At 66.1% G+C, this 57,671-nt stretch carries 47 protein-coding genes and 3 pseudogenes (1 of these 50 running past the window's edge); 19 read left to right on the forward strand and 31 right to left on the reverse strand.

Translation table 11 applies throughout. The features are described from left to right. Window positions 1–244: pseudogene (locus AC1DW8_RS20720) on the forward strand (IS110 family transposase); the annotation flags it as partial. A 12-nt stretch (window positions 245–256) separates the two neighbouring features. Beyond that, window positions 257–433: pseudogene (locus tag AC1DW8_RS20725) on the forward strand (IS256 family transposase); the annotation flags it as partial. Window positions 434–525: 92 nt separating this feature from the next. Here AC1DW8_RS20725 and AC1DW8_RS20730 read toward each other — a convergent pair. The 8 genes from AC1DW8_RS20730 to AC1DW8_RS20765 all read right to left on the reverse strand — a co-directional run bounded on the left by AC1DW8_RS20730 (window position 526) and on the right by AC1DW8_RS20765 (window position 8,949). Then, window positions 526–1,170, reverse strand: coding sequence for a hypothetical protein (locus tag AC1DW8_RS20730; protein ID WP_478095724.1), 645 nt, complete (start codon window positions 1,168–1,170; stop codon window positions 526–528). Between the two features lie 259 nt (window positions 1,171–1,429). Continuing rightward, entirely contained in the window at window positions 1,430–2,323 is an 894-nt protein-coding gene (locus AC1DW8_RS20735; RefSeq protein WP_478095725.1) for a hypothetical protein, read from the reverse strand. 462 nt (window positions 2,324–2,785) lie between these two features. Then, on the reverse strand, window positions 2,786–4,162 hold the full coding sequence (locus AC1DW8_RS20740) for a helix-turn-helix domain-containing protein (RefSeq protein WP_478095726.1): 1,377 nt from the start codon (window positions 4,160–4,162) through the stop codon (window positions 2,786–2,788). Then, window positions 4,162–4,494 carry a hypothetical protein gene (locus AC1DW8_RS20745; RefSeq protein WP_478095727.1) on the reverse strand — a complete coding sequence of 111 codons (333 nt, stop codon included), beginning with the start codon at window positions 4,492–4,494 and terminating at the stop codon, window positions 4,162–4,164. Before AC1DW8_RS20745 ends, AC1DW8_RS20740 begins: the two co-directional genes overlap by 1 nt. Window positions 4,495–4,522: 28 nt before the next feature. After that, window positions 4,523–5,971: a CHC2 zinc finger domain-containing protein gene (locus AC1DW8_RS20750; RefSeq protein WP_478095728.1), complete on the reverse strand. Its 1,449-nt coding sequence runs from the start codon at window positions 5,969–5,971 to the stop codon at window positions 4,523–4,525. Further along, a complete protein-coding gene (locus AC1DW8_RS20755) occupies window positions 5,968–6,633 on the reverse strand; it encodes a hypothetical protein (protein WP_478095729.1) in 666 nt (221 codons plus the stop codon). The genes AC1DW8_RS20750 and AC1DW8_RS20755 overlap by 4 nt, the downstream gene beginning before the upstream one ends. Window positions 6,634–6,708: 75 nt before the next feature. Next, a complete protein-coding gene (locus tag AC1DW8_RS20760; protein ID WP_478095730.1) occupies window positions 6,709–7,134 on the reverse strand; it encodes a hypothetical protein in 426 nt (141 codons plus the stop codon). Window positions 7,135–7,527: 393 nt separating this feature from the next. Further along, complete coding sequence (locus AC1DW8_RS20765) at window positions 7,528–8,949, reverse strand: type IV secretory system conjugative DNA transfer family protein (RefSeq protein ID WP_478095731.1); 1,422 nt, start codon at window positions 8,947–8,949, stop codon at window positions 7,528–7,530. A gap of 494 nt (window positions 8,950–9,443) precedes the next feature. On the opposite strand from AC1DW8_RS20765, the gene AC1DW8_RS20770 reads away from it, so the two are divergent. Next, a complete protein-coding gene (locus AC1DW8_RS20770) occupies window positions 9,444–9,791 on the forward strand; it encodes an Imm8 family immunity protein (RefSeq protein ID WP_478095732.1) in 348 nt (115 codons plus the stop codon). Between the two features lie 486 nt (window positions 9,792–10,277). Here the strand turns inward: AC1DW8_RS20770 and AC1DW8_RS20775 are convergent, their stop codons facing one another. Further along, window positions 10,278–10,787, reverse strand: a complete 510-nt coding sequence (locus AC1DW8_RS20775; protein WP_478095733.1) for a DinB family protein — start codon at window positions 10,785–10,787, stop codon at window positions 10,278–10,280. 738 nt (window positions 10,788–11,525) lie between these two features. Between AC1DW8_RS20775 and AC1DW8_RS20780 the strand changes: the two genes are divergently transcribed. After that, window positions 11,526–11,882, forward strand: coding sequence for a hypothetical protein (locus AC1DW8_RS20780; RefSeq protein WP_478095734.1), 357 nt, complete (start codon window positions 11,526–11,528; stop codon window positions 11,880–11,882). 96 nt (window positions 11,883–11,978) lie between these two features. Here the strand turns inward: AC1DW8_RS20780 and AC1DW8_RS20785 are convergent, their stop codons facing one another. Both AC1DW8_RS20785 and AC1DW8_RS20790 read right to left on the reverse strand, forming a co-directional pair. Then, entirely contained in the window at window positions 11,979–12,263 is a 285-nt protein-coding gene (locus AC1DW8_RS20785; protein WP_478095735.1) for a DUF7336 domain-containing protein, read from the reverse strand. A gap of 60 nt (window positions 12,264–12,323) precedes the next feature. Next, a complete protein-coding gene (locus tag AC1DW8_RS20790) occupies window positions 12,324–12,620 on the reverse strand; it encodes a hypothetical protein (protein WP_478095736.1) in 297 nt (98 codons plus the stop codon). 168 nt (window positions 12,621–12,788) lie between these two features. Here AC1DW8_RS20790 and AC1DW8_RS20795 point away from each other — a divergent pair, with 168 nt between their 5' ends. Next, window positions 12,789–13,067, forward strand: a complete 279-nt coding sequence (locus tag AC1DW8_RS20795) for a hypothetical protein (protein WP_478095737.1) — start codon at window positions 12,789–12,791, stop codon at window positions 13,065–13,067. A 73-nt stretch (window positions 13,068–13,140) separates the two neighbouring features. Here AC1DW8_RS20795 and AC1DW8_RS20800 read toward each other — a convergent pair whose 3' ends face one another. Both AC1DW8_RS20800 and AC1DW8_RS20805 read right to left on the reverse strand, forming a co-directional pair. Next, a complete protein-coding gene (locus tag AC1DW8_RS20800; protein WP_478095738.1) occupies window positions 13,141–13,539 on the reverse strand; it encodes a hypothetical protein in 399 nt (132 codons plus the stop codon). A gap of 701 nt (window positions 13,540–14,240) precedes the next feature. Continuing rightward, window positions 14,241–14,765 (reverse strand): hypothetical protein, encoded by a 525-nt coding sequence (locus AC1DW8_RS20805; RefSeq protein ID WP_478095739.1) that lies wholly within the window; start codon window positions 14,763–14,765, stop codon window positions 14,241–14,243. 212 nt (window positions 14,766–14,977) lie between these two features. Between AC1DW8_RS20805 and AC1DW8_RS20810 the strand changes: the two genes are divergently transcribed. Further along, complete coding sequence (locus tag AC1DW8_RS20810; protein WP_082622882.1) at window positions 14,978–15,538, forward strand: DUF4265 domain-containing protein; 561 nt, start codon at window positions 14,978–14,980, stop codon at window positions 15,536–15,538. A gap of 286 nt (window positions 15,539–15,824) precedes the next feature. Continuing rightward, window positions 15,825–17,024, forward strand: coding sequence for an IS110 family RNA-guided transposase (locus AC1DW8_RS20815; protein WP_056826218.1), 1,200 nt, complete (start codon window positions 15,825–15,827; stop codon window positions 17,022–17,024). 38 nt (window positions 17,025–17,062) lie between these two features. On the opposite strand, the gene AC1DW8_RS20820 is transcribed toward AC1DW8_RS20815, so the two are convergent. After that, window positions 17,063–17,758: a hypothetical protein gene (locus AC1DW8_RS20820; protein ID WP_056824124.1), complete on the reverse strand. Its 696-nt coding sequence runs from the start codon at window positions 17,756–17,758 to the stop codon at window positions 17,063–17,065. A gap of 268 nt (window positions 17,759–18,026) precedes the next feature. Here AC1DW8_RS20820 and AC1DW8_RS20825 point away from each other — a divergent pair, with 268 nt between their 5' ends. Then, the gene (locus tag AC1DW8_RS20825; RefSeq protein ID WP_478095740.1) at window positions 18,027–18,176 is read left to right on the forward strand and encodes a hypothetical protein; all 150 of its coding nucleotides are present in this window, start codon (window positions 18,027–18,029) and stop codon (window positions 18,174–18,176) included. Between the two features lie 461 nt (window positions 18,177–18,637). Here the strand turns inward: AC1DW8_RS20825 and AC1DW8_RS20830 are convergent, their stop codons facing one another. The 11 genes and pseudogenes from AC1DW8_RS20830 to AC1DW8_RS20880 all read right to left on the reverse strand — a co-directional run bounded on the left by AC1DW8_RS20830 (window position 18,638) and on the right by AC1DW8_RS20880 (window position 30,104). Then, entirely contained in the window at window positions 18,638–19,675 is a 1,038-nt protein-coding gene (locus AC1DW8_RS20830; protein WP_157623356.1) for a hypothetical protein, read from the reverse strand. Beyond that, window positions 19,665–20,300, reverse strand: a complete 636-nt coding sequence (locus tag AC1DW8_RS20835) for an ABC transporter ATP-binding protein (protein ID WP_082622740.1) — start codon at window positions 20,298–20,300, stop codon at window positions 19,665–19,667. The genes AC1DW8_RS20830 and AC1DW8_RS20835 overlap by 11 nt, the downstream gene beginning before the upstream one ends. 8 nt (window positions 20,301–20,308) lie before the next feature. Next, window positions 20,309–21,325, reverse strand: a complete 1,017-nt coding sequence (locus tag AC1DW8_RS20840) for a peptidoglycan-binding domain-containing protein (RefSeq protein ID WP_162260592.1) — start codon at window positions 21,323–21,325, stop codon at window positions 20,309–20,311. Between the two features lie 150 nt (window positions 21,326–21,475). Beyond that, the gene (locus AC1DW8_RS20845; RefSeq protein WP_056824095.1) at window positions 21,476–21,871 is read right to left on the reverse strand and encodes a hypothetical protein; all 396 of its coding nucleotides are present in this window, start codon (window positions 21,869–21,871) and stop codon (window positions 21,476–21,478) included. A gap of 1,110 nt (window positions 21,872–22,981) precedes the next feature. Then, window positions 22,982–23,251: pseudogene (locus AC1DW8_RS20850) on the reverse strand (ATP-binding protein); the annotation flags it as partial. A gap of 332 nt (window positions 23,252–23,583) precedes the next feature. Next, a complete protein-coding gene (locus tag AC1DW8_RS20855; RefSeq protein ID WP_478095741.1) occupies window positions 23,584–25,044 on the reverse strand; it encodes an ATP-binding protein in 1,461 nt (486 codons plus the stop codon). Next, window positions 25,044–26,489, reverse strand: a complete 1,446-nt coding sequence (locus AC1DW8_RS20860) for an SCO6880 family protein (protein WP_478095742.1) — start codon at window positions 26,487–26,489, stop codon at window positions 25,044–25,046. The genes AC1DW8_RS20855 and AC1DW8_RS20860 overlap by 1 nt, the downstream gene beginning before the upstream one ends. Window positions 26,490–26,491: 2 nt before the next feature. Continuing rightward, the gene (locus AC1DW8_RS20865; protein WP_478095743.1) at window positions 26,492–27,832 is read right to left on the reverse strand and encodes a type IV secretion system protein; all 1,341 of its coding nucleotides are present in this window, start codon (window positions 27,830–27,832) and stop codon (window positions 26,492–26,494) included. Beyond that, window positions 27,829–28,620 (reverse strand): hypothetical protein, encoded by a 792-nt coding sequence (locus AC1DW8_RS20870; protein ID WP_478095744.1) that lies wholly within the window; start codon window positions 28,618–28,620, stop codon window positions 27,829–27,831. Before AC1DW8_RS20870 ends, AC1DW8_RS20865 begins: the two co-directional genes overlap by 4 nt. A 1-nt stretch (window position 28,621) precedes the next feature. Next, window positions 28,622–28,903, reverse strand: coding sequence for a DUF6112 family protein (locus AC1DW8_RS20875; RefSeq protein WP_020145907.1), 282 nt, complete (start codon window positions 28,901–28,903; stop codon window positions 28,622–28,624). A 121-nt stretch (window positions 28,904–29,024) separates the two neighbouring features. Continuing rightward, a complete protein-coding gene (locus AC1DW8_RS20880) occupies window positions 29,025–30,104 on the reverse strand; it encodes a C40 family peptidase (protein ID WP_478095745.1) in 1,080 nt (359 codons plus the stop codon). 133 nt (window positions 30,105–30,237) lie between these two features. Between AC1DW8_RS20880 and AC1DW8_RS20885 the strand changes: the two genes are divergently transcribed. Next, complete coding sequence (locus tag AC1DW8_RS20885; RefSeq protein ID WP_478095746.1) at window positions 30,238–30,678, forward strand: hypothetical protein; 441 nt, start codon at window positions 30,238–30,240, stop codon at window positions 30,676–30,678. On the opposite strand, the gene AC1DW8_RS20890 is transcribed toward AC1DW8_RS20885, so the two are convergent. Beyond that, the gene (locus AC1DW8_RS20890; protein ID WP_478095803.1) at window positions 30,618–31,043 is read right to left on the reverse strand and encodes a hypothetical protein; all 426 of its coding nucleotides are present in this window, start codon (window positions 31,041–31,043) and stop codon (window positions 30,618–30,620) included. The two genes, AC1DW8_RS20885 and AC1DW8_RS20890, sit on opposite strands and share 61 nt — an antisense overlap. 5 nt (window positions 31,044–31,048) lie before the next feature. Continuing rightward, window positions 31,049–31,312 (reverse strand): hypothetical protein, encoded by a 264-nt coding sequence (locus AC1DW8_RS20895; RefSeq protein ID WP_478095747.1) that lies wholly within the window; start codon window positions 31,310–31,312, stop codon window positions 31,049–31,051. Between the two features lie 503 nt (window positions 31,313–31,815). On the opposite strand from AC1DW8_RS20895, the gene AC1DW8_RS20900 reads away from it, so the two are divergent. Both AC1DW8_RS20900 and AC1DW8_RS20905 read left to right on the forward strand, forming a co-directional pair. Further along, window positions 31,816–33,339, forward strand: coding sequence for a hypothetical protein (locus tag AC1DW8_RS20900; protein WP_478095748.1), 1,524 nt, complete (start codon window positions 31,816–31,818; stop codon window positions 33,337–33,339). Beyond that, window positions 33,336–33,677 (forward strand): signal peptidase I, encoded by a 342-nt coding sequence (locus AC1DW8_RS20905; protein ID WP_478095749.1) that lies wholly within the window; start codon window positions 33,336–33,338, stop codon window positions 33,675–33,677. The genes AC1DW8_RS20900 and AC1DW8_RS20905 overlap by 4 nt, the downstream gene beginning before the upstream one ends. Window positions 33,678–34,023: 346 nt before the next feature. Here the strand turns inward: AC1DW8_RS20905 and AC1DW8_RS20910 are convergent, their stop codons facing one another. Continuing rightward, window positions 34,024–34,269 carry a hypothetical protein gene (locus AC1DW8_RS20910; protein WP_478095750.1) on the reverse strand — a complete coding sequence of 82 codons (246 nt, stop codon included), beginning with the start codon at window positions 34,267–34,269 and terminating at the stop codon, window positions 34,024–34,026. A 402-nt stretch (window positions 34,270–34,671) separates the two neighbouring features. On the opposite strand from AC1DW8_RS20910, the gene mobF reads away from it, so the two are divergent. Beyond that, the gene (gene mobF / locus AC1DW8_RS20915) at window positions 34,672–37,626 is read left to right on the forward strand and encodes a MobF family relaxase (RefSeq protein WP_478095751.1); all 2,955 of its coding nucleotides are present in this window, start codon (window positions 34,672–34,674) and stop codon (window positions 37,624–37,626) included. 166 nt (window positions 37,627–37,792) lie between these two features. Here the strand turns inward: mobF and AC1DW8_RS20920 are convergent, their stop codons facing one another. After that, complete coding sequence (locus tag AC1DW8_RS20920) at window positions 37,793–38,797, reverse strand: ScoMcrA-related endonuclease (RefSeq protein ID WP_478095752.1); 1,005 nt, start codon at window positions 38,795–38,797, stop codon at window positions 37,793–37,795. A gap of 521 nt (window positions 38,798–39,318) precedes the next feature. On the opposite strand from AC1DW8_RS20920, the gene AC1DW8_RS20925 reads away from it, so the two are divergent. The 5 genes from AC1DW8_RS20925 to AC1DW8_RS20945 all read left to right on the forward strand — a co-directional run bounded on the left by AC1DW8_RS20925 (window position 39,319) and on the right by AC1DW8_RS20945 (window position 53,487). After that, the gene (locus tag AC1DW8_RS20925; protein ID WP_478095753.1) at window positions 39,319–41,493 is read left to right on the forward strand and encodes a GTPase domain-containing protein; all 2,175 of its coding nucleotides are present in this window, start codon (window positions 39,319–39,321) and stop codon (window positions 41,491–41,493) included. Continuing rightward, window positions 41,490–43,196 (forward strand): GTPase, encoded by a 1,707-nt coding sequence (locus tag AC1DW8_RS20930; protein WP_478095754.1) that lies wholly within the window; start codon window positions 41,490–41,492, stop codon window positions 43,194–43,196. Before AC1DW8_RS20925 ends, AC1DW8_RS20930 begins: the two co-directional genes overlap by 4 nt. Before the next feature lie 811 nt (window positions 43,197–44,007). After that, window positions 44,008–47,055, forward strand: coding sequence for a hypothetical protein (locus AC1DW8_RS20935; protein ID WP_478095755.1), 3,048 nt, complete (start codon window positions 44,008–44,010; stop codon window positions 47,053–47,055). Window positions 47,056–47,068: 13 nt separating this feature from the next. Then, window positions 47,069–52,384, forward strand: coding sequence for a DEAD/DEAH box helicase (locus AC1DW8_RS20940; RefSeq protein WP_478095756.1), 5,316 nt, complete (start codon window positions 47,069–47,071; stop codon window positions 52,382–52,384). Further along, window positions 52,381–53,487 carry a PD-(D/E)XK nuclease family protein gene (locus AC1DW8_RS20945; RefSeq protein WP_478095757.1) on the forward strand — a complete coding sequence of 369 codons (1,107 nt, stop codon included), beginning with the start codon at window positions 52,381–52,383 and terminating at the stop codon, window positions 53,485–53,487. Before AC1DW8_RS20940 ends, AC1DW8_RS20945 begins: the two co-directional genes overlap by 4 nt. Window positions 53,488–53,636: 149 nt before the next feature. Here AC1DW8_RS20945 and AC1DW8_RS20950 read toward each other — a convergent pair whose 3' ends face one another. Further along, on the reverse strand, window positions 53,637–54,080 hold the full coding sequence (locus AC1DW8_RS20950; protein WP_478095758.1) for a very short patch repair endonuclease: 444 nt from the start codon (window positions 54,078–54,080) through the stop codon (window positions 53,637–53,639). 58 nt (window positions 54,081–54,138) lie between these two features. Between AC1DW8_RS20950 and AC1DW8_RS20955 the strand changes: the two genes are divergently transcribed. Continuing rightward, window positions 54,139–55,803 carry an NERD domain-containing protein gene (locus AC1DW8_RS20955; RefSeq protein ID WP_478095759.1) on the forward strand — a complete coding sequence of 555 codons (1,665 nt, stop codon included), beginning with the start codon at window positions 54,139–54,141 and terminating at the stop codon, window positions 55,801–55,803. Window positions 55,804–55,975: 172 nt separating this feature from the next. Then, window positions 55,976–56,155, forward strand: a complete 180-nt coding sequence (locus AC1DW8_RS20960; RefSeq protein WP_478095760.1) for a helix-turn-helix domain-containing protein — start codon at window positions 55,976–55,978, stop codon at window positions 56,153–56,155. Window positions 56,156–56,925: 770 nt separating this feature from the next. On the opposite strand, the gene AC1DW8_RS20965 is transcribed toward AC1DW8_RS20960, so the two are convergent. Continuing rightward, window positions 56,926–57,671, reverse strand: partial view of a DNA cytosine methyltransferase gene (locus AC1DW8_RS20965; RefSeq protein WP_478095761.1) — the 3' end only. Its footprint extends 2,236 nt past the window's final position; only the last 746 of its 2,982 coding nucleotides appear in the window; its start codon lies off the right edge, out of view — the gene reads right to left on this strand; its stop codon occupies window positions 56,926–56,928.

The raw sequence follows: 57,671 nt of genomic DNA on the forward strand, positions 1-57,671 counted from the left end.
CCGCGGCGGCCGCGGCGGGAACCGCCAGCTCAACCGTGCCCTGTTCACGATCGCCCGAACCCAAGCGCGATGGCACCCAGACGCGCGCATATACCTCGCGCGCAAACGCGCCGAGGGCAAGAGCGCGGCCGAAGCTCGACGGTGCCTGAAACGCCACCTCGCTGCCGTCGTGTACCGAGCCATGATCCGCGACCTGCAAGCCCAAAAGCCACCGCTGCCAAAGACAAACTCCGACGCCGCTTGACGAGAGCGGCGCCCCAACCGTGAAGCCATCGTCCGCCTCGTCGGGGCCGTCCTGGCCGAGCAGACCGACGAATGGGCCGAAGGCCGCCGCTACCTCGGCCTGGACGTCCTGGCCCGCTCACGCGTCAACCTGGTCCCCACCCCCGAACCAGAGATCGGAACTGATGGCCTGCCCGCCCTGACCGCCTGACCCATCACCACGGATCACGCAGCGCTACACCACTACCCGGGACTTGACCGGCCACTCGAGGCAGTCGCGCGCTGGTTTCGGCTTGCTCAGCCCTAGGTGCCGGCTGAAGAGGGCTCGGGCTGGGCCCTGCGATACCTCCAGATCGCGTGATCCAGGGCTGTCGAACTCACCTTCAGGCGAGATGCGACGGTGGTGACCAGTTGAGACGCTTCGGCTGTGTTTCGAACATGCGGAAGCCGGTCCTGAACGAAGCGCATCAGCCACGTATCTGGCTTCACGTCATCAATGCCGAGAAGCATGCGGAAATACGACCATGTCACCGGCCCGCATCCCTTCACGGACAAGTACGCCCTCTTGGCCTCGGGCAGGCGGGCGGCGACATCCCTCGCGTGCAAGATCCCAATGGAACTCAAGGCCAGAGCGACATCCATCACGACCGTGGCTTTGTAACGGCCGCTCAACTTTCCAGAGTTCGTCAAGTTCCGAAGGTGGGCCTCGTCGACGGCTGCGAGCACTCTAAGGTCGTCAGCCTTCTCGGTCCTGAAGTTCCGCCAGCGTGTGACCGCGCCGTACACCCCCGTGGCCTTTTGACGGCTGCCGTACCGAGCGCGGACCGAGAACACCGCGTCGATCAGTGCCGCTTCGACTTCGTTCGGCCAGCCTCCCGGCCATTCGGCTGGCGAGGAGCCGATCGTCTCTAGGACGTACTCATGGAGGACATCTAGGTCGCTACTCATGCCCCACTCCCTGTAGTGCTACTCCCCAATCGATTGAGGCATAGCGGAGCCTAACTGCGATCTGAAGGGATAGGGGCGTGCCATGGGACGTCGCCCTGAGCGCGTTGATGCCGTACCTGATGGATGCGGTTGAGGCACCTGCGGCCTCTACGCGGCGGATAGACGCGCCTCGTCCGTGACCGGGCTGGCGCGATGGCCACCCCGGTCCCCCCGGCCGCCGGCCATCGCGGGTGTCGTGGTACGACGGAGCTGGCACGCGCTACTCCACGACTAGCACCAAGCGATCGTGGGTGATCACGATCCCCAAGCCTTCGTCAGCGGCAAGTGCCCCAGGTATCGACTTGCTGAAAGTTGCATAGGTGCAGCGGTCGAGTCGAAAGTCCGTTAGGTCGCCGGATACTGCGTCGAACAACGCAGTCACCCTCTCCTGGAGCGAATGCACCCTGGCGGACGAACGTGAAGTCAGGAAAGAATCGGGCTTACCCGAGATCCGTGCGGCAACGAGGCTGGCAGTGACATTATGGTCCGAGTCTTCGCGATGCAGACCAGGAAGCAACTCCATGTCATGCTGATAGGGGGCCATCAAGTCAATGACGTCTTGGTATGAGGCGGTGAAGCTGGCGATGTGCCACAGTTCATGGTCGGAGGCTTCCAAAGATGTTTTGAGGGCATCAAGTTCGGGGGGATTGATGACCCAGTCATCGAGTGTCGCGAGTGCCCCCTCGATCGCCTGAGTGTGCTTACTCCGCACCTGAAACGCGTCTATTTCTCGAACAGTTTGCCATGTATCGTCGGTCTTGGCTGCCAGGAAGGAGTACTGGCTTTCTCCATGGATAAAGAACTCGTAGACCGCACAAACCATGCGACGTCGGCGAAGTCGTTCGGGTAGAACTGAGACGATATTCGGAACGTGAGCAGGCAGCGTTGCGGCCGTCGTGCTGAGTTCCTCGATTGCCCTGAAAATGCTCTGGAAGTCATGGTTTGGCGTTGCCTCGTGCTTGTCGGAGTTAGCCGAAAGCCGAACCGTGTGCAGGGCCGCATGTCCAGTCCAGCCGCGAGATTTGAGGTCTTCAGTGATCGAGTACAGGGAGCAGTTACTAGAGGACCAATTTGTGTCGCTAGCCTTCAGTATCCTCTCCCAGAGAGCGGCCACGTCCCGTGACGCTCGCCCAAGATCGTCCGAGTCATAGCCACTGATCTGGAGCTCATACAGGTCTCGGATGATTCTCCGGGTGTTGGTCTCGAGGTAGTCGACGAGTCGCAAGTAGCCATTCCTGTCGGTCAGCGCGGAGCCGGTCGGCCTGGGGGACTGAAAGTGAGATGCTTGCATGCCGAGAGCACGGCCTCAAAGCGGCACGCCGGCCTGATCGGGCGGTCCTCGACGTCTACCTACTTCCTCGATGTATAAAGATGCTTGAGGCTCCCACTCATCTCGCGCACGCGACCCTGCTCTGGCGATCGGGACCCCGGACCGGAGGGGCCGGACGCAAGCCCTGCCCGCGGTGTCATGGGCGCAACGGCCGGATCGCGGCGGGATGGGCGCCCTCCGCGAGTGTGATGGTCGCTGGGGCTTCCGTACCGCAAATGCGGTGCGATGCCGCCTTGGCACCTCAATTCACAGGTCTGCAGTGCAGACCACGTCGGCCGTCCGCGGTTTCTGCCGCACGGTGGGTGGGAGTGCTCGCGCGACCTGCGTGGCGGCTGCTTGGGCTTCCCAAAGGGCGCTTGGAAGGTCCGGAACGTCGCAGATCGTGGCGGTGACCATGCGTCCGCCGAGGGTGGCGGCCAGGCGTCGGGCGTCCGCGTTCGCGTGTCGCGCGTGGACGAAGAGAGCGTTGGAGTCGAGTAAACGGCTGGCCCATGGCGTGGCGGTGGGTGTCACACTCGCCAGGACGCTCGCGCCGCGCAGCAGGGATTGGTACGTGGCTTCGGCGTCTAAAGAGGCTTGATGAGCCGGCCCGGTGATGGACGCCAGGCTTGAGTAGAGGTGGCGTGACGCGTCGACGTAGTCATGCGAGGGTGGCGCGCCTGTGGTGGTCTGCGACCATGCCTGGGCCGCACCCTGGAGGGCCAGGGCTGACTGTCGGAGGTGTTCACGAAGGTCTGACGTGGCAGACGTCGGCGTCGTGGCCCTCAGGACGGCGTCCAGCGCGGCGTAGAGATGCACGCCCTGCCTATTGACGTCTCTGAGTACTTCGACGCTCGGGACGCGAGCACAGAGCTCCGCGCGGACAGCCTGCGCCCACTGGTGGATCGCGAGATCAAGCCCATCCGCGTCGGTGAGGAGCTCGCGGGCGTGGGAGGGGGCTGCGACGTTCTGCAGCCCACTCAAGGGTGTGCCGTTCGGCAGCCGCTGGACCAGGGGCGCCGCGTACTGGGCGATAGCCAGAGGTCGGTCAGCGATGGCAGGATCGCACATGCTCAGGACTTGGGTTGCCGCGGCGCCAGCAACATCGAGGCATTCCTTCGCGATCGTCGCCGCCGACGCTGCCTGCAGCTCGGGGACGGCGGGGTCCATTCTGTTGAGGACGAGCAGGTCCGTGAGGGCGCCGACTATGCACGCGAGTCGCGCGAGTGAGTGGTCGTCGTCGCTCGGTGAGGGGTGGACGGGCCCGTTGAGCGTGAGCTCGCCTCTAGGGATGCGGTAGCCGGTGTCCGTGGGGGCTGCCAGCAGTGCGCCGGCCCGGATGCTCTTCCTCGTTGCGGCTTCGCTGATCCCAAGGAACCGCGCGGCCTCGCGTGGCGTGAAGTCGGGTTGGTCGCCTACGGGCTGGAGCGGCTGGGGATAGTCGCGGAACGCCCTGTGCAGCGCGACGGTGTGGGCGTCGGCGGGTGACCATCCGACGCGTGCGCTCACGAGCTCGTGCAGCAGCCTGTAGATGCTCTGGTCGAACGACTCCCACTGCTGCATGGATACTGGCTGACGGGATCGTTGGAGGTCGGCGAGTGTGAGACGGGCTCTCTCGAGCAGGTCAGTGGCGGTCGTCGTCATCAGTGACGCGCCTTGAGGGTGCTCTGCGGTCGCGCGTCGAGGTCTCGCGCGTTCTCTGCGAGGTCGAGGACGTGGGCGCGCCAGAACGCGAGGTCGCTGGGCGACTCTTCAACAGTCAGCTGGTCAAGCGCCTCGCCGGCTGACGTCAGGTGGGCGTGCAGGTCCCGCAGGGGAACGTTCGCAGTCGGTGGCATGGGGTCGAGGCCCGAGGCGATGAGCCGGATCGTCCCGGCCATGGCTGACCACGGGTCGAGCGGGTTCCCCTGGGCGCGGTCCGCGGCGAGGTCGGAGGCCGCTTGCAGCTCGGCGGCGGCGGTCTCGAGGAGTGTCATTGATGGCATGCAGTTCGACGCTCCCGGTTCAGATCAGGGATGGGGTGGCGGGGATACGTGGGGTAGCGCGGGTAGTTGTTGGCGGCTGGCGCATCGCGTCCTCGAGGGCTTTGGCGTAGGCGTCGCGCGGGTTCCAGCCGTGGCGGGTCATCTCTGACGTCGAGTCGCGCAGGAGCTGTGCTCGCTCGGTCGGTGGCAGCTGAGCAGCGAGCGCAGCGATCGTGTCGACGGCATCCCGGATGGGGTCGTCGACACGATCGAGCAGCAGCTGGATCAGCTGTCGCCCAGGGACGACCGTGCTGGGGACTTCCGGATCGTGCGCGTTGCTGGGGCGAGCGAAGAGGTCGCCCAGTCCGTTCGGGCCTCGGGCGGCCAGCCAGTCGGCAGGATCGGACCCTGACGGGAGTTGGCTGACCAGCACGGGGGCGCGCCGCTCGATGCAGGCGGCGTCGAGCCAACGAGTCGTGCCTTGCTGCCCGGCCGGGTCGCCGTCGAAAGCGATCCTCGGCGGCCTGTGGGTCATCGCCAGGACCTGGTCCACGTGGGTGGGCGATACCGCGACTCCGTTGGTGGAGCAGACCGCGACGCGCGATGAGGCCTCGACGGCCGCGGCAGCGGCGGCGACGGCCAGGGCGTCGAGCGCTCCTTCGACGACGAGGACCTGGGCGTCGGGGGAGTGCGGGCGGTGGGTCGGTCGGTAGAGGACCTGGGACTTGTCGAACACGGGCGTGTGCGTCGGGTTGCGGTACTTGGGGGCGGCGGGGTGGCCGCTGATGTCCCGTCCGATGAAGCCGCGGATCTGGTTCCGTTCATTGGTGATCGGGATGATGACTCGGTTGCGGTAGGTGTCGATGAGGCGCCCGCCTCGGGTGCGCATGGCGAGGTCCATGCCGAGGAGCTCGTCGTCGTCGACGCCCTGGGAGCGGAGGTGATCGGTCAGGGACGACCAGCCGTGCGTGGCGTGGCCGACGAAGATCTGTCCCCCGAAGGCGCGGGTGAGCGGGTCGAGGTCGATGCCGCGGCGGTGCTGCAGGTAGTGCGTGGCGAAGCCGGCGCCTACGGGCGTGGCGAAGTGTTCCCAGGCCTGCTGGTTGATCTCGAACGCGCGGCTAGAGGGGATGTCGGCAATGGCCGGTTCGGGGACGGCTCGGAGGTGGGGTCGAGGTCGGACTACGGACAGCGAACGCTCCCGGTACCGGTCCCCGTCGAGCTCGGCCACGGCTTCGAGAAAGCCCAGGTTGCGGGTGCGGCGGACGAAGTCGATGACGTCCCCGCTGGCGCCGCAGCCGAAGCAATGGAAATGGTCCGGAACGCCGTCCACCGAGAACGATGGCGTCGTGTCGTCGTGGAAGGGGCAGCAGCCGACGTAGCCGTGCCCGCGCTGGTGCAGCTCGACCCCGGCTGCCGCGACCACGTCCGGGAGTGGGTGCCGGGCGCGGACCTCCTCGACGTCGACGGAGCGTCGTCGGACGTTCACAGCTGCGCCTCGACGACGTGAACGGTGTCCTGGTCGGCGGAGTCGAGCGCGGCGCTGTAGCTGGCGACGAGCTGGGTGAAGGACTCGATGGACATGTGGATGTCGGTGTCCGTGGCGTGCGCGAAGGCGCGGTCGACGGCGGCGCGGGAGGCGCTCGGGGAGAGGACGGCATACTCCTGCCACGTCGGGTCGTAGGCGTACAGCAGGCCGTGGCTGGCCGTGTCGCCGTCGAGCCGCAGCGAGATCCGCTGGTTGCTGCGCGGCCCCCAGCGCATGCCGTAGTCGCGGTCGATGCCGCGGATGATGCGGTGCTGGGAGTCGAACGCCTTCGGCCCGACCCACTCGATGGTCGGCTTCGGCTGGGGCGCCGCGACCCCGTGGGCGTATCCCGCTGCGCGGAGGTCCGTGATCTCGCTGGTGCCGGCGTCGAGTGCGGTCGTGATGCGTTCGGCGATGGCGAACGGGTCGTGCCCGACGACCGGGGCCAGGAGCTGCCCGATGGCGTGCGCGTAGGCGTTGCGCTGACCGAGGCGGTACCAGTAGTCGATCGGGTCGTGCTCCTCGACGTTGCGGCTCGCGTTGCGGGCCAGGGCCAGGAGCTGGTCGACGGTGGCGTGCGACGTGGGCTCGATCGTTGGCCTGGGGTGCGCGTTGGCTGACATTGCGGCCCTCCCGTGCGCGGGGCGCTCCCGCGCTTCTGGAGGGAGGACAGTCCGCGGGGGACACCATGTGTCCGTTCAATCGGACTGCGGCGCAGAGACTTTCGCGCTGGGCCATGGCGCGATGAGATCGTCGCGGTGGCCGGCGACCGAGCACTGCGTCTTGGCTACGTGCTGGGAGAGGAAGATCTGCGCGTCGTGGAGGGCGCGGACGAAGTCCATGGCGGCGGTGGGGGAGGCGGTGTCGGCGTAGTCGGCGCGCTCGTGGTCGCGGAGCGCGGAGAGGATCTCGATGAGCGCGCCGTGTTGCGCCCAGCACGGAGGGATGATGCGTGGCTCGACAGCGAAGCGGCGCACCAGGTGACGCACCCACTCGTCGAGCTCCTGCATGCGGTCACGGGTTTCGTGCTCGGTGAGGGATGGCCAGTGCACGGGTCCGCGGAGCTGGCCGAAGGTCCGCTCGAACGGATCCTCACCGAAGTCCAGCGCTTCGTCGGTCGTCACGGAGCAGGACTGTGCGGGCGGGTGGGGTTGTCGTCGGCGCGGGCGTCAGGGGCTTGCCGCAGGGAGGCGATGATCGCGGCCGTTGCCGTCCTGCGGTCTGAGCGCCTCCACGTCGGGTGCGCGTCGATGAGGGCGTGCAGCCTCTGGTGGTCCCGACGGCACAGGGGCACCAGGTCCTCGACTGGCTCGATGCCCAGACGCGCGTAGGTGGCGTGGTGCAGGTGCCCGGCTTTGAGGGTCCAGCGTCGACCGCAAACCAGGCACGAAGGCTCCACGCCGGCGGCGGTCAGCCAAGCGGCATACCACTGCTTGCGCTTGTCGCTCCACATGCGCGAGTTGAGGTACGCGTCGTAGGCAGCCCGGCGGGGCCGCCGGGTCCGTCGGGCGGTGGGGTCAGGGACGGACGAGGCTCGCATCGCGAATCCTCTGCTCGAGGTCCGTGCGCGCAGCAGTGAGGCTCTTGGCATCCTGGCGCTTGGTCCAGGGGCTCATGGTCAGCGCGATGGGTGGTGCCGAGCGCATGAGGAGCACGGCCGACCCGAAGGGGAGGGTGCGCAGCTCGGCCGGCGTCAGGATCGGCACCTCGCTCGTGGAGGTCGAGGTCGAGTGGCGGCCGTCGTGGCCGGTGCTGCGGCTCGTGACGTCCTTGGGTCGGGTGCCGATGAGCTTGGACAGGTCGTCGAGGTCGCGTGCGTTGGACCCGCCGCCGAGGATGAGCTTGACGATGGCGGCGTCCCAAATGGCCGACGCTGCGTGTTCGCCCCACACGGCTCGGGCTTGCGCCAGGGACTGGAGGACGACGGTCGTGGCGATGCCGGAGCCGCCGCCGTCGGACATGAGCGAGGCGAGCGAGGGGAGTGGGTAGTTCGCCGCCTCGTCGAGGATCATCGACAGGGGAGGGTCGAGGCGTGAGCCGGGGGAGCCGGCGGCCTTGCGCCGGGCGACCTCGAGCACGTCCTCGAGGAACGCGCCGACCAGGCCGGCTGTGGCGGCGGCGCCGGTCGAGGTGCCGAGCAGGTAGACGGTGCCGTTGTTGGCCAGGACGTTTGCTGGGTCGAGCTGCTCGCCCTCGGCGGGGGAGACGGCCTGCAGGACGCGAGGGTCGGCGAGGGCGGCGAAGGCGATGGAGACCATGGCCCAGACGGAGTCGCGCTGCCTGGGGTCGGCGCTGATGATGGAGTCGAGCCCTTGGTGCCACGCCTGCGCCGCGTGTGGGCTCGTGCTGAGGATCATGACCGCTTCGCGGGCATGGACCGCGGACAGCGACCACCGGTAGAGATCCGCCGGGTCGCAATGGCCAAGGGCAGCGGCGTGAAGAAGTGCGCGCACGGCCTGCTCGGCAGAGGACTGCCAGAAGTTCGCGTCGGTGGTGCCGGACGCCGCGCCTTTGGTGAGCGCCTTGGCGCGGATCATCGCGATGTGCGGGTCCTCACAGCCGCGGATGGGTGACCATCGAGCTGTCGAAGGAACCCCGGGTGCGAGGCCTTGCGGATCGAAGACGGCCACTGGGCCAGCAGATTGCCGGGCGCGCAGTGTCGCTGTGATGTTGTCGGGACGGGTGCTCGTCGTCACCACCGCCCCGGGCGCGTCGAGGATGGCCGGGATGACGAGATGCACCCCCTTGCCGGAGCGCGGCGGCCCCAAGACGACGGTGGAGTCCTCGACCGTGGCGAAGCACTTGATGCCGGCGCTCAGCCCGACCGCATGCGCGACGTCATGGACGGATGCCCCGGCGGACGACGGCCGCAGTGTCTGGATGCGACCTTTGAGCCGACCTGCTCCCGCGGCACGAGCGATGTCCGAGCGGGTGGCCATGCCGGTGCGGTGGTGCCACGCCACCCGCTGAGTTCGTGCTCGGCTCGCACGATGGATGACGTAGGCCGCGCCTCCAACAGACAAACCGAGTGCGAACGCCAGACACCAGAACTCAGGCGTGGAACCACCGCTATGGCCCCACGCGGCGGCTGGTTGATCAGGGTGCAGCAGAACAGATAGGACTCGACCGCCGGAGAACTTCGGAGCCGGGCTGCTGTGGATCCACGCTTGGAAGGTGGCGGCCAGCCACAGCAGCCCGCTCACACCAAGAGCCGTCGCCAGGGCGCCGAGCGCAGCGGAGTCGCGTATGGGTAAGGCCCTTGATGCGTCGGTCATGAATGGCATAGAGACGGCAGGGGGCACGACCGATGGACGCCCTCGCCTGGCTTGGTCTGCGGGCCGCTCTTCACGCAGGCCTGTTGGGGTCACACCAATTGTGACCGACCGGCGGCAGATGAGTGCGTTCGTACGGCAGGATCGGTCGCATGCGAGCCGTGCTGAAGAGCCTCGACCTTGAGCCCGACCCCTCAACGCTTTCCGACGATGCTGCCGAGTTTTCGTTGCTAGCTCGGATGATCGTCGGGCCGCCTGACTCGCCTGGAGAGGAGTCTTTCGACGTTACGGTCTGCACGCCGGAGTGGCTAGCCAGGGCGTGCACCCGAGTTGGCGGCATCTACAACGCTCGGCACCACCTCATCGTCAACTTCGAGGAGTTCGATCAGGTTCGGCTCCGAGCCTGGCTGTCGGCGAGAGTGCAAGAGGTTGAGGCCGAAGACTGGTCGGAGGTCGGCCAGCGCCTCGGCCGTCTCGGGTACTGGGAGTTCGAGGACTACGGCGGCTGATCGATCGCACCAACCGCGGCATGTCCGGATGCGTGAGTCCATGGCCAGCGCGCGTTCGTGATCAGCAGCTAAGTTCGGGACCGTGAGTCCTCGCGTGAGGTTGTTCTTCATCGTGGCGGCCTGCCTCCTGGCCGGCGTCTGGCTCTGGCGGGCGTTCACAAGCCCGAATGCCGATTGGCTCTTCTGGTTGTCGGCTGCGCTCTGGGCCGGATTCGCCGGTGCTGGAGTACGTGATTTGAGGCGTGCCCGCAGTGATGCCCCAGAGCGACCAGCCCTGAGTGGCACATACCTCTCGTGCACCCGCCTGGTCTTTGCGCCGGCGGGACGGCCGATCGGCGCGCGGCAGATGCGTGCGCACATCGAGACAACCTTGGCCGCGTCCCGGTCCTTCAGCGCCCAGGCGTCAGGCTTGCGGTGGGGATCGAGCGAGCCGTCGTCAGCCCTGACGATTCGGACGAGCAGTGGATGCCGCGCCCGGCTGGGCGGTCATTCGCCAGTGGGGCCACTCGCGAGTTCAGCCACGATGTCGAGATGGCCGGCATGCCTGGCGTACTCCTGTACGAGGTGCAGCAGCACCCGCTCGAGGGTTGCCGGTGGCTGACCATCCCACCGAGGGCCGGGCCTTCCGACATCGGTCAGAGCGTGGGCCCGAATGATGGCGTTACTGCGTCCGGACTGCTCGCGGAAGGCCACGAGTAGGTCGGTGAGGGGCTCGGTGTCGTCCACGAACCAGTGCCCATTGCGGCTATCCGCCCACGGCTCGGCAACCGTGGCACCTTCGAATCCCCACTCGAGCCATCGCTGCTCGACATGCGTCAGGTGCTTCAAGAGCTGTACCGGTGTCCACGCAGAGGGGAGTCTGCTCGTTCGCTGGTCCTTCTCGGACAGGCCTTCGACCCGCTGTACGATTTGGTCGCGGAAGTAGTCGAGGTAGCGAACGAGCACCTCGGCGGACGACGATGCAGGCTTGGTCGGTTCCGGGAAGGGCGTGCTCACCCGCCGAGTATGACCGCCGTTGAGTCGATGAGCGCAGCCGTCCTCAGCGCGGCATTTCCGGACGTCTATGTCGCAGAGCCTCATCTACCTGCCGCGGTGCAAGCATCTGCGGAGCACTAACCTACTCTTGCGATCCTCGAGACTGGTGCTTCCTCCGCCGCCGGAATGCCCCGACCACAGCCCCTACCAAGACGAGTTGGGTGACGACCGCCGCGGCGATCCACCAGTTGCGATGCTCGGCGCTGCGCGCCACCACGGTGCCAACACTCATGAGAAATGCGATCTCGAGGGCAGCGAATCCGAGCAACTGGGTCCACGGGGCGGTTGTCTCGGCTCTCGAATCAGTACTCATGTCAGAGGTGCCCACAACTGACGGAAACGCCGGTACTTGCACACCACCAGGCTCTTGCGATATCGGCCGCCCCAGGTCTCTCGCAAGAGTAGAGCCTGGTGCTCCCGAGGCGAGCAAGGGAGACATTGTCAGCACTGCTACGAATGGCCTTCATCATCACTAACCCCTGTCACACGGTCGTTCTCTGAGCGACTCTGGCGGCGACTCGCAGGGGTGTCAACAGCAGGATGTTGCGGTGATCCGAACTGCCCGTCCCGCGGTCCTCCCGAGGCTTGGCTCCGCAACCGCGCTCGTCGCTCGACCGCGCTGTTCGCGGCAGATGAGTGCGTCATCGTTTCCTGTCTGCCACGATCGCGTCCAGGAGCAATAGAGACAGGAAAGCCACGATGGGACTGTTCAAACGCAAGTCACGCTCGCCCGCGCCGCCTGCACCCGAGCATGCCGTGATCCTCCACTACGCCCTGTCGAACGACGAGCACGGGACCAGCGAGGAGCGGCAAGCGATCTTCGCCCTCGAGGACCGCCTGGCGAACCTGATCGAATCTCAACACCTGGGTGCCCACGACGGCAATGAGTTCGGCGGCGGTCAGGCAACCATCTACTGCTACGGACCGGACGCCGACCGCCTATTCGCCGGCATCGAATCCGAAGTTCGGGCCTTTCCCGCACGACCGGCCCAGGCATACGTCCGATTTGGTGACGCCTCGGACAGCAACGCTCAAGAGCGGCGGATCGAACTGTAGGCAGGCCCGGAACCCGGCCGGCCAACGGCTTCGGGTCACTCTGTCGACCCTCGCCTCGCGGCAAGAGCGGACGTTCGGTCGATAGCGGCCAGCGGGTTAGTCAGCCTCGCGTGGCTCGCTGACGAAGCCTTCCGTCCAGTGGTCTTCTCCGAGTGCGTAGCCGTCGATCATGAAGCAGTCCGGCTCGCCTCTGAAGCCCGGCAGTTTTCTGGTTCGGGCAATCGCTGCTTCCGCCGCCTCTTCATCTTCGTAGACTCCGATGACCTTGAGGTCGTCGTACACCTCGTCATATGCCAGTTCGCCATCCTCGCCACGGTGCTCTATTGGCACGTCGTCGAGGTTGCGAGCGTGCCGCACGTGCCACACGAGGAACACATCCATTCGCCGACCGTAGCGGTGCCGAAGAGCCCGGTCCGGTTGAACCTTCAGCGGCATGAGCGGTCAATGCTCGTGTTGATCCATCGCCGCTTCCAGCGCGATGAACCCTCCCAATCGGCTTGTGCGCGGCCATGGCGGCGTCTCGCGCTTCGTGGTCCAGCTGAGATGCACGATCGCGAATGTGCCGTCCGATCCGCGATAGACCACGGAGTCACAGCCCTCGCACTTCGCGATGGCGGTCAGGTGCAGCCCGTGCAGTTCGTGGCCGTCAGCGATCTCGGCCGCCGCTTCATCCTCGAATGCCCGAGCGCTGTCGCCTTCGACTCGGCGCCAGGGCTCGCGGAAGTCGGTCGACGTCATGAGGGCAGAGTGGCATGCCAGCGCTCAACGTGCGGCGCCTTGAGCCGCGCGAGCTGGGCAATGTCGGGCGTTCTGTTCGTCCCGAGAGGTCGCCGGACCGGTAGCGTCTAGGCCAGTTGCGAAGGGGGAAGGGTGACAACGCGGGCCACAGCACGGGACTCGACACGGATGATTCTGCTTCCCTGCCTGCTGGCCGCGGCGGGCGCCGCTATGGCTGTCGCCGGCGGCATCTGGTGGGCATGGGACGCCAACCCAAATGTTGGCAAGATTCTGCTGCTCGTGGCGTGCGGGGTTTTCGGCGCCTCGTACTGGACGGCCCGTAGTCCACGACGACTGCCCATCTGGAGTGTCGTTGGCGCATCGGCTCTCATTCTCCTCGGTGCTGGATATGCCATATGGGCGGCCATCGGCACGATCGTCTCTCAATCGACCATGTTCGCCGGCTGACAACCGCGGGTCAGCGCGCCGACATCAGAGACGGTTCGCGCTCGGCGGCAGATTCGGACGAGCGTAGCCGTCCTCAGTGCGGCAGATCCGTGCATTCACGCGCCGGGTCCGGCAGGCTGACATCGTGAGCAAGAGGCGGCCGAATCGAAGTCCACTGACGCAGGAAGAGCAGCTCGGGGGAGAGCTGCGCCTGCTGCTGAGTGATCTGTGCTCGCAGCTTGGATTCTGCCTTCCTCCAGACGCCCAGGAAGAACTGATCGTCAACCCTCCGCGCGATGTGGACGAGTTCACTGATGCCGTTCTGCAAGCTGAGGGCATGGACCCGGTGTACGTCGCAGGAGAGACCCGCAAACCTGTCCGAAGAATGGTGGAGGTCAAGGTCGGTCATCTGCTCTGATCGCGGCAGATTCGGACGAGCGTAGCCGTCCTCAGTGCGGCAGTTGAGTGCGTTGTCGGCCGCTTCGGGCTTCACGCCCTTACAGTGATCGCAAGGAGGCCCGAAGGTTGAAGATTCCCCCGGCGATCCCACCCTCGGCCCCTTGGCCTCGGATGCGAGTGCTCGCTCTGGTGGCCGGCATCGTGGTCGGATTGCTCGCAGCGGCGACCGTCCTCGTTGCAGCTGGATATGCGGAAGGACAACTGCATTCGCTCCTAGCTGCCGCGAGCGGCGTGGCCGGCCTGTGGGCCGGCCGCTACACCTACACGGGCCTCATGAAGCACAAGGCTCGGCGACCGCAGGTCGGCTCCGAGCGGCCCACGGGTAGCGCTGCCCGCAGGTAGTTCTTGCCGTTCCAGTCCGGAGATCAGTGGGTTGGTCGGTCATTCGGAGCGCGATTCGCGGCAGAAGCGGACGTTCCGGCTAGGGTCGCGGCATGGCTGTGCATGACGGCTACGAGTACATCGGACATGGTCCCAGTGCCACTGGGACACCCACGGGGTGGTCGGTGCGACCCGGCCTGGTGGCTGAGTGTCCGCGGTGCCGTGACCTGCTCAGGCTCGACCCAACTGAAACGGCCTCCTGCTCCTGCGGTGCATTGCACAAGGATTCTGACGCGGGCCGATTCGGGAGCACGTTCGCCGACGACCGAATCGCGATCTACCGCCCACTCTGACGCAACGCGGCATGAGCGCTAACGCCTACCGCTGATAGTCAGACGGTGCTCCACGGCGGTTTTAGGACGGTCGCTGGCACAACTTGGGGTCGACGCCGAACTTCTCGATCATGAAGCGCCAGAACAGCGGGACGGCGTCCGCAGCAGGGCGCACGATGCGGTCGTTCCTCCCGGTCACGGACAGGTGCTCGATGAGAACCGTGCCGGGAGTCACCTTGAACATCGAGTTGGGGGCCCGAACCGCGACCACGTCATAGGGCGGGTCTGTCAGAGGCGTGGGCCGGACTAACAAGTCGTGCATCGAAGTGGATGCCGCGAGAACGTCCTCCGCGCCCGCCTCTCGCACGCTCGTGACGATGGCGGACATGTGCTGGAACTCGGGGTGCGTCGAGGACCAGGAGTCGAACTCCCGGTCGAGTTCTTCCCAGGGGCGCTGTCTGAAGGGATAGGGCCACCCCATCGTTCTCACGACGAGATCGTCGCACGCTCTGCCTGTCGACCCCGTGTGCGACATGATGCCTACGCGCTCCGCGGCAAATCCGGTAAACGTCTCACGCTTGATGAGCGGACGTTCGACCTCATGCATGGCATGCTCCATGCTGCGGATCAAGGGAGCGCCCTCGCTCGTAATCGAAGGTCGACCATATTCGACGCTTGCCTTGTGCGGGTCGTGTCAGGTGGCGCCTAGTGGCTGTGGCTCACGACGGTCGCCATGGTTCTTGTGGTAACCGGTCAGTTGGAGCGTCGCACCATAGAGCGGCACGAGCGAGGCCGCGCAAAGCTTGGAGGAGTAGGACCATGGACTCAGGCAATGTCGCGAACCCTCACGAACACCCTCGCGCTGGAACGACTGATGTTGAGCGGCTCTATAAGGTTGCTTTCGATCTGCCGGAGAACCTTGCGAGATGGGCTCGCGCCTCGACGGAGCGTCTATGGACCGAGAAGACGCCGGTGAGAATGGAGTCACGAGTCTGCAACGTCCCCTTCTACGTCAAGGGGATTGCGCTTGGCGACATCGTCCGCGTGCGGGCGGATAACGAGCGTCGAGAGTTGGTGTTCGAGGAGTTCGTCGCGCCTTCTGGGCACTCAACAGTTCGCCTCATCATCTTGGATAAAACTGAGTTGGACCGCATCGGGTCGCTGCTAAAGAAGTTCGAGTGCGCCTGGGAGGTGGACGGCTCAGGCATCCTCTGGGCAATCGACGTACCACCCGCCGTCGCCTATGACACGCTCCTAATCGCCCTCATGCAGCTCAAAGAAGCCGGAAAGATCGAAATCGAAGAGAGCGCCGTTGCACAGGGGCATCGCAAGGGACTTGACACGCTCGGCCAGTCAGGTGGTCTGCCCACTGGAGGGTGAGGAGTGACCACAACGGCAGCGCGGCGTGACTGCGCGCGCGTGGCCGTCCTCAGAGCGGCTACTTGTTTCATTGACGGCAGGACCGGTGCCTGCGCAGGCTCTGGTTTAGGTGCCCGGGCTCGTCGCTCGCAAACGCGGCTGCCCACGCCTGGTCGTGTGGCTCTCACATGGGTTGCGCCGCCCGGGCACCGCCGGGCAGGAGAGGCTCAAGAAGGGATTGCTCTGCTCGAAGTAGCGGTGCCCTCCACGCCCAACCAGTAGTCGGTTCCGGGCGAGGGAGGTTCACATGGAAGAGCAGGTTCCGCGGGTCGTGATCGGCATGGACCCGCACAAGCGCAGCGTGACGATCGAGGTGATGACGGCCGACGAGACGGTCCTCGATGGTGGCCGGTTCGACACGAGCGTCGAGGGCTACCAGGCGATGCTCGAGCACGTCGCGGCGTGGCCGGAGCGGGTCTGGGCGATCGAGGGGTGCGAGGGGATTGGCCGGCACATCGCGCACCGGCTGATCGCGGACGGGCAGGTCGTGGTCGACGTGCCGGCGAAGCTGTCCGCTCGGGCTCGGGTGTTCGCGACCGGGCAGGGCCGCAAGACCGACGCGACCGACGCGCACTCCGTCGCGCTCGTCGGCACGAGGATGGCCGGGCTGCGCCCGGTCGTGACGGATGCGCAGCTGGAGGTGCTGCAGCTGCTCGTTGACCGTCGCCGCTCGATCGGGGACGAGCACACCCGCAAGATCAGCCAGCTGCACCGAATCCTGTTGGAACTGCTGCCTGGTGGCGCGAAGAAGTACCTCTCCGCGGCCCAGGCCAAGGCCATCCTGGCCGGCATCCGACCGCGGGATGCGGTCGGGAAGACCCGCAAGCGGGTCGCCGCGGAGCTGGTCGCTGACCTGGAGCGGATCTACGCGCGGAAGAAGGCCGCGGACAAGGAGCTGAAGGAGCTCGTCGCGGCGACCGGGACCTCGCTGCTGGGGTTGCACGGGGTCGGCCCGTCGGGTGCGGCGCGGCTGCTCGTCGAGGTCGGTGACCTGTCTCGGTTCCCGGACCGTAACCACTTCGCCTCCTGGACCGGCACTGCTCCGATCGATGCGTCCTCCGGCGATCACGTGCGCCATCGGCTCTCTCGGGGCGGGAACCGCCAGATCAACCGGGTGCTGCACATCATGGCCACAGTCCAGCTGCGCACCCCGACCGAAGGCCGCGCGTACTTCGACCGGAAGAAGGCCTCCGGGAAGAGCTCGATGGAAGCGATGCGCTGCCTCAAACGGCGCCTGTCCGACCTCGTCTTCCGGACCATGCTCGGCGACTACGTCGCCGGTCGGATCACGACAGCCACACGACAGGTGACGGGCCCGGGAGGGCACCGGGGCAACGTCTCTGACTCCAGCGCGACCGGCTCACAACCCCACACCGGCTCTTCGGACAAGCCACTTCCCGGACCCGTCACGACCCAGCGTAGAACGCACCTCCCTGCCGCGTCTTGACACAGAAGGGAGCCATGTGCGGACGCGGCTGGAGCGTCTCAGAACGGTCGAGGGAGCCAGGGCGGCGCGGGGTTGACCCCGTCTCCCGGCCAGCTCAAGTCGTCGAAGTAGGCGACCTCGAAGGTCTCGAGTCGGTCGTCAGCCAATAGCCCCTCGGCGACGGCATCGCCTGCGGCGACGAGGGTGCTGTCCCAGTCGATGTCGGTGGCAAGGCACCAGGCGTGGTCCTGCGGCCACACCAAGCTGGCCGATTGTGGAAACGTCTCCTGCATTCCGGGCCACGTTGTTACGACACCTTTTGGCCCGGTGAACAAGGCGTAGTCCCGGCCGCCCCACCCGGGCATGACAACCTCAGGCAGCTCCAAGTCAGTCCAACTGCCCCAGCCGACCCAGACTGCGAAGACCAAGTCCTCTCCGGGGAGGTGATCGAAAACTGCGGCTTGCACGTCCGGCGGCATCGACCCTTCCTCAGGGTCGTCGTCGCCGTTGCGGCTCGTGCCGTCGAAGTCCGGGCAGATACCGCACCACTGCGCGAGCGGATGCATCTTTCGGTCGTTCGCGGCCGCAATCTGCGCCCACGTCTGCGCGCCCGCCGGGTGAAAGACCCGCACCACTCTGGAGAATCCCGTCGGCACGACAGAACCGACCGGAATCCCGGGAAGGTCGTGCCCGAGGAGTCTCTCGTTGACCCAGTCACCGGCGTGTGGATCCGTGAGTCGGCTCAGCGCGGCCATGGCGCGATCATGCCTGACATCGGCAGCAACCGTGCGGTTTAGCGCGGCTCGGGCCCGTGGATGCCGTCTCGCACAATAAGGCGTTCGGGGTCGGCTCGGTTGGCACCCGACCGTCCCGACGGCGGCATGTGCGGATCACCTCTATACCTACTACCAGCGGCATGGTCGGGCGATCGTAGTCGCCCTCAGAGCGGCAGTTCCGGATAACACACGAGGAGGGGTGAGGGTTTGGATAGAGTCTGGCCCTTGCCGTGTCTTGGGGGCTGCCGTGACGTTGTTCGAGTTCATCATCGGTTTCGCGCTGCCCCCGATGGCGCTCGTGGGTTTGCCCGTATTCCTTGGCTACGTCGTATTCAGGTTGATCAAGCCCAAAGTTGCGCAGGCCGATGGTCGCGACCACGGAGACCCCCGGGTGTGACCGGGAAGCGCGTGGCCGCATCTCGAGAACGATCAGCGGCAGATCCGGATGTTGGCTGACGGTCCTCGGTACATCGGGGCCGCAGTGTGTGTTCCGGGGCTCGGCGGGACGGCACGAACGCACCTGCGCAGCCGGTCAACGCCGGTCAAGTGAACGCTCTAGTGCCAGACACCCCTTCTGGCTCAGGTGGAGCGTCAAGAGTTCAGCACTGAGAACGGCCTACCGATCAAGCCATTGACGGCTTCGTCGTAGTCGAAGGCGACCATTGCGGCTGGGCAAGGTCACGCGTTCGTGGGCAGCGGGCCCGGAGCGGCACGAGGTTGGCGAGCCCGTCGGCGGCTTCGTCGTTGCCCTTCGGGCCGCGCTGAAGGTGAGCCTCCGGAACCTTCTGGCCCCTGGTTTGCACAAAGCGTTGCTTGCCACCGTCATCTGCTTGTCAGCGACCGGGGGAAGACCCGGGGCTAACGGTCCTTGGCTAGATCGTTAGGACTGCGCACCGCGAGGTCGAGCGAGGCGACGATAGAAGTGAGCGTCCAAACGCCCGCCATAGCCAAGCCCCAAACCACGGGAACCGTCGCGTCCAGGTGCCCCTTTGCCAGGACAGCGGACGCCGTCGCGGCCGAGGCTGCGGCGGTTCCTGCGATCAGTAGTGCTTCCACGGTCAGCAGGGACACGACCGAGGTGGCGGATGTGCCGGACATGCGGTAAACGGCAATTTCGCTTGCACGGAGGCGAGTGCTGATTGCTGTGGCCAAGGCGCCCAGCGCTCCAAGAAGTAGGGGAAGCCAGCGGCTCGGGCGCTTGAGGTACGTGTCCACCGGGTCATTGGTCGGCACTAGCAATTCGGTGGACGTCACCGCGTTCCCGCTCGTGTGTAGTTGTGCGGCGAGGGCGTCCCTTGTCGTTTGCGCGTCTGCGAAGGGATCGAGGATGACTACGCAATGTTCGCTTGTGCTCGCACTGGCCCGGGGCGGGAGGGTGATGCCGAAGCCAGTGCCTAGACCTTCTGCGTGTGGCTCCGCAACCACGGCTTTTGCTGGTTCGTCACCGATGCGGACGACGAAGCCTCCGGACGCATGATCGGATAGCTTGGGTCCGACGAGCAGGTCGGCGTCCTTCAATTCGGGGAATAGGGTGATGCTGGCCCGCTGGGCAGGGAGGCGGTTGCCCACTGGAAGCACGTTGAGCTCCCGCTCTGGTTCGAGAACCCCGGCAGCCCGGACCCCGGACTGTGTCGCAAGCGCCTCACATGAGGCTCGAGAGATGAGGGTTGGTTCTTCGGGCTTCAACGCAGAGAAGGTGAGGACGTTGTGTCCGTCGTCCGCGAGGGCCTGAACTTCCTTCCGCAGTGATTCGGTTTCGACGAGTATGAAGGCACTTGAACCGGAGCCGGCGAGTACGGCGAGCGCAAGGACAGGAAACATGCGCGACCCAGCTCCGAAGACATTCTTGAATGCCTCGCGGATGAGCAGGTGCGGGCGCCAGCGGTCAGTTGCCATGGTTTTCCAGGGTCCGAAGATGGACGGCGGCTGAGGCCGAACTGACGAGGATGGGGTCGTGCGTTGCCACTACGATTGTGGCGCGAGCTCTGAGCTCATGGAGGATTTGCGCGATCAACTCAGTGTTGGTCGCGTCAAGGTTGGCGGACGGTTCGTCGGCAAGGATCAGCTCCTTGCCCGAGGCCAAGGCGCGAGCGAGCGCAAGCCGCTGCAACTCGCCTCCTGAAAGCCGGCGCGCCTGCTGTTGAAGCCGGTCACCGAGATGAACGAGCTCCAGGGCCTCGACTGCTCGCTCCCGCGCGTCGCTGAGTCGTGCGCCGGAGCTTAAGGGGGCGATGGCCACGTTCTCCAGGGCGCTTCGACGAGCTAGGGCGTTAGAACCTTGGGGCACCCAGGCAACACGGCTCGGGTCCGGAGGTAAGGGTGCGGGGCCTGAACCGTGAAACTCGATGCATCCGGCGCTGAGCGACTGGTAGCCGGAAAGGGCGGCGAGCAGTGTCGATTTGCCGCTCCCGGAGGGACCGACGAGGGCGGTCACTTGGCCTGAAGCAAAATGCGTAGTCAACCCAGAGAACACGATGCGGTTGCCAAAGTGCACCGCTGCATCGAGAACCTCGATCTGCATAGGTGAGCTCACGTGCACCCGGCGAGGACGTTTGCGGGGAGGCTGAGAGGATCCCGAGCAACCTGGTCGTCCACCAAAGCCGAGTCCACGACCACGACGCCCAGCTCGCCCGCGGCGCCCCGCAACGTCCCCAGGGGCAAGGGATTCCAAGTCCCCCTCTCCAGGCGGAAGAGGCACTGGGCGCCAGACATCGTCATGTAGACGGCAGTGCTTGGCACGACGGCACGTTCCTGGGCGCGTGAGAGCCTGATCAGGCCGCCGACGTATTGTTCCGGCGCGCCTCCGCCGCCACCTCCGGTCATCTGCGCAGCGCCGGTAGTAACGGCCTCGCGCAGGCTGGTGTAGACGGCGGTCAACTCTCCAGCGGTCGGCTTCAGACCAGACATGGCTATCTCTCGGTCGCCGAAAGTCAGGGTGAGCGCCCCCTTCTGCAGCGGCGCTAGAGACGAGCCTTGGCTCGCGGGTGTGATCGAGATGTCCGTTGGCGTCGGTGCTAGGCCAAGGACTGGGTCACCGACGGCAACCGGACTGGCGAGGGTCACAGAGGCTTCGCCAATGGCTGTCGCGGAATTCGGCACGAAAGCGACGTAGCTTGGCCGGAACACGCCGTCCTGAGGCACGCGCAGCCGCTTCTGCAAGCCCGTGACAGCGGCCTTCACCGTCGGCCCGAAGGTGCCGCTCACCTTCCGCCGGTCGAGTAAGCGGGCATCCGACAAGAATTGGCTCAGCAGGGCCACTTCAGGCCCCGTCTCGCCAGATCGAAGCTCTCGGTACAGAGGCGTTCGGCCGCGATGCGCCAGGACCGGCACGCCGTCAACGGCAAAAAGTTCCTCACCCGATTGAATCGGGCCAGCATCTTGGGCGATGCTGGTGACAATTCCGGCCACGGGCGATCGCACCTCGCCGAGCTGCTTCAGCTCGATATTTACGAGTACGGAGGTGCGGTAGTCCGTGCTACGGCTCCCCACTTTGACCAGGGACGGCTCGTCCGGTGCAACGCTGGCAACCTCGCGCTTGCTCGCCAACGGGACAGCTATAGCGATAGCCGCCACCGGCACGGCCCACAAGGTCACGAGAACCACAACCGGCACCCAAGAGCCCGCCCAAGACCTGAATCTTGGGCGGGCTCGACGACGGGCGCTCATCCGCGGATCCTAGCAACCGGGGCAGGCCCGCTAGCGAAAGCAATCACGAAGAGTGACCCCTTCTTCGCGCATCTGCATGTCCACCTTCGCCCGCGTGTCACCGGGCTCGACGCCGCGTTTCCGCAGACAGTCACGCAGGTGTTGTGTTTCCTGCGAACCGTTCTGCACTCCATCCGACGTCTGCCACAGGATGTCAACGAAGTTGAACTCGGCGTGGTAACACTTCTTTTCGGCGCCGCTCTGAACGGCAGCGTCCGGCATCGCGAACTCGTACATCGCGTGCTTTAGTTCGACCTGACCCAGTTCGTAACCAGCCGCGCTCAGGCACTCGCGGAAACGCTGGAAAGCGGCTCTGTACTCGCTGGCGTCGACCTTGTTGTCCCTGATCTCGGCGGCTTGCGCCTCGGACGCCAGGGACAGGTCCATGCCGTGGAGAGCGTTACCAGCACTCGCTGTTGGCTCCTCCACGGAGGGGGAGGAGCATCCCGACAGCATGGCGATCAAAAGCACGAGTCCGGAGCGCCATATTACTGGTTTCATTGCATCTACAGAGTGGAGTAAAAGGAGAGGGGGCCAACGGAGGTCGAGTGCTGGGCCCTAAAGGGGTTCGTTCCGGAGAGGATTTGGCTGACACCGCCCTGTCCATACGCGCAGTACTTCCACGCGGTCCAGCTCGACCCACCGATGTGGGCGTAGTTGACTCGAACTCCGAGCACCCCGCAGGTATTCGGGGCATCGTCGTAGGTGCCCCCGCCGTTGTTCTCAGTGAACCCGACAACGACGGCGGAATTGCCACAGGTTCTTGAAGTAGAACCAGCATGTGCGGGTGCGGCAAGCGCGACCGCAAGCGCGACCGCAAGCGCGGCTCCGCATGCCAGCGCCAACCTGAATGTGCAATACGAGGCATCGTTGCTCCGTCCAGCCTTGTGCCGATTTCTTTGGGCGGCCCCTGTGCTTGGAGAGGCTAGCAGTGGCACCCAGTTGCGTCCAGCAACCTCTCAGGTAGTTCTCAGGGTCCCCGTTCCAAAGTGCGTTGCCGCCGGATGTGGCGCTGTTGTGGTGTGGTTTCGGTAAGACGAGGTGGTGCGGCCCAGGGGGAGGGCCTGCCGTCGAGGCTTTGCTCGGGCGGCTCATGCCTCCAAGACAGTGAGATCGAGGGCACGGAGCGGATACCCGAGCGCGGTGAAGTCGGTTGACGCTGGACCGACTTGACGGCCGGGGTGCTGGGGCCGTGACGGCAGGTCCCGTTCGCGCCCGGTGCACACGACCGGCGTTCGCTAACGCCGGTGTATCGGCCGCTCCAGACGATCTCACGTCCGGAGCAATTGCCTGACGCCTGGACAGTCAGTGAGTGTCGGCGAAAGGACACCCAAATGACCCACATGATCTCCAGTCCCCCACTGAGGCAGGATCTCGAGATCTCCGATGGAAGCGGTCGGCGAGGGTCGACGAGCGCCGAGGACAACGTGTCAACGGCGGCTGAAATCGAACCCCCTTTGCGACGGGTGAAATCGGCCCTTTTCCCTGTTGGTCATGTCAGTCCTCGGCTCCCAGGGGCGTAGGGACGCGGCCAAGGTCGCGGTTCTTGAGCCGGTAGGAGTCGCCTTTGAGGTTGACGACGTCGGCGTGGTGGACGAGCCGGTCGATCATCGCGGCGGCCACGACGTCGTCGCGAGACCTCGCCCCAGCGGCCGAAGGGCTTGTTGCTGGTGACGATCAGCGCGGCTCGTTCGTAGCGGGAGGACACGAGCTGGAAGAACAGGTCGCGGCCTCGGGCTCGAAGGGGATGTAGCCGACCTCGTCGAGCTATGCGGATGTCCGCATAGCTCGACCTATACCGACAACGCGACTATGCCGAGGGGCACGCTGGCCGGCGGTGGGCAGCCTGAAGGGTGAAGCGGTCCACGACGCCGGGGGCCTGCGAGCGTCGGCATAGTTGCGGCTCAGGTCGGCGGCCTGACGCGAGGCGATCATCACCGCGAACAGCATCCGGGAGTAGCCCGCAGCCATCACCAACACCGGCGGCCGGCCCAGCTGACCGTACCCGAGCGGGACATCGACCGGCGGGAACTGAGCGAACGCACTGTCATCGGCAGATCCGTTAGATCACGAACGGCTGAGGTAGGCGCGGGCGGGACTCATCTAGTCGACCTCGAGAGCTCCATGCGCGAGTTGGTGTCGAACAGCGTTAGCTCGTCGTCCGTCGCCACGTGCCGTACTACGAATGCCCTCTGGCCAACACGCCAGAGCCCTTCGCCGCGTTGGAGATCCGGGAGTTGGGCGCGCTCCGCCGATGACAGCCCGAGCTCGAGTGCCGTTTGGGGTGCTTCGCTGACCTCCTGCTGGTAGACGATCTTCGTTGAGCAGTCGCCGAGCAGACCTCGAGCGAGCGCACGTGACTCCGAGCCAGCGTTGCCCACGGCGTCAAGGTCCGACAGCCGGTGCACGATGAGAAGGTTCGCGATGCCCAGGCCGCGCGACAGCTTCCATTGGGACTGCATGCGGGCGAGCAGGGCGGGCTGGCGCATGAGGCGCCAGGCCTCGTCGTAGATAACCCATCGCTGCCCTCCGTCGGGTGTGGACAGCGCCGACTCCATCCATGCCGAGGCGCACGTCATCACCATCGCGATGAGCTGATCGGAGCCCTGAATCTGCGAAAGGTCCAGCGAGACCATCGGCAGAGCGGGGTCGAAGGTGAGGGTTGACGGCCCGTCGAACAGGCCGCTGAGGTCACCCGCGACCAAACGACGCATGGCATGGGCAAGGTCGCGCCCGTCGCGTGCGAGCTCAGCGGCGGTTGAGCCGGGAAGTGCAGACCGTGGCTCCAAGAGCAGATCGACGACCATCGGCAACGTCGGTTCGACCGCCCCCGCGGCAGCACCGGCCAGCGAAACGTCCAGAGCGGTGTGCTCAACAGACACCAGAGGCCGCCCGAGTGCCGACTGAGCCAACGAACCGACAAGGGCGCGTCGCCGGTTGGCGACCAGCAACTGCCACTGGGAGTCGGGGAGTGCCGGGTCGCGCGGCCCGGGGTCCAGCGGGTTCAGACGGTTGCGTGAGCCGCCGCCGAGCTGGATAGCGGCGCCACCGACAGCCTTGGCGACGACGGACCATTCACCCTTCGGGTCGCCGGGCACGTAGACCCGCCGCCCGAAGGCGATCGACCGAGTCGCCAACGACTTGGCGAGGCAGGACTTCCCCTTCCCGACGACCCCGGCGAGCAAGCAGTTCGGATTCGTGATGATGCCTTGGCTATAGAGCACCCAGGGGTCGAAGCAGAAGCCACCTCCTGACCAGGCGTCCTGCCCCACGTAGACGCCTTCGCTCCCAAGACCACCCTCCGCAAGGAAGGGGTACGCGCCGGCGACCACGTCGGAGGTGGCGCGGTGTCCCGGCAGCCGAAGCCGGCGATAGGACCGCCCAGCCTCAGGGCCGCTCTCTCCCTCGGCAGGAAGGAACTGCGGCGAGTCATCATCACCATTGCGTCTGCCCCGTGCCGCTTCACCCGAGCGAGCAGCCGGTGGCTTCTCATGCCGACCACGTCGACGCTTGGTGCCCTGTGGCGCGTAGAAGGTCCCTGACGCTCGTGCCGACGACATCAGCTCACCTTCCGCGCGAGCGGAAGTGAAGCAGAGACGAAGGCTCGGGCCTGCTGCCCATAGAGCCGTCGCGTCTCGCAGCCGCACTGGATGGCGGCGCGCGAGATCTCCGCGACTGACGCTTCGAGTTCATCCCGCGAGGGCGCGGTGATGGAGATGAGGCCGGTGAACTTCACGTCGGCGTGGCCGCTGATGAGCGCCCGTTCGCGTTCGAGGACGTCGTCGCGTTCCGCGCCGTCGGAAAGGTCGGCGATGGCGCCGATCTTGGCCTTCTGCGCCGCCTCGGTGGCGTACTCGACCTTCGCCTTCCTGATGTCGCGCATCGCGGCATCCGCAGGGATCGGCTGGATTGTCATCGAGAGTGTCTTGCGGATGCCGGGCTGGAAGACCAGTGAGTGGAGGAAGTACGGCGGCGCACCGACCCGCGGCCATTCGCTGATCCAGAGCACGGCCGAGTATGCCGTGTCGTGGCGGACGTGGTCCCACTCCTCGTCCATGGCCACAGGGCCAGCGCTCGCCAGCGTCTGGGTCTCGCGGTCGCCAGTCTCGTGTCCGGGCTCGAACGCCTCCCGTAGCGTCGCTGCGAGCTCGCTCTCGTTGAACCATGTCGCGAGCGACAGGTCCGCGGCACGGAGCCCGGCCTCGAGGGACGTCATCTCCTGCCGCAGGAACGCGGCCGCCCCGCGCAGCCCTCGCCCGGCCTGCTTGATGTGCGCCCGCGCGCTCCGAAGGTCGAGCGAGAGCGCGATGACCGTGCGGTGCGTCGACGCCGCGGGCGCTGCTGTCTTCATGAGCGACTCGTACTGCTGCATGGCCCACTGGCCGGGTTGCTTGACGCCGTTGACCTCCCACCAACCAGTGATGCCGCGGCCCGCGTCGGGTAGCGACACCTCGAGCACCTGCAGCCGGCAGCCAGTCCCGGAAGCGGCCAGGCTGGCCAACGCCCGACCCCATCCGTGGACGCGTCTCGCCTGCTCGTCGCTCGACAGGAGCACGTATGCCGGGTGGCGCACGAGTGCGACCGCGGTGAGCGTGTGCCCGTGTGGGTCGTGCAGCATCGCTGCGCCGGACTCCTCGTCGATGAGGAAGCGCAGGGCAGCAGCGTCGCCGGGGAGGGCGAGCGTGCCGCCGGGTCGTGGGGCTGATGGGCGCGCTCGGAACTTGGTCTGACCGTTCAGCTTCCGCACGGCGTAGTGCCCTGCCGTGGGGAGTGACTCGACGGCGGGGCGCCCATGCCAGCGCACAAAGGCGAGCGCGATGAGTCCGGCCCAGAGGGGTGCCGTCAGGCCGGCGCCCGTCGAGCTGCCGAGGAAGATCGCGGGCACGAAGACGAGCGCGGCGACGCAGAGGCAGAGGATGCGGGATGACGAGAGCCCGAGGAGCAGGCCGCGCCGGGGGAGGCGTCCGAATCGGACGGTCAGCGGGGTGGTCGTGGCGTCGGTCATGGTCAGCTCCTAGAGCCGTGGGTGAGTGGCTGCTTCATGGGCGTTTCCTGGACAGCGGCGCCAGGGCCGCCGCCGCCGGGCGAGGAGACCCCAGGCGGGTTGGTCGCGACGTGGCCGGCCTTCATGGCGACGGCCTTGGCGCCGAGGGCGACCCCGGCAACTGCGGCAGCCGGAGCAGCCAGCGAGGCGGCGGCTGCGGCGCCCCCTCCGCTGGCTGCTCCAGCAGGTCCTGTGGCACCACCGGCAAGGCCGGATCCCACGCCGGGCGACGGTGGGCCCACCGGCCCAGAGGATCCCGGGCGCGGGGGAGGCGGCGGCGGACCGCCGCTGCCCTTGGTGCCGCGGCTGTGGCCAGACGACCCGACGGAGGCGAGCGCCCGTCCCTGGGCCTGGATCGCGCTGACCTTCTGGGGTGCGCTGACCAGAGTCTGCGCGCCGACCGAGGCCTGCCGGGCCGTGGTATGTGCCGAGTGAAGGGTGTCGCCGGCGAAGTGGAACATGCGGATCGCCACCCAGGGAGCCAGCCCGCCCAGCAACAGGATCAAGGACCCGCCGGCGAGCTGCGTGACGGTCTGACCCACGCCGGAGCCTGACTGTCCGGCGCCGTTGAGGACGGCGACGCCGATGCTCAGGATGATCACGAGGAGCAGCTTTGAGACGATCATGGCTGCGACGAACTCGATCCACCGGCGGACCCAGGCGCGGGTGAAGTCGGCCGTCGCGCCGGCAAAGGCCAATGGGGCGAGCACCGCTGCCACGATGAGCATCAGCTTGCGGATCATCATGGCTGCCCACACGACGACCGCCGCGACGATGATGACGACCGCCAGGAGGATCATGACGGCAGGGTTCTGCATCTGCGCCAGACCGACAAAGGAGAGCTTGCCGCCAAGGGCACCCATCTGCGTGCCCATCGTGTAGCGGACGACGCCGTCGCTGAGGGCATCGACCGCTCCGAGCAGGACGCGCGTCGTTGCCAGAGCGAGCGCGGACCCGACGAAACTGATGAGGAGCCCGCTGAAAGCGCGGCCCAGAGCGAGGGGATGCCCGCGGAGAGCGGCTGAGGTCACCTGGATGATGAACAGTCCCAGGCAGAGGGTGGCTGCAATCGCGCCGGTGATAGCCATCTCCCGCGCCAGAGCCGGCGAGGCCAGGTCAAGCGTGGTCGCCTCGCCGATCTGCTGCCACAGCCAGGTGGTGGCGTTCTGGGCTGCGAGCCCGAAGTAGCCGGCGATGTTGCTGAAGGCCCCATCGACGACGTTGGACGCAGCCCCGGCGGTGCCCGCTGCGGCCTGGGCGAGGAGACACATCGGGTTGGCAGCCATGATGCCGTCGCAGCTCATGACGCGCTCACCGCCAGCGACGAGTAGGTGACCGCGCATACGAAGCCCCAAGAGCCTCGCGTGGGAGGTCCCTCGATGTTGAGCGTCATGGCCACGGACGACGTCGAGGTCACGGCCTTCCCCTGCTTCCGGTAGTGGAGGGTGACAGATGCGGCGACCTCACGACCGGTGATGCCCGGGTCGCTGATCCTCCCGCTCGAGACGGCGGTGCTCCACGCCATCGGCTCCGTCACCCGTTCGATGCGAACGGTGGTGTACGCGTCCTGCAGGCCAAGGGCGGTCCACTCGTTTCGCACCGGGACAGCCCGGGTCTGACCCGCAGCGTCCGTCACCGAGTAGACGGCAAGGTGGTCGCGCAGCTCTTTGGGCACCAGCCCCACGACGAGGGGCTCGGAGGTCTGGGCGGCCTCCGACTGCACCCAGGCGAGGTGCTCGGCCCTCGACGTCCGGTAGTCCTGCGTCAGGAGCCGGCGGACGAACTCCGCGGCATACAGGTCAGGCTGTTGGGAGAAGTCGCCGGTGATGCGTCGCCCCGGCGGCCCTGGTGCGACTCGTGCCGCCGCGCGGAGGCGGTCGATCTCGGTCGCCACCGGGTCCTTGGTCGGCGCTGGCGACTGAGCGGTCGACGACTCCGGCGTCGGTGCGGCATCTAGCGTCGGCGAGCCCGAGACCTGAGGCGAGCCACCGACGGGCGCCTCGGAGTGTGACAGCGCGACGACTCCAGCCACGAAGAGCAGGACGACGACGCTCGCAGCAGTCAGGTACGGGCGGAGAGCTCTCCAGTTCATGTCACTGGACCGCAGAGCCCGCAGCGCTGAAGAAGGTCACGAGTGTGTTCGCCGCGCCGATGAGCATCGCCGCCCCCGCGGAGACGAGGACGCCGGTCTTGCCGCGGCCGGCCACGTGGGGGTTCGACGAGTGTGAACCGATGGCCCAGGCGATCGCCGAGATGGCGATGCCGGCCACGGACGCGATCAGACCGAAGGTGAGCAGCGCGCCGACGATCTTCTCGATGGCGGCGATGCCGGGCAGGCCGTTCTGGTTGGGCGGGACGTCAACGGAGGGGATCATCCAAGTCTTCATCGTGGTGCCTTTCGCAGCTCGCGCGGACCGGTTCCGCACATGGCTGCGATAGAGGACCGGTCGGGGCACTATTCGTCGAGCCGTCGCAGATAGAGACCAGATCGCTCCGTCAGGAGATGTGGCGAAGCCCCGAAACGCCCTGTGACACAAAGGACTTGTAGGAGACAACCCGGACGACGTCACCAGTTCGGGGAGCGTTGACGACGAGTCCGCGCCCGATGTACATGCCGACGTGGCCGGGCGAGGCGAGCGTCCCCGATGATCCCGGGATCATCACGAGATCTCCCGGGGCAAGGCTGCTCGAGGTCGTCGCCGTGCCGTCGCGCAGCTGCTGGCTGACGACGCGTCCGATGGGGATCCCCGCTCGGCGCCACGCCTGTTGGGTCAGGCCCGAGCAGTCGAAGGCACTCGGCCCATTGCCGCCCCAGAGGTACGGCCTCCCGAGCTGGGCGAGGGCAAAGGCCACTGCCGTACGGGCCTCGGGAGATGTCGTGGGCGGCAGCCCGAACCCTGCTGGGAGCCCGTGGGTGCCGGATCCGCCCGGCGCGAGGGCGTCAGGCGGCGCACCTCCGCAGTCGAGGTTCGCAGCATCATGTTCGATGAAGGCGAGGACCTCTGATGAGCGTGCGGTCTGCCGCTGGTAGTTGCCTCCGACGACGATCGAGCCACCGTTCGCACCGCTGGGGCGCCCGGTGAAGGCTGACCGCTGGACCATCTGGGCGGCATACCAAGGCGTCATGGACTGCCAGTCCTCGAGGCGGAGGAGCGCGTCGACGAAGAGGTGAGTCGACTCGGCCGCGTCCATGCGTTTGGCCGCGCTGCCCCACCCCGGGCGCTGCTGGAAGAGTCCCAAGGAGTCGTGGTCGAAGCCCACGCCCTGGCTCGGGAACGCTGAGCCCGTCGGGTCATTCGGGTTGGCGAGGACACGCAGGTCCGACTCGGCCAGAGCAGCCGTGAGAGCGATGAAGGCACCGGCCCTGCCAGCCCGCTGTTCGGCAGCCGCGACGATCGTGCGGGCGTTCTGCGCCTGGGTCGGCGAGAGTCCTGGCACCGGGCCGCTCGACACGCAGGCGGGAGGGCGGGACGGGAGCGCACCGCTCTGCGTGGCGGCGATCGTTACGACGCCCAGGCCACCGAGCACTGCGACTCCGCCCGCGGCAACGACGGTGGCTGCACGGGTGAGCGACATGCTGCGCGAACCGCGGGATCGGGGCACTACCGGCACGCCGTGCGCCGATGGTGCCCCTCGGCGGCAAGTTGTCCTCGCCGAGGAGGTATGCCGTATGAACCGACTGAGATCACGGCCACGTCGCGTTCACGTGATGTCGGACGAGTGGGCGGACGCTCGACAGCTTGCGCTCGAGCTGGCTGGGCTGGCGCCGCCGCTGAATGTCGATGTCATGTCGATGGGCCTCGTCCTGGAGCCCGGCGAACGCGCGCTGCGCCAGGTTCCGGTCGAGGTTCGTCACGCTGACCGGGCCCGCTGGACGGGGGAATCGCGAGGCATGGGTCTGCTGACCGACCGCCGCGTCCTGCTCAATCTCGATACAGGACAGTCGGTTTCGTTCTGGTGGGGATCCTTGGTCGGGTTCCGGCCGTGCGTCGAAGACGGCTACGCGGTATTCGATTACGGCGACGGAGTCGCTCGGCTCATGTCGAGTCGTGCCATGGCATCGATCGCCGTGGCCGGCATCGCTGCGCTCTACGGCACCGCCGGACTCGTCGAGCACCCAGCGCTGGCCAGGCTGCGAGGCGCGACGTGATTGCGCAGCGTCTGCACCTGACGGCGCGCGTACTGGCGCTGCCCACCGGTGAGGTCTTGCGACACGGCATACAGCCGGAGCAGTCCGGGCCACCCCGAAGGGGAGCCGGCGAGGAGCCGGTGGACGGCGCGCCGCTGGGCGGCGGTGAAGCCGAGCTGCTCGAGCATCCGCTTGGTGCACGCGCGCGAGTTCCCGCCGGCGCGCTTGGTCGTGATCGTGGTCAGTGGGTCTGCTGCGCCACGTCGTCTGGCTTCCTCGATCCTGGAGATGAAGAGGTCGAAGACGGGGGTCAGGTTGATGTCGGCGAGCTCCTCCGCCGAGAGGTGGAGCTGAGCCGCCGTCCAGTCGTTGAAGTTGGTCTGCATGGTGGTCACGCCACTTCCGACATCTCGAGGTCGGCGAACACGACCGGTTCACCCGGGCTCACGTGGGTCATCCCGTGAAGCGCGTCGGCCTGCGCTGCGCGTGCCGAACCGAGCGCGCCGCGGGTGGCGACGCCGCGGAGCATGATGAAGAGCTCTCGAGGCGCCATCGCTCTCGCGTGAGCCTCGTGGGCGACGAGCCACTCCATGGCCGCGAGGAGCTCGTCGGTGGAGTGCTCCGGCGTCACCGACACCGGCGAGGTGGACCCCATGGGCACGATGTGACACGTGCTGCGGGTGCAGACCACGTCTTGAACCGTGAGCCAGAGCTCATCTCTTCGATCAGACTCCCGGACCAATGGCCCGCACTGACGCAGGCTCTCAGCGAGCTGCTCGGCCTTGACATCGCGAGTGGTCATGCCCTGCTCCTTCGTGAGATCAGCGGGGCCCCGGCAGCAGCCCGCTCCTTACCATTTGTCCCGCTTGTCGCCATCCGGCGCTGGCTCGGTCTCAACCAGCTGTGGACAAGTCTCAGGACGCGACACGTTGTCCACACGGGCGTCGCGGTCGAGTTGCGCTCCGCCCAGATCGGTGAAGAATGCGCCGGGCTGCGGACGCGGATCGCCTGGTCCATGGACGACGCTGTGCCTGCTTGTGGTGATGACTTCATGCGATCCAGTCAGCCAGCGCGCGCGGCATCACCCCATGACCCGCAGATGCACTGGCAATGCACTCAGGTGCACAGCCGAGTGCCGCCACGCCTGGCGGGTCGGTCATGAGCTCCATCGTGGTGCCGACCTGGCGGCCCGCCGACGCGGTCAGTCTTCAGCAAGCCTTGAGGCTGACGAACGAAGGCTTTGCCGAGACTCTGGGTTCAGCCGCTCGCACGGTCGCGAAGTGGCATGCGAATCCGGCTATGAAGCTCACGACGGAGATGCAAGCCGCGCTGGACACGCTCCTCAGCCGAGCCACCGACGACGCGCGAGAACGCTTCGCCGAGCTTCGATTCTCTGGGGCTGCCGACTCGTCGCGGGCATCTGTGTCCGCGACTGCGTTACAGGGTGCGACGCACCTCCACTCGGGCCTGGAGTTCCTCGACGAGCTGCGAGGGTCCGCTCCTGGGACATCCCTTGCAGCAGTTACCGATCGGGCGGCCACGTTGCATCGCGACGAACCGATCGCTCATGTCGACAGACGGGCCGTCGCTGACCGGCTTCTAGACTTCTACAGCACCGAGAGCGGCCTCGCGGGAGTGGTGCGCATTCAGTCCGGCGAGGGCGACATGACGACAACTCTGGTCACCCCGCACGGGGGCTTCGCCCTTCGGAGCGCGGGAGTGCCGTCCTTCGGATTCGCTCGACATGCAGCGGCTCCGCCCCTACTGGCTACACCAGCGCTGCTCGCGGCCGCGGAATCGCGGCTGGCGCGCTGCCTGACTGGTGACACACGCTTCTCGGATCAACCGACCTACCGTCTTGTGGACGTCGAGGACGAGCCGGGTGGCATACGTGCCCAGTTCGCCATGACCATGTTCGCGCGCTACGCGCTCACGTGGGACCTGCTCGAGGCCGAGGTCCTCACGGCGCTCGCTGCTGGTACATCGGTGCTTCCGCTCCGCGAGCAGCTGTTGCCCACCGCACGAGCGGTGCTCACCCCGAGCGCCCGAGAGTGTGTCGGGGGAGCGCTCGCGCTGTCGGCCTTCGCTCGTCCGGCATCGGGCAATCGGCCGGCTGACTACGTCCTGCTCATCCAGCAGCGCAGCAGCAGGGTTCTCAACGGAGCTGGACGCATCGCCGTCATCCCCAAGTGCTTCCACCAGCCGACCAACGAGGCGACGGCTGAGGTGGACGTGCGACTCACTCTCCTGCGGGAAATGGAGGAGGAGCTGCTCGGGCGGGCGGAGACGGACAACAGCCTCGGGCCGTCATCGGTGGCCGACCTCCTGCACCCGAGCCGCATGACGCCGGCCATGCGGTGGCTGACGGAGTCCTCGGCTCTCGACGTGCACCTCAACGGCTTCGCGTACAACCTGGTCGCTGGGAGCTTCGAGTTCCCCGCCCTGCTCGCCGTGCACGACGAGACCTTCTGGCAGCTTTTTGGTGGCGACATTGAAGCGAACTGGGAGGCCTCTGGGCTGCTGCGCTACTCGAGTGCCGACGCCGACGGGCTCGATGCGCTGCTGCACGACCCGCAATGGACGGATGAGGGGCTTGTCGCATGTGCCCTAGGTTTGAAGCGGCTCGCCCAGCTCAACCCGGAGCGAGTCAGACTGCCGGCCTTCCAGATTGGAGTCTCGTGAGCATCGCTACTGGCAACGCGTTCGATGACGGCCCCGCGCACCGTGGGTGGCTCGTCGGGAACTTCATCGCGCCTCCTGACGGCGTGGCGAACACGACCGACGTGGAGATCAAGTGGGGCACGCATGCCGCGGGGGAGGAGCGCGCCGACTGGACCACGGGTGAGACCCGCACCTCGATGATGGTGCTGATCTCCGGACACTTCGTCCAGCGTCTGCCTGACCGTGAGGTCGAGCTGAGCCGCCAAGGCGACTACGTGTTGTGGGGCCCTGGCGTCGTGCACGCCTGGCGCGCCATCGAGGACTCGGTGATGTTGACCGTGCGGTGGCCGTCGGTCTGAGCGGCTCACCTTTCAGGCGTAGTCGGCGTGTCCGAGGAGTCGGCCTGATCGGCACGTCGCAGGTCGCGCCGTAGCATCGCCTCGTCAGTGCCGAGAAGCAGTGCGGCGCGAGTGACGCCGGACGTATGCACGAGGCTGCGCTGCGCCTCGAGCAGCTTGGCATCCGCCGCCGCAAGGCGGTCTCGGGCCCGGGCACAGCTCTTGCCCGCCGTCTCGACCTTCCGCAGCGCCTCCGTCTCTGCGCGCTGAGCCTCAAGGAGGCGTTGGCGTGCTCCCGCGTCCACTGGGTGTCGCATGGGCAATCCTTCCGTTCGCTTCGATGTAGGTGCATGACGGAGCGATTGGGTCACCGTCGGCGCGACACGGTCGGGGTCAGCAGCTTCGCCGGCAGCCACTGCTGCACGACTGCGGCGTCGGCCTCGATGACATAGGTGACGAACGCCCACCACCCGTCGTCGCGACGGGACCACTCGATGATCAGCCCTGGATGGGGTCCCCGCGACGCCTCCGGACCGGTGACCCAGCAGTGCCGGCGAGCCGGCGGCGGCAGCGGGATGGGGTGGTCATGCCCTCGTCCCGACCCACCAGCCATCTGCCCATTATCCCGCACCGTCGAACGTCTGTTCGATCACTCCGCCCGACTTCAGGTGGTGACGCAGATGGAGAAGCCACGCCCGCACAGGGGAGCGAGCGCCGGCTCCACGAGCATAGGGTCCGAAGCGCCGTCGGCAACAAACCGCGCGCAGGCGGCCTTCCGGTCCGCGATCGCCAACCAGGCACGCTGATGTCGCACGTTGTCGCCACGATGAGCGCCCCCCGCCCTTGATCGGCCCCTAGCTCCGCCTCGACCACTCGACTCCCGTGGTCGCCTGACGCCGCCGAAGCCCTATTCGCACCCCGGCTCGACTGCGCCCCTTTCCGCTCCACACGTCTGGCACCAAGGTGGTCGCGGGGCCCGCGGGTGCCCCGTCGCCGGGGTTCGCGGGGAGTGACGATGTCGATTCGCCGGATGACGCTGGGCTCCGGCTACCGCTACTTGATGTCGTCAGTGGCGCGCATGGACCAATCCGGCCCGGCGACTGGTCTGCAGTCGTACTACGCCGCTAACGGCACGCCACCGGGCCGCTTCCTCGGCGCCGGCCTCGCCGGCCTCAACAACGGCCAAGGCATCCAGCAGGGCTCGATCGTGACGGAGGAGCACCTGTGGCGATTGCTGGGCATGCTGCAAGACCCCGTGACGGGCCGGCAGCTCGGACAGCCACCTTCGGCTCCCCGCGCCCGAGGCGTGAATCACCTTGGCAGACCCAGAAAGGCTCCTCAGGCCGTTGCCGGCTTCGACCTGACCTTCTCTGCGCCGAAGTCCGTCTCCGTCGCGTGGGCGCTTGCCGACGACCCCACTCGGTCCCGGATCTATGCCGCCCACCGGCGTGCGCTCGAGGCGGTCGTTGCATACGGCGAAAGTCAGGTCTTCTCCACCCGAATGGGCAAGGGAGGCGTGGTCCAAGAGGACATCCGGGGCATCATCGCTACCGCCTTCGACCACTGGGACTCCCGCGCCGGTGACCCACAGCTGCACACACATGTCGTCGTCCTCAACCGCGTCCAAGCCGTCACTGACGGTGCATGGCGCACGCTCGACTCGAAGGCGCTTTACCGGGCCGCAGTTGGCATGTCCGAGTTGTACAACGGGGTGCTTGCTGACGAGTTGTCAGCCGAGCTGGGGTGGGACTGGACGCCTGAGACGCGCCGGCGGTCAGCCGAACCGAAGTGGGAGGTCGACGGAGTCCCGCAGGACCTGCGTGAGCACTTCTCCCAACGGTCGGGCGCGATTGAGACCGCCAAGGACGACCTGGTGGCCAAGTTCGTCGAGTCCCACGGTCGGCAGCCCACAGTCCGCGACGTCATCCGGTTGCGGCAGCAGGCCACCTTGGCCACCCGAGAGGGTAAGGACGTCCGGCCTCTCCGCGAACTGATCACCGAGTGGATAGAGCGGGCCGGCCCATTCGTGGGCGCCGACCCTCACTCCTGGGCCGGAAACCTCACGAAGCACACCCCGCCCGGGTTACTCGCCGTAGAGGACCTAGACGACGCGATGCTGCGCGATGTCGCCACTGTGGTGCTGACCAAGGTCGCTGACAAGCGCGCCACCTTCACTCGTGCCAATCTGCTGGCAGAAACCCTCCGTGAGCTGCATGGGGTTCGATTCGCCACTCCCCACGCCCGGATCACGGTGGCCGAGACGACGGCGACATATGCCGCCGGCCTGGCGGTCATGCTGACCCCGCCAGAGTTCGGGTTGGTCCCTCAAGGGCTGCAGCGCGCGGACGGGTCAAGCAAGTTCCGTGCCCGTAACAGCGAGCTCTACTCGACCCAGGCACTCCTCGACGCTGAGGCCCGACTCCTCGACGCCGCGGCCGACAGCGCCGCCCCAACGGCGCCCATGCCAGCCGAGCCCGACCAGGCCGATCCGATTGAGACTGGCCGGAGGGTGCTGTCGGCGGAGCAGGCCGCCGCGGTGTCCGCGGTCGTCACCTCCGGCCGGCGGCTTGACCTCATCGTCGGCGCCGCAGGCACCGGCAAGTCGACCACCATGGCCGGCGTCCGGGCCGCTTGGGAGGCAGCCCACGGACCCGGCTCGGTCATCGGGCTAGCTCCGTCGGCCGCAGCAGCAGAGGTCCTCGCCGAGGCTGTCGGCGTCCCTACAGACAACACCGCCAAGTGGATCACCGAGCATCGTCGCCTCCCCGAGCTGCGCCAAGAGATCGAGTCGTATGCCGCGCGGCTGGCTCGCGCATACCCCTCCCAAAGCACCCGTGAACTGCACAAGCAAGCCGCAGCGTGCCGGGGTGCATACGCCCGGTTCAACCTTCACCCGGGGCAATTGATGATCGTCGACGAGGCGTCCATGGCCTCCACCTTGGACCTGGACTACATCACCGCCGCTGCCGCCCGGGTGGGCGCAAAGGTGCTGCTGGTGGGGGACTGGGCGCAACTGTCGCCGGTTCAGGCCGGGGGCGCGTTCAAGTTGCTTTGTGACACGCGCAAGGACCTGCCCGCGCTGCAGGAGGTGCGCCGGTTCCGGCACGAGTGGGAAAGCGCCGCGTCCCTCAAGCTCCGCGCCGGCAGGCCATCCGTCGCCACGGCTTATGCGGAGAAGGGGCGGGTCGAGTCCGGCAGCCGCGAGGACATGGTCGACCTCATCTTCGATGGCTGGCTGACGGACATCCGCTCTGGCCGAGCGTCGCTGATGCTCGCAGCCGACGCCGAGACCGTCGCGGATCTGAACGCTCGGGCGCGGGCACATCGCGTAGCCGTTGGCGAGGTCGAAGCGGAGGGGATACGGCTCGCCGATGGTGTCACGGTCGGCGTGGGTGACGTGGTCGTGACCCGGCACAACCAGCGCGCGCTCGTGAGCGGACGAGGGTGGGTCAAGAACGGCGATGACTGGGTCGTGCAGTCAATCGGTGATGATGGGTCGACGCTGGTCCAGCGCATCGGTGGGGGATCGGTCGCGCAACTACCCTCAGTCTACGTTCGCGAGCATGTGGAGCTGGGATACGCATCCACCGCACATCGCGCGCAAGGCCGGACGGTCGACACAGCGCACGCGTATGTCACGGCTGCGACAGTCCGCGAGCCGCTCTACGTGATGGCTACCCGAGGCAGCGAGTCGAATCGTCTCTACGTAGACACAAGCTTCCATGCAGATGCGGCTACCCGACACGACGACCTGACCGAAGCCGATCCCGTCGAACTGCTTGAGGGCGTAATCAGGACCAGCGGTGCCGACCTGTCAGCGACGACCGTCCGACAGGCCGAGGTGGAGGCCGCACAGGCCGAGTGGCGGCTTCTGGCCGAAGGGGCTGCGCTGGCTGGACGGGGGCGCCAAGCCGCCGATACCTCCACTGCCTCGCCGGGGCCCTACGTGGGCAACAGTCCTAGCTTCTGATTAGGGTTGGACGCAAGGAGAGGCTTCGTTCGCCGAGCGGATGTCGCAGGTTTGGATGGTGCCGGGACGCCAAAGCGTCCTCACCCCAGAGGGTGGGAAGCGGGCCCCTCGGTGGGCCTCCCGCGCTCCGGCGCTAGCGCCTACGCACACCCCGCTGCCCCCATCGCTAATGCGGCAATGCACCCGATCGAGTCGTTAGTTCACCTCGTAGCTGCGCTGGCGTGACAATGGGCCGGTGCCGATGCAGGACGCGATGGCAGGTCGGGCACACGATCGCCAGGTCTCTCAATCTCGTTCGGGACTCGCCGGCCTGATGGAGGGGAACAACATGGTGCACGTCAACCACCCCGTCAGCGACCGGCCCGTACAGGGCAGTCGCGTCTAGGCCGCAGACCTCGCAGGCCAGTTTGCCCGTCGATTTCAGGACGGCGGCGCGCTTCTTGGCGACGAGTCTCCGATCACGCTCACGAGCGCGATGCCGCCGGAACAGGAGTCGACCTTCGTCGGCGGAGAACTCCTCGTCCTCGCCGGTCTCTGCGGCGGCCTCATCAGAAGCGCCCTGGGCGCGAATGAGCTCGGCCGCTTCATGTAGCTCTTCTGGGCGGTAGGCCCACCGATCCCAAACGGTCTGATCCAACTGCGATCCGTGGCTCATCCCCTTCCCAGCGTGAGAAGGATCGACGGCCGACAGGTTGTGCAGTTTCAGGGCGACACCGGAGGGGTTGCGGAACTTGTCCTGCTCCGTGACCTCCGGGCCAAAGATACGCAACCCCCGGAGGGTGTCGCTCAGCCTGATGACCTCCGGCACGCGCGGGGAATAGCTGAGTATCCCTCGGGTCGAAAGGTAAAGATCCAGAGCGAGGATCAACTCGTCCATCGACCAGTCGGGGCTTGCCGATGGCCGCTCAACCTCGAAGCCCAGCCCCTCGAGAAGCTTCACGACGGTCTTGTCCCCACCACTGAAGTCTCCGGATCCGAGCGCGGTTCCGGTGGCGAACCCGTGCGCCGCCCCCACTACCGCCTTTGAGTCGTACCTGTGGCCCTCGTTCAATAAGAAGTAGCCGCGGGCCGCCCCGAAGCCGTACTTCCCAAGGAACGCAGTGCGCCCCACGCCATCAAACTCGGCAACAGCCCGCAGCACCGACTCTCTGGTCACGTCCCCTAACGCCATGTTGGGACTCTAGGTGTAGCCCGGGGCCTTTCACATTCCACCGCGCCGGAGGCGGCTGGCTTCGGTCGGACGGGGCGTCTCTGGTCGCGCGGTCGATCGGCGAGCACCTCGATCTGTCGCTAAGGAACATTGGCCGTGGACGGGAGAAGCCGCGGCCGTCGTGTGCCATGCCGGCATCCACGGAGGACCACTGCGCACCTCGATCGCCTGACGGGTCGAAGACCAGCGATCTCGGCATTCACAAGCGCTTTCTGCGAGGGACCGCAGCCGCCGGACTCGTCTACTTCACTGCGCAAACCCAGGCGGCACGTCGAGGCACGCGGCGTCCGTATCGGTCGGCTACAAGACCCCAAGAACAGCAGGGGGACTGCTGATGGTCTGGTTGTCAGGGTGTCTGCCCCCACCAGTACCCTTCGCTGCGTGGGAGTGCACCGCTTTGCCCGATGCCACCATCGGCGCATGGGTCACTCCCTGACCGAGGTTCGTATCACTGCATCCATGGCATCCGCCGGAGGCGGCGCGTGAGTTTCTGCGTCCCGAACCAGCCGCGAGCGCCGGGACCGGAGTGGGCGCGACAGCAGCACTTCGGAGTCGACTCTTCGACAAGCGCGACTCCGACAGCATTTCGGGAGACGCTTGCCGGCGTCGCTGACCGCGCCGCCGAAGCGGTGGCAACCTCTCTCGCCGATATTCGCGGCGCCGCCTCTAGAGATGCACTCGACGAGGTCGTGTTCACAGTGCATGGTGCGGCAGTTCGACTTGCTGTCGGTTCTCAGCACCTCGAGAAGCGCGATGCCGAGCGTCCGTTCCGAGTCGTCCTCATGGGTCGCACCATGGCAGGAAAGAGCACGCTGTTCGAGTTCCTGACCCGCGGAAGTGGCGCACGAATCGGGTTCGGCGCGCAGCGGACGACAAGGGATACAAGCGTCAGGACGATCACGGAGCTTGCTGACGTTGAGATCGTGGATACTCCCGGCGTCGGTGCGATGGACGGCCAAGATGACTACGAGACGGCGTTCGCCGAGGTTGCCGACGCCGACCTGATCCTTTGGGTTGCTACCGATCAGGCCACGCAAGAGCAGACCGGGCGCGCCTTGCGGCGTCTTGCTGACCTCGGGAAGCCGATTCTTGTCGCACTCAATTGCCTCGCGGACGTCCGCGATGAGATCAACTTCATCGACCTCATGGAAGAGCCGGAGAGGATATTCGGTGGAGACGCAGAGAACAATCTCGCGCCGATCATTCGGCATCTCTCCACCTCGGGGGGCGGCTACCTGAGGGCGCTAGCGATACATGCGCAGGCCGCACAACTCGCTGTCTCAGGCGCCTACTCAGTTGCCGACTCTGCACGTCTTCTGGACAGCAGTCGTATCCAGCCGCTGATCGAGGTGGTCCGCGAGCAGCGGGACCGCACTGCGATTGCGCGGCGCTTCGTCAGTCTCGCGGACTCAGTGAAGTACGACCTCCTTGAGGCATCCCAAGAGGTCGATGCGGCGTGCACGAGTCTCCGTGCCAAACTCGCCGCTCATCGTGGTGCGCGGGATGCCTTCGACCGGCGCGCACGACGACGCGTCGAGGATGCCGACCGCGAGTTGAGCGCCGCGTATGCAGTTGCGATCACCACTCGTGAACGTTGGATCGAGCAAGCGGATGTTGACCAGAGCGACGAGCAGATCAACGAGGCGTGGGATCGGGAACTTGAAGCCATTCAGCGTGAACTCAACACCGGTACCACGGATGTGAGCTCGCGGCTTGAAGCAGACCTTAAGGGTCTTGCCCTGGAGGTCGCCGAAGACTGGTCGGCAATCGACACCGAAGATTTCCGTGACCTGGGAGGGCTGGGCGCGATCTGGGGAAATCGCGCGGTCAAGGTGGGCGGACGCGTCGCGACGGCCATGGGTGGAACGTGGGCAGGGGCGAAACTAGGAGTGTTGGCCGGCGCTGCGATAGGGGGTCCAGCCGGAGCCCCCGTCGGAGGGGTCATTGGAGGTCTTGTCGGCGGGCTCTTGGCCAGCGTCGCCGGTAGCGCCGGGTTCGACTGGGTCGCTGACCGGATCTTCCGGAGTCCGGAGGAAGTCCACCGTCGCCGTCGCCAACGTGTACACGACCAGTTGGCCCCGATCCTGGACGAACTGACCGAGAAGGTCGAGGTCGCGCGCTCGAAGCTTCGCGAGTTTTGGCTCGGCGCTATCGATGATGACCTCGCCTTGAAGCGCGCGGCTGAGGATGAGTTGCAAATGGCGCTCGACAGGTTGTCGCACTTTTCCAGGCACGATCTCGAGCCAGCCGTGACGACAGTCGATACGGAACTGGCTCGCGAGTTGCTGCGGTCCAGCGGCCGGGACCGCACGGCCGCCGAGATCCTCCGCGCGACGCGCTGGCGCGGTGCGGGCATGGCTGTCGAACTGACGGCAGAAGGCTTCAGCGAGCTCGTGCTCTATCCGATGACCGACGACGTCGAACGAATCGTGCCGACGCGCAATGATTCTGCACGCTCGATTAACGCACTTCAGATCGTCCGCAGCCTCACCGATCGCCCGGTCGTCGTTCATGAGATGACGGAACTGCGTCTCTTCGTCGCCCTAGGATCGCCACTGGCGTATGGCGTCCGTGAGGCATGGGAAGCACTTGCCTTGGTACACACGGGCACAACGGTCCGAATCACTAACGGCCCGGTCGAAGGAGACTCCAGATGACGAAGGTTCTGATCCACGAACTGCCAGAGCGGACGCAGCCTCTGATCGCTCGCCTACGACGGGTTCTGAAGTCAAGCCCATCGGCGGAAGCGCTCACACTCCTCGATCGCGCACACATCCAGCACCGCGACAAGCCAAGGATTGTCTTGACCGGACAGTTCTCCAGTGGCAAGTCAAGCTTGATCAAGGCAATGACCGATGGGGCCGTGGACCCCGTAATCGATGCAGACATCGCAACGGACGAAGTGACGGAGTACCCGTGGGACGGCGCGGCTGTGATCGTCGATACGCCCGGCGTTCAGTCGGGTCTCCGCAGTCACGATGAACTCGCGCTCGATGCGATCGGGCAGGCCGACTTCGTCCTCTTCGTCATCACCGTCAACCTCTTCGACGACGCCTCGCGTGACTACCTCCGCCACCTCGCGAACTCGCTCCAACTATTCGACCAAATGGTCGTGGTGGTCACTCAGGCGGGCAAGCAGTCCGCAGCCGATGGAGTCCGCGCTCAGGCTGTGCAGGCCGCGCTCGGGACCTTCGCGTTCAACCTGCCCATCGCCGAAGTCGACTCCGTCTACTACTTGAGAAGCCTGGAGGGCGGTGACCGGGCCGAGGCACTGCGCGCGAGGTCCGGAATGGACAGCCTCCGCGAGACCATCAACCGCCTCAGCGTCGATCGGGGCGAGCTCGCCAAACTGCGACAGCCGCTGCACCTCGTCCGCCAGCTCTGCGACGAGGCTCAGCAACTCTTCGTTCTCGATGAGCGTTCGCGGGCCGCGCTGGCATTGCTGGCTCAGCAGCGGGCCGCTGTGTCGCAGAGACGCCACATGATCCAACAGGAACTCTCGACTGCCGAGTCCACGTTCAAGTCGCACTGTCTCGTGGATGTGCGGGGCTTCGTGGACGCGGCGACGAGCCTCCCGGATGACGAGTCCAAGGCCAAGTCAGTCCTCAAAGCAGCCGAGGCGCAGTTGGTCGAAGCGCTCGAGCGCCATGCAGAGCGGTTCGCTGCCTCCATCAACACGCTCTCAGAAGCACAGTTCGACACTTTGGCGGAGCAACTCACGGAGATCGGAGAGAGCAATCGCGCGCAATCGGTGGCTCGACTGTCCGGTGACGTGGAACTCGCGGGGCCGACCGGCGTGCACAGCCGCGCTGACGCGGTGAGGGGCCCCGCCGGCCCGGGCGGAACAGTCGACTGGAACAGAATCTCGGCCCTGCTGAAGAAGGGGCAGGATTGGTGGGGCGCGGGAGGTGGCCTCAGAGAGTCCTCCGGGTCGGTCGGCCACCAGATCACCAAGGACATCGGACACGTCTTCGGCAAGAAGTTCCAGCCGTGGGAAGCGATCAAGATCGCCGACAAGATCGGCAAGGCCGTGAAGTGGGGAGGCGTATTCCTCCAGGTCGCGACCGCTGGCTACGAGGTTTGGCGCAACGAGCGGGAGGCACGCAAGGCTCTCCAAGAAAGCGAGCGCCAGCACTCCGCGTTCGTGACCGAGATCATGGGCCACGCAGACAAGATTGCGACTGACGCTCGCGGGCAGCTATGGGCCATCATTGACCCCCCGCTTGACCACTTCCTCGCCGATATTGAGGCCGCGCAGTCCGAGATCCTCGGAGCGGATTGCGCTCGCGGCGATGCCTCTGCCGAACTTCAGGCAATTGCTGACGAAGCTGATCAGCTTCTGACGGATACGAACTGGTAGCCGGGCCGCGGCGTCGGCCGCCGGGGACGAAGCCGCCAACTGGGCACCTGAGGTCCATTGCGCACGAGATCTCCCGCTTTGCATCGCCAATGCACACCTCTGATGCATACTCACCCGCGTGACAATTACCCCGAAAACGGATGGTCCCCGCACCTCGAAGGTGCTGCTCGCGGCTCTCGCTCTGACGCTCTGCGTCGCTGCTCTGATCGTGCTCCTCATCACCGTCGGGGGCGCAGGCCCGACCATGCCGTGGAGCGGAGGTGGCGAGCGGGTGGCCTACGAGGTCACGTGGCGGGAGCAGTCGACCCAGCAGAGGTACGTATCCGGGGACATGTCGGGCTGCCAGACGAGTGAGCTTGCGTGTCGGGATGCTGCGCTGTCCGGAGGTTGGGTCACCGTCCCGGGTGGAATGCGCACCAAACGAGACTACGTCTGCGCCGCTGACGTCGAGGAGGCACTCCGGCTTGCTGGAGAGGGCGTGCGAGTGACGGGGAAGACGTGGCCGTCGGCTGACTGTTCCGACGTCGACTCCCTGGATGGCCAGGAGTAGTACCGCGGGAGCTTCTCGATTTGATGACAGCCGGCCGGCCCTTCGGGTCCGTGCGCAGCCCACCGGGCGAAATGTGTACCGGCCGAAGACACCGCTCCCCTGACGGACCATGTCAGCAGTGCCATTGCTCCTGATGCCAACCATGCGTGGGACGGGATCAACGAGAAGCGACCCAAAAAGGGCAAGTCATTCCATCACATGCGCCTCCACTGTCGCCGTGCGTCGCTAGGGTCTCAACGAACTTGGTTGAAAGGCAGGGGAATGACGTCGACGTGGGTTGAGTATGACCGCTGGAACGCGGTCCTAGCGGCAGAGATGTTTGGGGAGGGCCACGACGGGTTGCCCGTCTACCTTGACGTCGACGAGGGTGTCTTGGAGGAATGCGCGAAGGCCTTGGGCCTGCAAGGGGGTCATGGTCACGACGCGCTGGTCCAGACTGTCCGCTCCACCTTGGACCTCGACGGCCCCGGGGGCGTCCTCGCCGAGCACCTGCAGCGCTTTCTCGATTGGCGCAGAACCGTCATCGGGCGTCAAGGACGGCGCCATAAGGGTGCCGAGGGTGCCTCAGTGCCACCCCCAGTCATCGCGCTGCTCACAGTGCTCGTGCTGGCTGCCGAGCGCATGGGCGGAAACGCGAATGAGGCAGCTCATGCGTACTACCCGAGGCTCGCGGAAGTGCTTGGCCTATCTGAGGTCGAGTCGAGGCGGCTCAAACAGCGGTTTCCCACGACGGAAGCCTTCTGGCGCGGACTCAATGAGTACCTGGAGGCAAATGAGGGTCTGCTGGGGCTCCCCACGGCTTACGCTCTAGGCCACCGTTACGTCGGTATACCTCAGTCTCAGGCTCTGGTGCGCGCCGGAGATCGAGCCAAGTTGCCGCACTTCTTCCGACAGTTCAGCCTGGCCGCGGGAAGCGAGCTGATTCCAAGCGACCTCGAGCGGCTTCTTGATGCCTGGATCCCCACCGCCGCGCCACCGGTCTCGGCCAACTTGCAGCGACTCTGGCGAAGCAGCTCCGCGAAGGAGCGCATCGCGGGTGTTGTGGCCGTCGAGCTCGCACACTGGGATGGGTCCGTCCCCACGCTGGCAGAAGGGCCGGCGGCGAGAGGGGAACTATCGCTGACTGCCCTCGTCCGACAGCAGTTTGGCGGCCGGTCTCTTGAGCTATCGCTCTCCGCGCGTTTCCCCACAGTCGTTGACACCGCCTCCGTTCGGGTTGCCTCGGCAGAGGGCAGGCCCGCCGTGGGCGTCCTCCCTGCTGCAGGTGGACGACTGCGACCCATCCAAGGCACGAGATTGGACGCGGAATCGCTCGCAGGAGCAGTGCTTGAGCTGGAGCACGAACTGACCGGTGAGCGAGTCAGCAGACACCCCCGTCGAGTGGTGCCCTTCCGGAAAGACGAGCTGCTAGGCACGTTCATTGAGGTCGATCGTGTTCAACTCGCCGACGACTCGATTCTCCTCGTCAAGGACGACCCGCGCCTGCTGGCCGAGGTCGTCGATCTTCTCGAAAAGTACGGTCGTCACGGGCATACCTACACGGGTTTCAAGGGGTCGGATCGGCCTGACATGCCCGGGGTGCCGGACGGCTGGGTTGTTCTCGACGACGTGCAACTCTATGCAGTACCCCAGGAGGTCAAGCGCATCGACCTCAACGTCCTGGTGCCGCTCACTACCGCACAGCTGAGCCTCGCGGGTGGTCTGAAGCTCCCCGGCCGCGTACGAAAGTGGTCGAGCCTGCGCCCACCAGAGATCCGCGCCGCTGTGGCTGAGGCCGAACGACTCACGGTGTCGCTTACGGAGCTCGGTGAAGTCCGGATGGCCCTCGACTCGTGGACCGTTGAGGCTCCGGCGTTTGTTCAGCCGTTGGGGGACCTTGAGCTTGCCGACGGGGACTACGAGATCGAGCTCTTTGTGAACGACGAGCGCAAGCCGATCTCCGCAACGACCCTTCGGTTGCGCTCTGCGGAGACTCCGGACGTCATCACTTGGGAGAGTTGCACGCGACTCAACTATGACCTGGGACGGAGTGGTCTCGGCGCTCTGAGCGCCTCTGAGGCGAGCGATGAGAGCACGCCTCTGGTCGACGGACTTTGCACAGTGAACGGCGGCGATCGAGACGTTCCAGTTCGCCTCATTGGGGCCGGCATCAGCTGGAGTACACGGAGAACCAGCCGCGGAGCGGAGGCGCCGGTCGTTGTACTTGGGCAAGCGGACCCAAAGTCATGCGTGGTGACCGGCGCGCACTACATGGAAATCGACGACAAGCCAACCCACGGCCGGTTCTTGAGCACCTGCCGAGACTGCGGAGTCGCCAAGTCCTACCCCGCACGACCGAAGTGGAAGAAGGCTGCGCAGGCCCAGAAGCCGATCCCAACCTTCCACTTTGGGGATCTTCCGGATCATGAAGAGCGAGTTCTTGGGTGGGACGACTGTCTAGATGCGCTGATCCATGTGGGTGGAGGAAGCATAGGGGCGTTGGAGCGCGTCGCCACCCAAGCTGAAGGTTCCAGCCTTTTCGTTGACGACTTCCTGAGGACCCTGGAGCTCCTGGGTCACATAGACGTTCGCCGGGACTCCGCCATGCAGCCTATTGAGTGGGAGGCGAATCCGGCCTACCTCGCTCAGATGCCCAGCGGCGACTTTGTACTCGCCGGCGTGTGGTCCAACGGGGCCCGCAAGCAGCTGGCTCGGACCTTGGCCCCCATGTCCGGCGCGCTGGTGAACGCTCTCAGCGACCGAGGCCCAACTGCCTGGGTTGTCCGAGGTGTCGATGCGAGGCAACTCAGCGAAGCGGCGGACAGTCTCGACATCCCGGCCTACGTCGTGGAGGGCGCGGCCGAGAGCATGTTGCCCGCCCTGCCTCCACTAAGTGAGGTGGAGACGGCGTTGCCCACTGTGGCTCTTCCCGACTACCAGAAAGCCTCGATCTTCGACCTCGAGGGAGCCGCGTGGCACCCAAGTCCCGGGGTTGGAGTGCCCGGTGCCTACCGCCTAGAGCAGTCCTTTCGACGGGTCTCTGTCTGGGTCGATGGACAGGGCGCCATTCGACGGGAGGCGAAGGTCGGCAGCGTGCAACTGGTGAAGCATCTAGCGGCGCGGGCGGCGCAGCGCCCGCTGATCGGCTACCTCGAATCAAGCCGCACGCTTGTCGTGCCTATGGGTGCCGACTTGCCCGGTCTCTATGGCAGAGCAGTCGCCCTTTGCTCGGGTCAGCCGCCACAGATCTCTCGCGCAACCCGCTCGATCGGGTATCAGGGCGTCCCTCGGTGGGCAGCGGATCGCCTGTTCTCCCTCTTCATGGCCTGAAAGGCAATATCCAATGGGCACGACTCCACTGACCCTTCGCGACGACCTGGCCGCCGCGTACCTTCGCTACATCGACACGGCCTTCTGGCTTCGAAGCCCGACTCTGATGGCAGAGCGCCGCTCCCTGCTATCGATGGGAGATCGGCTCCTCAGCGAAACCTTGCTCGAGCCGGTCCTGCCATACCCAGCGACGACGGAGCTGCTCGCGACAACTCGCGAAGCCCAGATCTCCGACGAGACGGCCAATGTCGTCGGCGATGCCCTATTCGGCTCCTTCACCCCACAGGGGTCTCCTACCAGACTCCGGGAACATCAGGCGCAAGCCGTTCTGCATCACTTCCGTCCTGGCCTCGCGGATGGCCGCAACGTCGTCGTTACGTCAGGAACCGGCTCAGGCAAGACCGAGAGCTTCCTGCTTCCCGCCCTCCTGAGACTCGTTGAGGAGTCACACCAATGGCCGGACCAAGCGTCACCTGACCTCTGGTGGCAAAGGAAGCCAGAGGCAAGGGCGTGGAGCCCGCTGCGTGGACCTGAATCACGCAAGGCAGCGGTTCGCACGCTGGTGCTGTACCCCACGAATGCCCTTGTCGAGGATCAGATGACCCGACTGCGCCGCGCAGTGCGGCGGATCGGTCGTGCCCGGCCTAGACAGCCGCTGTGGTTCGGGCGCTATACCGGCGTCTCGCTGGGCTCAGTCAAGCCCGCCGCGGCGGGCAGTCGATCTCTGTACCAGGTTCGCGACGAGCTGATCGACGAGGCAGCCGAGTTCCAGCGTTTGACGAACCGGTCGACCGTGTCGGAGGAGGATCTCGCGCAGTTCCCCGACCCAACGGCCCACGAGCTGCTTCTGCGGTGGGACATGGTTGCCACCCCACCCGATGTGCTGGTGACCAACTACTCCATGTTGAACGCCATGCTCATGCGCTCGCATGAGGAGGGCCTCTTCCGGGCGACACGTGAATGGCTCGAGGCTTCCACGGATAACGTCTTCACATTGGTCGTTGACGAGCTGCACCTCTATCGAGGCACGGCCGGCAGTGAGGTCGCGATGGTCGTGCGTAGCCTTCTGAGTCGACTGGGGGTGACACCTGACTCTCCGCAGGTGCGCGTCATTGCGACCAGCGCCTCACTCACAGACGACCAATCGGGGCTCGAGTACCTCGAGCAGTTCTTCGGTCTTGCCCCATCCAGCTTCTTCCTCACAGCTGGACGGCCACTCCAGATTCCGCCGCTGAAGCAGCAGGAGTTCGGCGGTTTCGAGGCCTCCGCCGCGAATGGGACGCGAGATCTCTCCTTCAGCATCGCGGCCGCATGCGTAGACCCCTCCTCAGGACGGGCCCGCGCCACGGAGGCCTCGACTGTGGCTCAGCGACTCTTCGGCGAGCCAGATCTGGTCGAGCTCAGCCGTGTCCTCGATCGCATCGGATCCGGCAGCAGCAGCAGCGACGTAGGCGTCCCGCTCCGTGCCCATCAGTTCGTCCGGACCATGAGAGGCATGTGGGCTTGCTGCAACCCCGAATGTGGGGGTGTGGACGAATCCGCTCGCCAAGGCCGGACGCTCGGCAAGCTGTTCGACATCCCAGCCGCATCCTGTGACTTCTGTGGCTCACGAGTTCTGGAGCTGCTGTACTGCTACTCATGCGGCGACGTCAGCCTCGGCGGATTCGTTGTTGACCGCAGTGGTGAGGGCGAGCCGGAGGGCGCCGTGATCGGATCGGCGAACGTGGGCCTCGTCAGGTCCTCGGCCGCGCCAGTCTTCAAGCGCGAGCACTCGGAGTTCGTGTGGTTCTGGCCGGGGGAGCGACCTCTCAGCCCCGACCCATCCTGGACGAAGACCACGCCACACAAGAAGTCCGTGGGCTTCGCCTTCGCCCCCGCTCGACTCGATTTCGCCACGGGGTTCGTCGAGCGGTCGCAGTCCGATAGCAACGGCTGGGTCCTGGCCGTGGACAAGGGCGCGAACACAGACATCCGCATCCCAGCCCTGCCGGATCGCTGCCCTCGATGTGACACGGAGGGCTGGAACCCGAGCGACAAGTTCTTCGCGGGCGCGGTACGGAGTCCCATCAGGGCTCACACCGCCGGTGCTGCACAGTCGACGCAGCTGTACCTCTCGCAACTCGTCCGCAGCATGGGCGACGACCCGAATGAGAGCCGCACGATCGTCTTCACCGACAGCCGCGACGACGCTGCACGCACGGCTGCAGCCGTGGCGCTGAACCACCATAGGGACCTGATCCGACAGATCGCTCAGCAGGTCATCGGCGAGGGGCCGCAGGATCTGCGCGCCATAGTCGAACGGGCTATACGTTTCGAGCAGCTCGCCCTCGCGGAGAGCGCCCTCTTCGAAGACTTCAAACAGAGCCATCCCCTCGTGCCAGGGCTCCTGGCGCGGAGCGCGCACATGCCCCTGACCACCGAGGAGCAGGCCCAGGTGGAGGAGGCGTTCTCCCAGCGCCGTTCGCTCAAGTGGCCGGAACTGCAGCAAGCCATATCGGAGAGGCTGGTCGCTCTGGGGGTGCCGCCGGGAGGTTCCGGTCCGTCGGCGCTAATCAACCAAGACGGCAGCCCTTGGTGGACCGCGTTTGCGCCCCCAGACCAAGGTCTCTGGAACGCACTGGATCCGGCCACGCGCACCTCGCAAGCAGCCATGCACGAGGAGAAGCTCGCACAGGCGCTGGCACTCTCCATCTTCGCAAGGGCGGGCCGCGATCTGGAGTCGATGGGCATCGCCTACCTCGCCCACTCGGCTCCGACAGCGGCAGGCCCGCTTCCCAAGGAGACTGGTGATGAGGTTCTGTGCTCGGTGATCCGGACTCTGGGCATCCGCAGACGGTGGGTCGGCGGTGACGCGGCCGCGATGTCAAATCCTCCTCGGCCGGTTGGGCTCTATCTCAAGGCCGTTGCCGAGCGTCACGACATCGACCACCTACTCCTCGTCGACTGGGTCCGCGGTCAGTTGTCACGAGGCGGGCTGGCGACAGACTGGCTTCTCGACCTCAAGTCGTTGAGCGTCCCCTTGTCGATCGTGCCGTGCGCGGCAACCGAGTATGTGTGCGAGGTGTGCAACTTCTCCCATGCGCATGGGTCAGGCGGCGTGTGCGCCAACAACGGTTGCTTCCGGTCCACGCTTGTCGCGAGGCATCGCGACGAAAGCGAGGGGGATCAGGACTACTACACGTGGCTGGCCCACCGAGCCCCCCGCCGAATGGCCATAGCGGAACTGACCGGCCAGACCAAGCCCCTAAGTGAGCAGCGCCGGCGTGCTCGAGTGTTCAAGGGTGTTCTCCTGCCGAATCCGCAGGAGAACGCCCTCACGGTGCCACTCGATGTTCTGAGCGTGACAACCACCATGGAAGTCGGGGTCGACATCGGGTCCCTGCGCTCCACCTTGATGGCGAATATGCCGCCTCAACGGTTCAACTACCAGCAACGTGTGGGGCGTGCTGGGCGAGCCGGTCAGGCGTTCTCGTACGCGGTGACTGTGTGTCGTGATCGCACACACGACGACGACTACTACGCGACTCCCCGGCGAATGACCGGGGACGACCCGCCCCAGCCGTTCCTCGATCTGCGTCGACCTCGAATCATCCAGCGTGTCGTGGCAGCGGAGCTTCTCAGACGGTCATTCGCCACGTTGGCCGACAGCCCTGAGTGGACCCCCGGAAGCATCCATGGCACGTTCGGATCGACTGCCGAGTGGCCCGGCCGTAGGGGCGCTGTCGTCGCGTGGCTCTCGGACAGTGCCAGGGTGCGCAAGGTGTGTGAGGTCTTCACGGCTCACACTGGTCTGTCACCGGTCGAGAAGGACTCCATCCTTCAGTGGGCAACCACGGGCGGGCTCGTGTCTGACATCGACGAGGCGGTTGCGCGCGACGCCGGGGTCACAGAGGTCAGCGAAGTGCTGGCGACGTACGGCGTGCTGCCGATGTTCGGCTTTCCCACTCGAGTTCGTGGCCTCGTTCGGCGTCGTCCAAAAGACCTTCGAGAGCTCGACTCCGTTACGGTGTCGGATCGTCCCCTCAGCCAGGCCATCTCGATGTTCGCCCCGGGAGCGAAGATCGTGCGTGACGGTTCCGTCCATGTTGTCGCGGGCTTCGCTGATTGGCAGCCGACGTTCGGCGGTATGAAGCCGGTAGACCCCCTCGGCCCAGCCATAACCGTCGGACAGTGTGACTCGTGCACTGGGACGTACATCCACCCCGAGGGCGAGGCATGCGCCATCTGCGGTGCAGGGCTGCGCGTCTTCGAGATGCGTCAGCCCACAGGGTTTCGAACCGACTACCGGTCTCGCGACTTCGATGACGAGGCGGACGAGTCGCCTAATGCCGGCATGCCCAGCATCGCCATTGCCGATCGACCCCAAGAAGAGGACCTTCTCCTCGGCGCAAGCGTCTCGACGTACGAGCAGGCTCGACTTCTTCACATCAACGACAACGCTGGACGACTCTTTACCATCGCGCGAAACAATGACGGCTCGGTCCTCGTGGACGAGCCTGACCTGTTCCAGGACGTGAAGGGCTGGCCTCCAGCGAATCTGCCGAGTCTTGGTCAGATCGCCATCGGAGAGCTTCGCACGACAGATGTGCTCACGGTTGGGCTCAGCACGCATCATGCACCTGGGGGCCTCGTCCCCTACTCCGCCAAGCTCTTGCCTGCCGGCCTTCCTGCCTACTGGTCGCTGGCCGAGGTCCTTCGAAGGGGGGCAAAGCGACTACTGGACATAGACCCTGGCGAGCTGGTCTTCGGGCTCTATCCGACGAGTGAAGGTGCCATGACCGTATTCATGGCGGATGCTCTCGACAACGGCGCCGGTTACGCGGCCGAACTGGGAAGAAGAGAGAACTTCGGCATGCTTCTCACAGACACCCGCAAGCTGCTGAACGAGGAGTGGAACGAGCGGTCTCACAGCGTCTGTACCTCCTCCTGCATCGACTGCCTCCGGTCATACGACAATCGGAGCCTGCACGGGTCCCTTGACTGGCGGCTCGCGCTGGACATGCTGGACCTGCTTGCTGACGAGCCCTTGCTGCCTATTCGCTGGTTCGACCTTGGGCGCAAGGTGGCTGCCGGGATCGCCGCGACAAGCCTGGTCAGTCTGGAAGCCGGCGAGACGGCGGGGGGCGTCCCGTTCGTGGCGAATCGCGCCACGGGCAAGGCCGTTGTTCTAGGCCACCCGCTTTGGCAGCGCAACGAGGACCACGCAGTGGAAGAGCAGATCATCGCAATCGACGAAGTCGAGGCGTCCCACGGCAGCAGAGGCGTCGCGCAGTCGTGCGTCTTCGACGCGTCACGTCGGCCACTCTCGGTGATTCGAAGTCTCCTATGACGGCACTTGCTTGGCCCGAACCGGCATGTGATCCTCTGACGCGCGCGACACCGTCAACCCTCAATACCCTTGACACGTGCGCCATGAGGCTGGCGTACCAGATGAGCGCGGCGACGAGGCCATGGGTGGCACGATCGACACGAACGTCGCTTGGAATCGTCGCGCACGCGCTCACAGAGGAGGCGACGCGGGGGAGCGCTCCTCCACCGGGTCAGCGCCGTCCTTGGCTCGAGGGCCGCTGGGACCAGCTCGTCGCTCAGGAGCTTGCGCTGCTGAAGCAAGCATGGCCCGGCCGTGTAGTCCCTGGGCCGAACTTGTGGCCCGGGTACGTCGCTACAAGGACTCGGCTCCTACGACGCCTGAACCTCGCTGAGGTGGGGACGAGTGACGATCGCGGTCGCGGTCTTAGGGCGCCTGCGAGCCAGGGGCAGTTGCCACGGAAGGTGCTTCCCTCTCTCCCTTGGGTCGAGCTGAGACTTGATGACGCTCAATCGCGCCTCCGCGGAACTCCCGACCGCGTAGAGATTCGGGAAGGGCGGCTGCGGGTCGTCGACTTCAAGACCGGCGTGCACCAAAGCAGCGTGCGACCTACTCAGGTGCGCCAGTTGTTGCTGTACGCCCATCTCGTGGCTTGCGAACTGGGCGAACTGCCACAAGACGTCGTCATTCAGAACGTCAAGGGACAAGAAGAAGTCATCCCGGTCGTCGCGGAGGCGGTGGAAGAGGTAGTCCTTCAGGCGCAGCAGGAAATGCGTCGATTCAACGAGATGCAGGCCTCTGGCGTGTTCGTGGCGAACCCGAATGCCGACAACTGCAGAGGATGCCCGTTTCGGGTCGCGTGCCTGCCCTACTGGGTTGAGCGGACAGAAGACTGGCCATCGAGGGACGTTCGCGGCGTTGTGACCGAGAGTCTGGATGGCCGTGCGACCCTCACGACGGTGAATCCGAAGGGCGCCTCGTCTCATCTCCACCTGCTGCTTACTGCCGGGGTCGAGGTGCTGGTGGGCGACGAGATCGTGGCGCTCGACCTTGAGCGCGCAGGGCCAGGAACCGCCCGCATGAAATGGGACTCGCGGTACCGGCGACCCCAGCGGCCATCATAAGAAGTAAGACGATGGAGGCTGTACCGGGTGTAGAGGCCATGCATGGGCGCCGAATCATGTCGCGTGTATTAGGTACTGGCCTCGGGGAGGCAGCATCGGACGGCCCTTGGGTTGCGTGAGTCCACGACTGCAAGTCGGGATGGACTTCTTCAGGGCATAGAGCGCACGAGGTGCGCGATGTTTGCAGCCGCTTGAGCAGGTTCCTCGTGTTCCCAGATTCGGAGGACAGCCCAGCCTGCTTCGCGGAGGCGGGCATCGGTGTCTGCGTCCCGATCTCGGTTGCGTTGAATCTTCGCAGCCCAGTAGTGGCTGTTGGTGCGAGCTATGGTGCCGTGCTGGGGGCAACCATGCCAGTAGCAGCCGTCAATGAAGACAGCCACCTTCGCCCGTCTGAAGACCAGATCTGCCCTGCGGTTGAGATGTGCGAGAGGACGCGCGTCGACGCGGTAGCGGAGTCCGAGAGCGTGCACGGCGCGCCGGACTTCCATCTCCGGCCTGGTATCTCGTCGCTTGTTGCCTTGCATGACCGCACGGGTCGCCGGCGAGGACGCCCATGACTCGTACGTGCTGACCACATGCCAAGCATCGCTCATCGAGTAACTCCGGCGCGTGGCGCGTTAGGCATGGCCCCCCACCACTAGGGTCTGGCGCATGGTCAGGGTGGTGGGGGAGACCCCGCGGTTCGCGCACGAGTCCGAGCGGGTCGTCTGGGAGCGGCTGTGTAGAGCGGCGGCGGACGACACATTGCTCATCCCGAACATGCGTTTGACGTCCGCCTTGAAAGACCACGAGCTCGACATCGTCGCCCTCATGCCCGGCGTCGGCGTCGTCGTAGTGGAGATCAAGGGGGGCAGCGTCACGGTCGACCTCCAGGGGCAGTGGTGGACCGGCGGCGGCACGCGCCGCAGCCGCATCCGGCCCGTCGATCAATGCCGCGATGGCAAGTACGCCCTGCGCGAGTTCGTCGAGGACGACCCGCGCTGGAAGGCCCGGCACAGCCGTGTCCGGTGGGGCCACGCCATCGTCCTGCCATACACCGACCTGGCCGCCGACTTTGCCACCCCGGAGTGCCCCCGGTGGATGGTCACCGGTCGCGGCGACCTGGACGACCTGGCTGCCCGGCTCGAGCAGGTCTGCGCGCTCCAGGAGAACACTCAGCGCGTGCCGAACGCCGACGACGTCGAGCTGATCCTCGAGATCCTCACCGGCCGCGGCTTCCCGGCCTATGACCGGGCCGGCGAGGCCGACGAGCGCGAAGCTTCCGCCGACCGGCTGACACAGGAACAAGCGGCCCTGCTGTCCGTGACACGGCTGATCAGGCGGATGGAGATACGCGGCGGCGCAGGCAGTGGCAAGACAATTTTGGCGCTGACTCAGGCCAAGGACCTGACAAGGGGGCAGGGCGAGCGCAAGGCGCAACGCGTCGCGCTCGTGTGCTACTCGATTGGACTATCGCAGTACTTCAAGCGGCAGTTGGCCGGAGTGTCACGCAACCACCGTCCCGCGTTCGCCGGGTCCTTCGAGGATTTGGCCAACGAGTGGGGCATCGATACGGCCTCACACGATCGCAACGACGCCGCCTTCTGGGAGCGCGACCTTGCCGAACGGATGGCCGACGTCGCCGCTGGTCTGCCCGACGGGAAGAAGTTCGACGCCGTCATCGTGGACGAGGCACAGGACTTCGCCGACCACTGGTGGCATCCGCTGATGAAGGCACTGCGGGACGAGGACGAGGGCGGCCTGTACGTCTACTCGGACGAGAACCAGCGCATCTTCGCCCGGTTCGGCCAGCCTCCAGTGCCGCTGGTGCCGCTTGTGCTGGACCACAACCTGCGCAACACCCAGCAGATCGCCCGCGCGTTCGGGCCCCTAGCGCCGATGCGGATGCAACTACGCGGCGGGACCGGCGCGGAGGTGCGCTTCGTAGCGTGCAGCTCCGACGACTCGATCGGCACCTCGGACGACTCTGTCGACATGCTCCTGGCCGAGGGCTGGCAGCCACAGCACGTCGCGCTGCTGACGATGGGCTCACGGCACCCCGCGCAGGTCGAACGACAGGCGGCAGATGGGCACGTGGGGTACTGGCGTTCCTTCTGGGACGACGAGGATGTCTTCTACGGGCATGTGCTGGGATGCAAAGGCCTCGAGCGACGCGCAGTCGTGCTCTGCGTCAACACCCAGAACCCCGAACGCGCCCGCGAGATGCTCTATGTCGGGATGTCCCGCGCCACCGACGAGCTCGTCGTCATCGGCGAACCCGACTTCATTCGTGAGATAGGCGGCGCGCAGGTTGCCCACCGACTAGGGCTCGACTGAGCCCAGAGGTATCAGGGCTCGGCGTATGCACACTGATGGCGCTCATCTGAAAGTCCCCAGACCTGCTCGCTGAAATTCCCCACCCGTGTGGCTCCGCCGAGTCGGGTGGGGCTCCTTCGAGGCTGGTGGTCTCTGACCACGCACCAGCCGAGCCGAATGACCCCCACTGCTCATGGTCACACGGGAGGAAGACATCGACGCGCACGCGTTGCGTAAGCAGGGCTGGACAATCAGCGCGATCGCTCGGCACCTGGGCCGGGACCGCAAGACGGTCCGGGCCTACCTGACCGGCAAGCAGCCCGGGGCCCGCGAGTCGACGGGGCCGGATCCGTTCGCGAGGTTCGAGGCGTAGGCCGCCCAGCGCTTGAAGGACGACCCGCACCTGTGGGCGATGATGTTGTTCGACGAGCTGCGGCGCTCGGTTATGACCGGTCCTACCCGACGCTGACCCGGCAGCTCCGCGCCCGCGGGCTGCGCCCGGCGTGCGAGCCCTGCCGGCCCACGAAGGACCGGGCGGTCGCGGTCATCGAGCACCCGCCGGGCGAATAGACCCAGTGGGACTGGGTCGAGCGGCCCGACCCGCCCGAGCACTGGGGCTGGGGCAAGACCGCGCACCTGCTCGTCGGGGCACTGTCCCACTCCGGGCGGTGGCGGGCGGTGTTGTGCGAGTCCGAGGAGCAGCCGCACTCGATCGGCGGGCTGGACCGGGTCGCCAGCGCCCTCGGCGGCCTGACCAAGGACCGGCGTTTCGACCGGATGTCGACGGTGGTGTCCCCGTCCACCGTAGTGGCAGGTGCAGGTACAAAGACACCATCGGGCAGGTCGGTCGGCACCAACAGCATGGCAGCCCCTTCCGCGTCGTACGCGAGGACTACTGGAGAGGCCGCAGCGACGCCTGGCCGCGTGTCGATGTCCGTGGTGTCGTCACGGAACAGACCGGACAGGACTGCGTTCGCTGGACCTGGCCAGTAGGTTGCCGGGATCGACGACGTTCCGGCTCCTGCTTACTCCGGGTGCCATGCCCGAAGTCGGCGAAGAAGTCGTCGCCATCGACCTCGAGCAGGCGGGACCTGCCACGGGGCGATTGCGTTGGAACTCACGCCTACGAGCCGCTTCCGTTGGTTAGCTCTCGGACGGCCAGTCGAAGCGTGCCACCGCGAGCGACGATCCTCTGGCTTTGTTCACGCTCAGGTTGTACTTAGGGCGGCGTGCCCTGCCCTCCGCGCCTTCCTCGTCGGGGGCTTGCTTTCCCTGCAGAAAGCCCGTGACCTGGCCTGCAGCCTTCGCCGCTTCAAGCGCTGGCAGGTTGTGGAAGTAGAAGGCCTCGACGTGGAGTGGCTCGAATGCCGCCTTGCGTTGTCGCGATCGGCCGGAGTTGGAGGGCTTCGACTTCACACCCTGCGCCGCCTTGAACTGCCGGTGCCATTGCACGAACGTCTCGTCCTCGTCTGCCACGGCAACTCCGCCGACCATGAGGAAACCCAGTCCCTGGTCCTCGATGCAGGCACTCATCGAGTCCTGGTCGTTTAGCGGCGCCACAGCCTGGCCAGTCAGGGTCCTGCCAGAAATCGGGTGTCGCCAAGCCTCGGTGTGGGCCTTGAGGTCCCAGACATACCGCAACGAGTAGTCGAAGGCCGTGTTGCCGTATCGGGTTTTCGGCGGGCTCGGGTTGGGGGTGAACGCTGCGTTGAGCACTGCCTTGCCTCGCGACTCCCAGTAGAAGCCTTGCCACTCGTTCTGGTTGGGGCCCTCCGTGACCCCCTGGTCCAGCATCCAGTGGATGCATTTGCGCGCATCCCAGACAACGCGTTTGATCCCGTCGGGATGAGGTGAGGCGCGCCAGGCGTCGAGCAGAGCGGCTGCTAGGG

This window comes from Terrabacter sp. P2_E3 (genome assembly GCF_056403915.1).

Bases quoted from the DNA above. Each gene is read 5' to 3' on its own strand.
- AC1DW8_RS20880 (WP_478095745.1), bottom strand. From the start codon at position 30,104: ATGTCGCTCACCCGTGCAGCCACCGTCGTTGCCGCGGGCGGAGTCGCA.
- AC1DW8_RS20830 (WP_157623356.1), bottom strand. From the start codon at position 19,675: ATGGCAACTGACCGCTGGCGCCCGCACCTGCTCATCCGCGAGGCATTC.
- AC1DW8_RS20885 (WP_478095746.1), top strand. From the start codon at position 30,238: ATGTCGGACGAGTGGGCGGACGCTCGACAGCTTGCGCTCGAGCTGGCT.
- AC1DW8_RS20895 (WP_478095747.1), bottom strand. From the start codon at position 31,312: ATGGGGTCCACCTCGCCGGTGTCGGTGACGCCGGAGCACTCCACCGAC.
- AC1DW8_RS20810 (WP_082622882.1), top strand. From the start codon at position 14,978: ATGGACTCAGGCAATGTCGCGAACCCTCACGAACACCCTCGCGCTGGA.
- AC1DW8_RS20815 (WP_056826218.1), top strand. From the start codon at position 15,825: ATGGAAGAGCAGGTTCCGCGGGTCGTGATCGGCATGGACCCGCACAAG.
- AC1DW8_RS20870 (WP_478095744.1), bottom strand. From the start codon at position 28,620: ATGAACTGGAGAGCTCTCCGCCCGTACCTGACTGCTGCGAGCGTCGTC.
- AC1DW8_RS20820 (WP_056824124.1), bottom strand. From the start codon at position 17,758: ATGGCCGCGCTGAGCCGACTCACGGATCCACACGCCGGTGACTGGGTC.
- AC1DW8_RS20920 (WP_478095752.1), bottom strand. From the start codon at position 38,797: ATGGCGTTAGGGGACGTGACCAGAGAGTCGGTGCTGCGGGCTGTTGCC.
- AC1DW8_RS20960 (WP_478095760.1), top strand. From the start codon at position 55,976: ATGGTCACACGGGAGGAAGACATCGACGCGCACGCGTTGCGTAAGCAG.
- AC1DW8_RS20900 (WP_478095748.1), top strand. From the start codon at position 31,816: ATGAGCTCCATCGTGGTGCCGACCTGGCGGCCCGCCGACGCGGTCAGT.
- AC1DW8_RS20950 (WP_478095758.1), bottom strand. From the start codon at position 54,080: ATGAGCGATGCTTGGCATGTGGTCAGCACGTACGAGTCATGGGCGTCC.
- AC1DW8_RS20790 (WP_478095736.1), bottom strand. From the start codon at position 12,620: ATGACGTCGACCGACTTCCGCGAGCCCTGGCGCCGAGTCGAAGGCGAC.
- AC1DW8_RS20765 (WP_478095731.1), bottom strand. From the start codon at position 8,949: ATGGCCACCCGCTCGGACATCGCTCGTGCCGCGGGAGCAGGTCGGCTC.
- AC1DW8_RS20940 (WP_478095756.1), top strand. From the start codon at position 47,069: ATGGGCACGACTCCACTGACCCTTCGCGACGACCTGGCCGCCGCGTAC.
- AC1DW8_RS20785 (WP_478095735.1), bottom strand. From the start codon at position 12,263: ATGGATGTGTTCCTCGTGTGGCACGTGCGGCACGCTCGCAACCTCGAC.
- AC1DW8_RS20955 (WP_478095759.1), top strand. From the start codon at position 54,139: ATGGTCAGGGTGGTGGGGGAGACCCCGCGGTTCGCGCACGAGTCCGAG.
- mobF (WP_478095751.1), top strand. From the start codon at position 34,672: ATGTCGATTCGCCGGATGACGCTGGGCTCCGGCTACCGCTACTTGATG.
- AC1DW8_RS20855 (WP_478095741.1), bottom strand. From the start codon at position 25,044: ATGTCGTCGGCACGAGCGTCAGGGACCTTCTACGCGCCACAGGGCACC.
- AC1DW8_RS20805 (WP_478095739.1), bottom strand. From the start codon at position 14,765: ATGCATGAGGTCGAACGTCCGCTCATCAAGCGTGAGACGTTTACCGGA.
- AC1DW8_RS20755 (WP_478095729.1), bottom strand. From the start codon at position 6,633: ATGTCAGCCAACGCGCACCCCAGGCCAACGATCGAGCCCACGTCGCAC.
- AC1DW8_RS20845 (WP_056824095.1), bottom strand. From the start codon at position 21,871: ATGGACCTGTCCCTGGCGTCCGAGGCGCAAGCCGCCGAGATCAGGGAC.
- AC1DW8_RS20860 (WP_478095742.1), bottom strand. From the start codon at position 26,489: ATGACCGACGCCACGACCACCCCGCTGACCGTCCGATTCGGACGCCTC.
- AC1DW8_RS20875 (WP_020145907.1), bottom strand. From the start codon at position 28,903: ATGATCCCCTCCGTTGACGTCCCGCCCAACCAGAACGGCCTGCCCGGC.
- AC1DW8_RS20945 (WP_478095757.1), top strand. From the start codon at position 52,381: ATGACGGCACTTGCTTGGCCCGAACCGGCATGTGATCCTCTGACGCGC.
- AC1DW8_RS20835 (WP_082622740.1), bottom strand. From the start codon at position 20,300: ATGCAGATCGAGGTTCTCGATGCAGCGGTGCACTTTGGCAACCGCATC.
- AC1DW8_RS20890 (WP_478095803.1), bottom strand. From the start codon at position 31,043: ATGCAGACCAACTTCAACGACTGGACGGCGGCTCAGCTCCACCTCTCG.
- AC1DW8_RS20780 (WP_478095734.1), top strand. From the start codon at position 11,526: ATGGGACTGTTCAAACGCAAGTCACGCTCGCCCGCGCCGCCTGCACCC.
- AC1DW8_RS20935 (WP_478095755.1), top strand. From the start codon at position 44,008: ATGACGTCGACGTGGGTTGAGTATGACCGCTGGAACGCGGTCCTAGCG.
- AC1DW8_RS20740 (WP_478095726.1), bottom strand. From the start codon at position 4,162: ATGACGACGACCGCCACTGACCTGCTCGAGAGAGCCCGTCTCACACTC.
- AC1DW8_RS20730 (WP_478095724.1), bottom strand. From the start codon at position 1,170: ATGAGTAGCGACCTAGATGTCCTCCATGAGTACGTCCTAGAGACGATC.
- AC1DW8_RS20910 (WP_478095750.1), bottom strand. From the start codon at position 34,269: ATGGCTGGTGGGTCGGGACGAGGGCATGACCACCCCATCCCGCTGCCG.
- AC1DW8_RS20795 (WP_478095737.1), top strand. From the start codon at position 12,789: ATGATTCTGCTTCCCTGCCTGCTGGCCGCGGCGGGCGCCGCTATGGCT.
- AC1DW8_RS20930 (WP_478095754.1), top strand. From the start codon at position 41,490: ATGACGAAGGTTCTGATCCACGAACTGCCAGAGCGGACGCAGCCTCTG.
- AC1DW8_RS20745 (WP_478095727.1), bottom strand. From the start codon at position 4,494: ATGACACTCCTCGAGACCGCCGCCGCCGAGCTGCAAGCGGCCTCCGAC.
- AC1DW8_RS20865 (WP_478095743.1), bottom strand. From the start codon at position 27,832: ATGAGCTGCGACGGCATCATGGCTGCCAACCCGATGTGTCTCCTCGCC.